The organism is Pseudomonas cichorii (assembly GCF_019719005.1).
In the GTDB taxonomy this organism is placed as follows: domain Bacteria; phylum Pseudomonadota; class Gammaproteobacteria; order Pseudomonadales; family Pseudomonadaceae; genus Aquipseudomonas; species Aquipseudomonas cichorii_E.
The window spans coordinates 88,476-145,195 of sequence record NZ_JAIGPJ010000010.1; the positions used below are offsets into that span (position 1 = coordinate 88,476).

51 protein-coding genes and 1 pseudogene (1 of these 52 only partly in view) are annotated in these 56,720 nt (G+C 58.4%); 20 read left to right on the forward strand and 32 right to left on the reverse strand.

The window, feature by feature from the left end:
- Positions 1-99 precede the first annotated feature (99 nt).
- From K5D32_RS10310 to exbB, 7 genes are all read right to left on the reverse strand, one after another.
- Positions 100-1,407, reverse strand: coding sequence for a CitMHS family transporter (locus tag K5D32_RS10310; RefSeq protein ID WP_221575365.1), 1,308 nt, complete (start codon positions 1,405-1,407; stop codon positions 100-102).
- A gap of 314 nt (positions 1,408-1,721) precedes the next feature.
- Positions 1,722-3,119 carry an aminoacyl-tRNA deacylase and HDOD domain-containing protein gene (locus K5D32_RS10315; protein WP_221592976.1) on the reverse strand — a complete coding sequence of 466 codons (1,398 nt, stop codon included), beginning with the start codon at positions 3,117-3,119 and terminating at the stop codon, positions 1,722-1,724.
- An 86-nt stretch (positions 3,120-3,205) separates the two neighbouring features.
- Entirely contained in the window at positions 3,206-5,281 is a 2,076-nt protein-coding gene (gene recG / locus K5D32_RS10320) for an ATP-dependent DNA helicase RecG (protein WP_221575367.1), read from the reverse strand.
- 9 nt (positions 5,282-5,290) lie between these two features.
- Entirely contained in the window at positions 5,291-6,214 is a 924-nt protein-coding gene (locus tag K5D32_RS10325) for a hydrogen peroxide-inducible genes activator (RefSeq protein ID WP_221575368.1), read from the reverse strand.
- 92 nt (positions 6,215-6,306) lie between these two features.
- Positions 6,307-7,056, reverse strand: coding sequence for an energy transducer TonB (locus K5D32_RS10330; RefSeq protein WP_025257873.1), 750 nt, complete (start codon positions 7,054-7,056; stop codon positions 6,307-6,309).
- Positions 7,053-7,478 carry a TonB system transport protein ExbD gene (gene exbD / locus K5D32_RS10335; RefSeq protein WP_003377967.1) on the reverse strand — a complete coding sequence of 142 codons (426 nt, stop codon included), beginning with the start codon at positions 7,476-7,478 and terminating at the stop codon, positions 7,053-7,055. The genes K5D32_RS10330 and exbD overlap by 4 nt, the downstream gene beginning before the upstream one ends.
- Positions 7,479-7,481: 3 nt before the next feature.
- A complete protein-coding gene (gene exbB, locus K5D32_RS10340) occupies positions 7,482-8,438 on the reverse strand; it encodes a tonB-system energizer ExbB (protein WP_025257874.1) in 957 nt (318 codons plus the stop codon).
- A 207-nt stretch (positions 8,439-8,645) separates the two neighbouring features.
- Between exbB and K5D32_RS10345 the strand changes: the two genes are divergently transcribed.
- A complete protein-coding gene (locus tag K5D32_RS10345) occupies positions 8,646-9,494 on the forward strand; it encodes an SDR family oxidoreductase (protein WP_221592977.1) in 849 nt (282 codons plus the stop codon).
- 51 nt (positions 9,495-9,545) lie between these two features.
- Here the strand turns inward: K5D32_RS10345 and K5D32_RS10350 are convergent, their stop codons facing one another.
- The 7 genes from K5D32_RS10350 to K5D32_RS10380 form a co-directional block, all read right to left on the reverse strand.
- Complete coding sequence (locus K5D32_RS10350; protein ID WP_025257876.1) at positions 9,546-10,283, reverse strand: hypothetical protein; 738 nt, start codon at positions 10,281-10,283, stop codon at positions 9,546-9,548.
- Between the two features lie 54 nt (positions 10,284-10,337).
- Positions 10,338-10,778: a RidA family protein gene (locus K5D32_RS10355; RefSeq protein WP_221575372.1), complete on the reverse strand. Its 441-nt coding sequence runs from the start codon at positions 10,776-10,778 to the stop codon at positions 10,338-10,340.
- 58 nt (positions 10,779-10,836) lie between these two features.
- The gene (locus tag K5D32_RS10360) at positions 10,837-11,217 is read right to left on the reverse strand and encodes a RidA family protein (RefSeq protein ID WP_025257877.1); all 381 of its coding nucleotides are present in this window, start codon (positions 11,215-11,217) and stop codon (positions 10,837-10,839) included.
- 24 nt (positions 11,218-11,241) lie between these two features.
- Positions 11,242-13,347, reverse strand: coding sequence for a bifunctional GTP diphosphokinase/guanosine-3',5'-bis pyrophosphate 3'-pyrophosphohydrolase (gene spoT / locus K5D32_RS10365; protein ID WP_025257878.1), 2,106 nt, complete (start codon positions 13,345-13,347; stop codon positions 11,242-11,244).
- Positions 13,348-13,407: 60 nt separating this feature from the next.
- Positions 13,408-13,671 carry a DNA-directed RNA polymerase subunit omega gene (rpoZ, locus tag K5D32_RS10370; RefSeq protein ID WP_025257879.1) on the reverse strand — a complete coding sequence of 88 codons (264 nt, stop codon included), beginning with the start codon at positions 13,669-13,671 and terminating at the stop codon, positions 13,408-13,410.
- A gap of 147 nt (positions 13,672-13,818) precedes the next feature.
- Positions 13,819-14,454, reverse strand: a complete 636-nt coding sequence (gene gmk / locus K5D32_RS10375; protein WP_117163836.1) for a guanylate kinase — start codon at positions 14,452-14,454, stop codon at positions 13,819-13,821.
- Positions 14,455-14,467: 13 nt separating this feature from the next.
- Positions 14,468-15,331 (reverse strand): YicC/YloC family endoribonuclease, encoded by an 864-nt coding sequence (locus K5D32_RS10380; RefSeq protein ID WP_025257881.1) that lies wholly within the window; start codon positions 15,329-15,331, stop codon positions 14,468-14,470.
- 293 nt (positions 15,332-15,624) lie between these two features.
- On the opposite strand from K5D32_RS10380, the gene rph reads away from it, so the two are divergent.
- On the forward strand, positions 15,625-16,347 hold the full coding sequence (rph, locus tag K5D32_RS10385) for a ribonuclease PH (protein ID WP_025257882.1): 723 nt from the start codon (positions 15,625-15,627) through the stop codon (positions 16,345-16,347).
- A gap of 25 nt (positions 16,348-16,372) precedes the next feature.
- Positions 16,373-16,735 carry a DUF4870 domain-containing protein gene (locus tag K5D32_RS10390; protein ID WP_025257883.1) on the forward strand — a complete coding sequence of 121 codons (363 nt, stop codon included), beginning with the start codon at positions 16,373-16,375 and terminating at the stop codon, positions 16,733-16,735.
- A 93-nt stretch (positions 16,736-16,828) separates the two neighbouring features.
- On the opposite strand, the gene K5D32_RS10395 is transcribed toward K5D32_RS10390, so the two are convergent.
- Positions 16,829-18,679, reverse strand: coding sequence for a methyl-accepting chemotaxis protein (locus K5D32_RS10395; protein WP_221600175.1), 1,851 nt, complete (start codon positions 18,677-18,679; stop codon positions 16,829-16,831).
- Between the two features lie 413 nt (positions 18,680-19,092).
- Between K5D32_RS10395 and K5D32_RS10400 the strand changes: the two genes are divergently transcribed.
- Both K5D32_RS10400 and K5D32_RS10405 read left to right on the forward strand, forming a co-directional pair.
- Positions 19,093-20,982, forward strand: a complete 1,890-nt coding sequence (locus K5D32_RS10400) for a methyl-accepting chemotaxis protein (RefSeq protein ID WP_409372865.1) — start codon at positions 19,093-19,095, stop codon at positions 20,980-20,982.
- Positions 20,983-21,233: 251 nt separating this feature from the next.
- On the forward strand, positions 21,234-23,156 hold the full coding sequence (locus K5D32_RS10405) for a methyl-accepting chemotaxis protein (RefSeq protein WP_221575374.1): 1,923 nt from the start codon (positions 21,234-21,236) through the stop codon (positions 23,154-23,156).
- 36 nt (positions 23,157-23,192) lie between these two features.
- Here the strand turns inward: K5D32_RS10405 and K5D32_RS10410 are convergent, their stop codons facing one another.
- Entirely contained in the window at positions 23,193-23,819 is a 627-nt protein-coding gene (locus tag K5D32_RS10410; RefSeq protein WP_221575375.1) for a hypothetical protein, read from the reverse strand.
- 232 nt (positions 23,820-24,051) lie between these two features.
- Between K5D32_RS10410 and K5D32_RS10415 the strand changes: the two genes are divergently transcribed.
- Genes K5D32_RS10415 through K5D32_RS10425 form a run of 3 tightly spaced genes read left to right on the forward strand, consistent with a single transcriptional unit; the run spans position 24,052 to position 27,416 of the window.
- Entirely contained in the window at positions 24,052-25,050 is a 999-nt protein-coding gene (locus tag K5D32_RS10415) for a glycosyltransferase family 2 protein (protein ID WP_221600176.1), read from the forward strand.
- Position 25,051: 1 nt separating this feature from the next.
- Positions 25,052-25,393 carry an EamA family transporter gene (locus K5D32_RS10420; protein ID WP_221592979.1) on the forward strand — a complete coding sequence of 114 codons (342 nt, stop codon included), beginning with the start codon at positions 25,052-25,054 and terminating at the stop codon, positions 25,391-25,393.
- Positions 25,394-25,412: 19 nt separating this feature from the next.
- Positions 25,413-27,416, forward strand: coding sequence for a hypothetical protein (locus tag K5D32_RS10425; RefSeq protein WP_221592980.1), 2,004 nt, complete (start codon positions 25,413-25,415; stop codon positions 27,414-27,416).
- Positions 27,417-27,513: 97 nt separating this feature from the next.
- On the opposite strand, the gene K5D32_RS10430 is transcribed toward K5D32_RS10425, so the two are convergent.
- From K5D32_RS10430 to K5D32_RS10450, 5 genes are all read right to left on the reverse strand, one after another.
- Positions 27,514-31,887: a glycosyltransferase gene (locus K5D32_RS10430; protein WP_221600178.1), complete on the reverse strand. Its 4,374-nt coding sequence runs from the start codon at positions 31,885-31,887 to the stop codon at positions 27,514-27,516.
- Entirely contained in the window at positions 31,884-33,233 is a 1,350-nt protein-coding gene (locus K5D32_RS10435) for an ABC transporter ATP-binding protein (protein WP_221600181.1), read from the reverse strand. The genes K5D32_RS10430 and K5D32_RS10435 overlap by 4 nt, the downstream gene beginning before the upstream one ends.
- Positions 33,223-34,053 carry an ABC transporter permease gene (locus K5D32_RS10440; protein WP_221592982.1) on the reverse strand — a complete coding sequence of 277 codons (831 nt, stop codon included), beginning with the start codon at positions 34,051-34,053 and terminating at the stop codon, positions 33,223-33,225. The genes K5D32_RS10435 and K5D32_RS10440 overlap by 11 nt, the downstream gene beginning before the upstream one ends.
- A gap of 82 nt (positions 34,054-34,135) precedes the next feature.
- Entirely contained in the window at positions 34,136-35,245 is a 1,110-nt protein-coding gene (locus tag K5D32_RS10445; RefSeq protein WP_221575381.1) for a glycosyltransferase family 2 protein, read from the reverse strand.
- Between the two features lie 196 nt (positions 35,246-35,441).
- On the reverse strand, positions 35,442-36,143 hold the full coding sequence (locus K5D32_RS10450) for a metallophosphoesterase (RefSeq protein ID WP_221575382.1): 702 nt from the start codon (positions 36,141-36,143) through the stop codon (positions 35,442-35,444).
- A 174-nt stretch (positions 36,144-36,317) separates the two neighbouring features.
- On the opposite strand from K5D32_RS10450, the gene K5D32_RS10455 reads away from it, so the two are divergent.
- The 5 genes from K5D32_RS10455 (at position 36,318) to K5D32_RS10475 (ending at position 40,995) form a co-directional block, all read left to right on the forward strand.
- Entirely contained in the window at positions 36,318-37,145 is an 828-nt protein-coding gene (locus K5D32_RS10455) for an NAD(P)-dependent oxidoreductase (RefSeq protein WP_221600182.1), read from the forward strand.
- 25 nt (positions 37,146-37,170) lie between these two features.
- Positions 37,171-38,055: a glucurono-1,5-lactonase gene (locus K5D32_RS10460; RefSeq protein ID WP_221600184.1), complete on the forward strand. Its 885-nt coding sequence runs from the start codon at positions 37,171-37,173 to the stop codon at positions 38,053-38,055.
- A 59-nt stretch (positions 38,056-38,114) separates the two neighbouring features.
- On the forward strand, positions 38,115-39,125 hold the full coding sequence (locus tag K5D32_RS10465; protein WP_221575385.1) for a TRAP transporter substrate-binding protein: 1,011 nt from the start codon (positions 38,115-38,117) through the stop codon (positions 39,123-39,125).
- Positions 39,126-39,186: 61 nt separating this feature from the next.
- Entirely contained in the window at positions 39,187-39,714 is a 528-nt protein-coding gene (locus K5D32_RS10470) for a TRAP transporter small permease (protein WP_221592989.1), read from the forward strand.
- The gene (locus K5D32_RS10475; RefSeq protein ID WP_221575387.1) at positions 39,715-40,995 is read left to right on the forward strand and encodes a TRAP transporter large permease; all 1,281 of its coding nucleotides are present in this window, start codon (positions 39,715-39,717) and stop codon (positions 40,993-40,995) included.
- Positions 40,996-41,037: 42 nt separating this feature from the next.
- Here the strand turns inward: K5D32_RS10475 and K5D32_RS10480 are convergent, their stop codons facing one another.
- Positions 41,038-41,601 carry a hypothetical protein gene (locus K5D32_RS10480; protein ID WP_260407339.1) on the reverse strand — a complete coding sequence of 188 codons (564 nt, stop codon included), beginning with the start codon at positions 41,599-41,601 and terminating at the stop codon, positions 41,038-41,040.
- A 406-nt stretch (positions 41,602-42,007) separates the two neighbouring features.
- Between K5D32_RS10480 and K5D32_RS10485 the strand changes: the two genes are divergently transcribed.
- Both K5D32_RS10485 and K5D32_RS10490 read left to right on the forward strand, forming a co-directional pair.
- Positions 42,008-42,520 carry a sigma-70 family RNA polymerase sigma factor gene (locus K5D32_RS10485; RefSeq protein WP_025257901.1) on the forward strand — a complete coding sequence of 171 codons (513 nt, stop codon included), beginning with the start codon at positions 42,008-42,010 and terminating at the stop codon, positions 42,518-42,520.
- On the forward strand, positions 42,520-43,170 hold the full coding sequence (locus K5D32_RS10490; RefSeq protein WP_221575388.1) for a ChrR family anti-sigma-E factor: 651 nt from the start codon (positions 42,520-42,522) through the stop codon (positions 43,168-43,170). Before K5D32_RS10485 ends, K5D32_RS10490 begins: the two co-directional genes overlap by 1 nt.
- A 56-nt stretch (positions 43,171-43,226) precedes the next feature.
- On the opposite strand, the gene aroA is transcribed toward K5D32_RS10490, so the two are convergent.
- The 3 genes from aroA to K5D32_RS10505 form a co-directional block, all read right to left on the reverse strand.
- On the reverse strand, positions 43,227-44,483 hold the full coding sequence (gene aroA / locus K5D32_RS10495) for a 3-phosphoshikimate 1-carboxyvinyltransferase (RefSeq protein WP_221575389.1): 1,257 nt from the start codon (positions 44,481-44,483) through the stop codon (positions 43,227-43,229).
- Between the two features lie 90 nt (positions 44,484-44,573).
- Positions 44,574-45,050: a PAS domain-containing protein gene (locus K5D32_RS10500; protein WP_025257904.1), complete on the reverse strand. Its 477-nt coding sequence runs from the start codon at positions 45,048-45,050 to the stop codon at positions 44,574-44,576.
- A gap of 4 nt (positions 45,051-45,054) precedes the next feature.
- On the reverse strand, positions 45,055-46,053 hold the full coding sequence (locus tag K5D32_RS10505; RefSeq protein ID WP_221592990.1) for a response regulator: 999 nt from the start codon (positions 46,051-46,053) through the stop codon (positions 45,055-45,057).
- 460 nt (positions 46,054-46,513) lie between these two features.
- Here K5D32_RS10505 and K5D32_RS10510 point away from each other — a divergent pair, with 460 nt between their 5' ends.
- Positions 46,514-46,963, forward strand: a complete 450-nt coding sequence (locus tag K5D32_RS10510; protein ID WP_221575391.1) for an antitoxin Xre/MbcA/ParS toxin-binding domain-containing protein — start codon at positions 46,514-46,516, stop codon at positions 46,961-46,963.
- Positions 46,960-47,421, forward strand: coding sequence for an RES family NAD+ phosphorylase (locus tag K5D32_RS10515; RefSeq protein WP_221575392.1), 462 nt, complete (start codon positions 46,960-46,962; stop codon positions 47,419-47,421). The genes K5D32_RS10510 and K5D32_RS10515 overlap by 4 nt, the downstream gene beginning before the upstream one ends.
- 39 nt (positions 47,422-47,460) lie before the next feature.
- Here K5D32_RS10515 and K5D32_RS10520 read toward each other — a convergent pair whose 3' ends face one another.
- The 3 genes and pseudogenes from K5D32_RS10520 to K5D32_RS26255 form a co-directional block, all read right to left on the reverse strand.
- Positions 47,461-48,636 (reverse strand): murein transglycosylase A, encoded by a 1,176-nt coding sequence (locus K5D32_RS10520; RefSeq protein ID WP_221600186.1) that lies wholly within the window; start codon positions 48,634-48,636, stop codon positions 47,461-47,463.
- Positions 48,637-48,752: 116 nt separating this feature from the next.
- The gene (locus K5D32_RS26250; RefSeq protein ID WP_374107892.1) at positions 48,753-49,307 is read right to left on the reverse strand and encodes a methyl-accepting chemotaxis protein; all 555 of its coding nucleotides are present in this window, start codon (positions 49,305-49,307) and stop codon (positions 48,753-48,755) included.
- Positions 49,290-50,066, reverse strand: a pseudogene (locus tag K5D32_RS26255) (PAS domain-containing protein); the annotation flags it as partial. The pseudogene K5D32_RS26255 and the gene K5D32_RS26250, both read right to left, overlap by 18 nt.
- 249 nt (positions 50,067-50,315) lie before the next feature.
- On the opposite strand from K5D32_RS26255, the gene K5D32_RS10530 reads away from it, so the two are divergent.
- Positions 50,316-51,275, forward strand: a complete 960-nt coding sequence (locus tag K5D32_RS10530) for a GDP-mannose 4,6-dehydratase (protein ID WP_221600189.1) — start codon at positions 50,316-50,318, stop codon at positions 51,273-51,275.
- 46 nt (positions 51,276-51,321) lie between these two features.
- Here the strand turns inward: K5D32_RS10530 and gmd are convergent, their stop codons facing one another.
- Both gmd and K5D32_RS10540 read right to left on the reverse strand, forming a co-directional pair.
- Entirely contained in the window at positions 51,322-52,368 is a 1,047-nt protein-coding gene (gene gmd, locus K5D32_RS10535; RefSeq protein ID WP_198723419.1) for a GDP-mannose 4,6-dehydratase, read from the reverse strand.
- 257 nt (positions 52,369-52,625) lie between these two features.
- Positions 52,626-53,405: an exodeoxyribonuclease III gene (locus K5D32_RS10540; protein WP_025257912.1), complete on the reverse strand. Its 780-nt coding sequence runs from the start codon at positions 53,403-53,405 to the stop codon at positions 52,626-52,628.
- Positions 53,406-53,487: 82 nt separating this feature from the next.
- On the opposite strand from K5D32_RS10540, the gene pyrE reads away from it, so the two are divergent.
- Both pyrE and K5D32_RS10550 read left to right on the forward strand, forming a co-directional pair.
- Positions 53,488-54,129: an orotate phosphoribosyltransferase gene (gene pyrE / locus K5D32_RS10545; RefSeq protein WP_095067392.1), complete on the forward strand. Its 642-nt coding sequence runs from the start codon at positions 53,488-53,490 to the stop codon at positions 54,127-54,129.
- 33 nt (positions 54,130-54,162) lie between these two features.
- Positions 54,163-54,759 (forward strand): DUF4124 domain-containing protein, encoded by a 597-nt coding sequence (locus K5D32_RS10550; RefSeq protein WP_221575510.1) that lies wholly within the window; start codon positions 54,163-54,165, stop codon positions 54,757-54,759.
- A 167-nt stretch (positions 54,760-54,926) separates the two neighbouring features.
- Here the strand turns inward: K5D32_RS10550 and argB are convergent, their stop codons facing one another.
- Both argB and K5D32_RS26120 read right to left on the reverse strand, forming a co-directional pair.
- Entirely contained in the window at positions 54,927-55,832 is a 906-nt protein-coding gene (gene argB, locus K5D32_RS10555) for an acetylglutamate kinase (protein ID WP_025257915.1), read from the reverse strand.
- A gap of 28 nt (positions 55,833-55,860) precedes the next feature.
- Positions 55,861-56,720, reverse strand: the end of a protein-coding gene (locus K5D32_RS26120; RefSeq protein WP_311775779.1) for a phosphomannomutase/phosphoglucomutase. Its footprint extends 1,711 nt past the window's final position; only the last 860 of its 2,571 coding nucleotides appear in the window; the start codon falls outside the window, past its right edge — the gene reads right to left on this strand; it ends in the stop codon at positions 55,861-55,863.

The following is a 56,720-nucleotide window of genomic DNA, read 5'->3' on the forward strand; positions in this document are numbered from 1 at the left end:
CAGCTTGGCGGGGGAAGGAGGCAGATGGAGGGAGGGGGGGGAGGTTATGAAAGCGCAGCGCCGCCGGCGGTGACGCTGGCGGCGAGGCGATACGGCGGGTTAAACGCTGCTGTACAGAGGGAAAATACCCAGCAGCAGTGCTGCGATCAGGATGCAGATACAGACCAGAATCGCCCATTTCAGGGTGAAGCGCTGGTGATCACCGAAGTCGATACCGGCCAGTGCTACCAGCAGATAGGTCGACGGAACCAGCGGGCTGAGCAGGTGCACCGGCTGGCCGACAATCGAGGCGCGAGCCATTTCTACCGGCGTGATGCCGTAGTGAGCTGCTGCTTCGGAGAGTACCGGCAGTACACCGAAGTAGAACGCATCGTTGGACATGAAGAAGGTAAACGGCATGCTCGCCAGTGCAGTGATGACGGCCAGGTAAGGCCCCATCGCTGGCGGGATCACAGCCAGCAGGCTTTTGGACATGGCGTCGACCATGCCGGTGCCGGTCAGGATGCCGGTGAAGATACCAGCGGCGAAGATCAGGCCGACAACCGACAGAACGCTACCGGCGTGTGCCGCAACACGGTCTTTCTGGTCCTGGAGTTTCGGGTAGTTGATGATCATCGCGATACTGAACGCGATCATGAACAGTACTGGCAGAGGCAGCAGGCTCATCATCAGGGCAACCATCAGCGCCAGAGTCAGGGCACCGTTGAACCAGATCATCTTCGGACGACGGGCATCCGGGAACTGCGAAACGCTGATTTCGCTGTGATCGATTTCATCGCCTTGCAGGTGCAGTTCACCCAGACGGGCGCGCTCACGTTTGCCGTAGAAGTAGGCAATGACCAGGATCGCGATCACACCGGCGAACATGGCAGGGATCATCGGTACGAAAATATCCGAGGCATCCACATGCAGGGCGCTGGCTGCGCGAGCGGTCGGGCCGCCCCATGGCGTCATGTTCATCACACCGCCAGCCAGAATGATCAGGCCTGCCATGATGCGCGGGCTCATGCCGACACGGCTGTAGAGCGGCAGCATGGCGGCAACGCAGATCATGTAAGTCGTTGCACCGTCACCGTCCAGGGAAACCACCAGCGCCAGTACGGCAGTGCCGACCGAAATGCGCATCGGGTCGCCTTTCACCATTTTCAGGATCTTGCGCACGGCCGGGTCGAACAGGCCCGAGTCGATCATCAGGGCGAAGTAGAGAATTGCGAACATCAGCATGACGCCGGTTGGCGCCAGCTTGGTGATGCCAGCCAGCATCATCGGGCCGATCTGCGGGCCGAAGCCGCCGAACAGGGCAAAAATGATCGGTACGATAATCAGGGCAATGAGCGCGGTCATGCGCTTGCTCATGATCAGGTACATGAACGCAATAACCATGGCGAAGCCAAGGAAAGTCAACATAGGAATACTCCAGACGTAATACGGCTACAGAACGGTGAAACGAACGAGTCAGCTCAGCAGAGGCAATACGTGGAGGGGAGACGCAAGGAGGGTGTGAATCGGGGTAGGAACAAGCATCGCAATCACCATTTATTGTTGTTAATTGGGCCGAAAACTGTGTTGAGCACGTTTCCTGGCTAGCCGGTCTTTTGCCGGTGGTGAGCTGATCCTAATTGCAGAAGCTTTCACTTACCTTTCAATGGTGAAAGGGATTCGCGAATAAATTCGTTCTCACAGACGGGATGTGGGAGCGAATTCATTCGCGAAAAAGCCGATTACTGGGAGAACTGAGACGCCAGCTCACGCAACATGACTTCGGCTTCCAGAACCTTTCTGACAGATTCGTTGGCTTTTTCACGACTCAGGCCCAGGCGCTCGAACAACTCGTCCGGGATTTCCTGCTGAGGGCCTGAACCGACGCCGTTGGCGCTCAGCAGGCGGACCGCCAGAAAGATCAGGTTGGCGTATTCGCAATGCTTGCCCGCGTAGTGCGGGTCATGCTGGAAGCGCAGCGCAGTGGACAGTTCGTCCGGCATGTCCCAGTAACGCATCAGCCAGGCACCGATCTGTTCGCGGCTGATGCCCAGCAAGTGATGCTCGACATAGCTGTGATGCAGATGCGGGTTGACCTCCAGTTGACGGCAGATCAGCGAGAAATGCGGCGGGAACACGTGTGCCAGCAGCAGGTAGCCGAAGTTGTGCAGCAGGCCGGCCAGATAGGTCAGGCCGCCTTCCGGGCGTTTGGCGCGCGGAATGGCACGGGTCAGGCCCTCAATGACCGCAGCGGTGTAGATCGACTGTTGCCAGTAAGGCGTTGTCTGCTGTGGATGATCCTTGGGCAGGCTCAGGGTCTTGCCCAGTGCCAGACCCAGCGCCAGGTTGATGACCAGATCGAAACCCAGTACGCGGACGATGGCGTCTTCGACCGAGCGAATCTTGCCTGTCGAGGCGTAGTAGGGCGAAGCGGCCCAGCTCACGACCTGAGCGGCCAGCGCAGGATCGGTTTCAACCACGCCGGTAATGTCATCGATGGTTGCGTCAGGGTCGACACGCAGCTTGATGATCTTCTGCGCAGTACCGGCCAACGGTGGGATTTCCAGCGTTGCTTCCAGGCGTTGCTGGATGCGTCGTGCCGTGAAGGCATGCATGGCCTGGGTGATTTCTTCGCGGTCGTCATCGGGACGATCGAGGTTTGGATGAATGCCGCTCAGCAGTTCGCCAAAATGCGCTGCACTGGCCTTGCTCAGCATGCCCCTGAAGTCTTCGCTGTTGATTTCCAGCAGAACGCCTGGCTCGCCGGAGCCAATCAGTAACGCAGGTTCCTGCAGCAGACGATCGTCATACAGGCACGGAGAACTGGTCAGGGCTGGCAAGCCCGGCAGGGCATGCAGGTTGTGCTTGGCGAGCATGCGCAGAAGGCGATCATGGGGAACGGCTGCCAACTGGCGACCGGTCAACTCGGTGATCCGGTTGAGGTCCAGCAACTGGCTCTGCGGGAACAGGATCAGCAGCGCGCCAACAGCGTCTTCGACCAGCACGGCCTGGACTTTACGCGATGCCGGCAGGCTCGCGTCATCCACGACTTCGTTATAGGAGATGGCCAGTTTTTCAAGCAGTTGCCGGATTACCGACGGGGCTTGGTGAGAGTCATCGACGTGGGCAACTTCTGTCATGGTCTTTGTCCGTTTTCCTACAATGTCGGCAGTATAACCAGCTTATTTGTTTTGGGCCGCATGCGCTTCCCAAAGCGTTGCCTGCATCACACCTGACCGTATTGTTGACCGTGTCTCAACCAGCGCTCAAGCAAGGGGCTGACATGCTGTGGCCAGCGCTCCAAAAGCGCGTGGGCTGCATCTCGCACGGCAGGTAGCAAATCGGCATCACGCATTAGATCAGCCACCTTGAACTGCAGGAGGCCCGTTTGTCGGGTTCCCAGCATTTCACCCGGACCACGCAGTTCCAGATCCTTTTCGGCGATGACGAACCCGTCATTGGTTTCACGCATGATGCCCAGGCGTTGACGGCCGACTTGTGAAAGCGGCGGATGGTAGAGCAGCACGCAATGGCTGACGGCACTGCCGCGTCCGACACGCCCGCGCAACTGGTGCAACTGGGCAAGCCCGAGGCGCTCGGGGTTTTCGATGATCATCAGGCTGGCGTTGGGCACATCGACGCCGACTTCGATGACCGTGGTCGCCACCAGCAATTGCAGGGCGCCCTGTTTGAATTCGGCCATGATGGCGGCCTTTTCCGCAGGCTTCATGCGCCCGTGAATCAGCCCGACCCGCAACTCGCCCAGGGCACTGCTCAGTTCTTCGAACGAAGTCTCGGCGGCCTTGCAGGTCAGTTCCTCGGATTCTTCGATCAGGGTGCAGACCCAATAGGCCTGGCGACCTTCTGCACAGGCAGCGCGCACTCGCTCGATGACTTCGATGCGACGGCTGTCGGCTACCAGCACGGTATTGACCGGTGTTCGCCCAGGCGGCAGTTCATCGAGGATCGAGGTATCCAGGTCGGCGTAGGCGCTCATGGCCAGGGTTCGCGGAATGGGGGTCGCGGTCATGATCAACTGATGTGGACACATCATGCCGCCCACGCCTTTCTTGCGCAGGGCCAGACGTTGCTGGACGCCGAAGCGGTGCTGTTCGTCGATGATGACCAGCGCCAGATTCTTGAACTGCACTTCATCCTGGAACAGTGCATGAGTACCCACCACCATGGGTGTGCCGCTGGCGATCTGTTCCAGTGACGTGGCCCGTGCCTTGCCCTTGAGCTTGCCCGCCAGCCAGGCTACGCCCACGCCCAGCGGTTCAAGCCAGCGCTGGAAGTTGATGTAGTGCTGCTCGGCGAGGATTTCGGTGGGTGCCATCAAGGCAACCTGATAACCGGCTTCCAGTGCCTGGAGTGCTGCCAGTGCAGCGACGACGGTCTTGCCCGCGCCCACATCGCCCTGAATCAGGCGCAGCATGGGCTCCGGCTGGCTGAGGTCGTAGGCGACTTCCTTGCCCACACGCTGCTGCGCGCCAGTGGGCGGGAAGCCGAGGTTAGCCAGAAACTGTTTCGGCAGCTTTTTCGCCAGCGGTAAAGCCGGGGCGTGTTGCGCACGCAGGCTTTCACGCAAGCGTTGCTGGGAAAGCTGATGGGTCAGCAACTCTTCAAACGCCAGGCGGTGTTGCGCCCAATGGTGGCCCAGAGCGAGCTCTTCGATGTCGGCATCGGCGGGCGGATGGTGCAGATAGCGAATCGCATCGTCCAGCGGAGCCAGCTGGTAGTCACGGGCCAGCTCTTCGGGCAGCCAGTCCGGCAGGCTTCTGGGGCCGAGCATCGCCAGGCTTTGCTGGCAGAGCTGACGCAGGCGTTGCTGGGTCAGGCCTTCGGTGGTCGGATAGATCGGTGTGAGGGTCTGCTCGACAGGCGCGGGTTCGTCGCCGGTCAGCGCCCGGTATTCGGGGTGGTAGATTTCCAGGCCCGAAGCGCCGGGTCTGGCTTCGCCAAAGCAGCGCAGGTGAGTCCCGCGCTTCATGCTTTCCTTCTGGGCGTTGCTGAAGTGGTAAAAGCGCAGGCTGACAACGCCTGTGCCGTCACCCAGTCGCACCAGCAGGCTGCGGCGCTTGCCCATGACCACATCGGCGCCGCTGACCACACCTTCGATCACCGCATCCTGGCCAGGACGCAACGCGCCGATAGGGACGATGCGGGTCCGGTCCTGATAACGCAGCGGCAGGTGAAACAGCACATCCTGCAGGTTTTCCAGGCCCACCTTTGCCAGCTTTTCAGCCATGGCCTCGCCGACGCCCTTGAGCGCCGTGACCGAGACTTTGGAAAGCTCGCTCATTTTCTTTGCCTAGCTTGCTTCTGTTTTTGGACGAGCCACTGAACACAGGCGTACGGAGTCAGCAAGAATCTCGATTGCCTTGGGCCTTGGGAAACTGGCGCGCCACGCGATGGCGACCGTACGGAAAGGTACGGGAGCCGTCAGCGGGCGAACTTCGATGACGCCAGGAGCGTAATGGTGACTGTCCACTGCCGACAGCGGCAGGATCGAGATACCCAGTCCTGAGGCGACCATATGGCGAATGGTTTCCAGCGAACTGGATTCCACGGTCGTATGCCGGGCGCCTTCGCCGCCTTTGGTCAGCGTCGGGCAGGCTTCCAGGACCTGATCCCGGAAGCAGTGACCTTCGCCCAGCAGCAACAGGCTTTTGTCGTTCAATGCCGAGGCATCGATGGACTCTTTCTCGGTCCATGGATGGTTGGCCGGCATCAGAACCGAGAAGGGCTCGTCGTAGAGTGGCAGGGTCAGCACATCGGCTTCGTTGAAAGGCAAGGCGATGATGACCGCGTCCAGCTCACCGTTGCGCAGCTTGTCGCGCAGCACGTGAGTGAAGTTCTCTTCGATGTACAACGGCATCTGCGGGGCGACCCGGTGCAGTTGTGGAATCAGATGCGGAAACAGATACGGGCCGACGGTGTAGATGGCGCCGACTTTCAGCGGCGCCGTCAGCTGGTTCTTGCCCGCCTGGGCCAGCTCGCGGATGCCTTGTGCCTGCTCCAGCACCTTCTGGGCCTGGGCAACGATGCCTTCACCGACAGGCGTCAGACGTACAGCACTTTTGCTGCGCTCGAAAATCAGCACACCCAGTTCATCTTCGAGCTTTTTAACGCCCACCGAGAGTGTGGGCTGGCTGACGTGGCAGCGTTCGGCGGCGTGGCCGAAATGCTGCTCTTGAGCAAGCGTGACGATATAGCGCAATTCTGTAAGGGTCATAACGTGCGTCCATGAAGTTGCGGACCCAGCATAGCGGGTGCAATCGATAGACGCACGTTATCAGAAGCACTCATGAGTAACAAAAGTGTTATTCAGCGTTTATCCAGGGAATAAACGAAAGGTGCCAGGATCTCGATCGTGCCGTTGTTCAGGGTTTCCGCTGGCGGTTTTGGCAAAGGTTGAGCACGACGGATCATCTCCATGGTGGCTCGGTCCAGTGCCGGACTGCCTGAAGTGCTGGCAATCGAGTAGGACAGGACATTACCTTCCGCATCGACCACGAAGCGCAGACGGGCTACCCCTTGCATGCCGCGACGGCGGGCATCTTCGGGATACTTCTTGTACTTGCTCAGGTGCCGTAGCAGGTCGCTCTGCCAGCTTGGCAGTGCCGTGCTGGGTGGAGACGGCGGGCTGGGCGGTGCCTGTGGTGCAGCCGATTTCTCGGGCGGTGCCGTTGTCGGCGGGGTGTCCACCGGTTTTTCGGCAGCAGGTTTCTCCTGTGGAGGCTCAGGCTTCTTCTGCGGCTTTGGCGGCTGCGGTTTTGGCTTGGGCTTTTCCACTTTCTTGGGAACTGCGATTTCCGGCTTTGGCGCCTCGACCAGATCCGGCAACGGGACTTCTTCTTCCGGTGCGGGTGGTTGCGGCGGCTGAACGACCTGCGGCGGTGGTGGCGGTGCGAGTTCGGGCAAAGGTGCCAGTTCGACCATCATGGCGGCCGGCGGCAGCTCGATGGCCTGCGATGCCGGCCAGCGGAGTGCGACGATCACCGCGATGGCATGCACAGCCAGCACCAACAACAGACTACCGCTATAGCGCGTCAGTGTTTGGCGCGTACTGATCATTTTTTACCAACCGTCTCAAGGCCAACCAAACCGACTTTCAGGTAGCCGGCACCGCGCAGGGTGTTCATGACTTCCATCAGATCGCCGTAATCCACGCCCTTGTCGGCCTGGAAGAAGATGGTGGTGTCTTTCTTGCCCTTGGTCCTGGCATCCAGTACCTGGCCAATCTGCTCGCGAGCGACTTTCTCTTCGCCCAGGTACAGGCTCTTGTCAGTCTTGACGCTGAGGAAGATCGGCTTTTCGGGCCGAGGTTGCGGTGTTGCGGTGGACGCTGGCAGATCGACCTTGATGTCCACGGTCGCCAGAGGTGCCGCGACCATGAAGATGATCAGCAGCACCAGCATGACGTCGATGAACGGCGTCACGTTGATTTCATGGTTCTCGGCGAGATCGTCGCCGCCTTCGTTAAGATGCAGGCCCACGTCTTAGCCCACCTTTACCATGTGCGGTTGCTGTTGGTTGCGGTCGGCTTCCGGCAGGTGGTCCAGGTCGCGGCTGACCAGCAGCAGAACCTGAGCGGATGCGTCGGAAACCTGAGCCTTGTAGCCAGCGATGGAGCGGGCGAAGACGTTGTAGATCACGACCGCAGGAATCGCGGCAACCAGACCCAGTGCGGTTGCCAGCAGGGCTTCGGCGATGCCGGGTGCAACCACGGCCAGGTTGGTGGTCTGGGTCTTGGCGATGCCGATAAAGCTGTTCATGATGCCCCACACGGTGCCGAACAGACCGACGAAGGGTGCGGTCGAACCGATGGTGGCGAGCATGCCGGTGCCGTTGCTCATGTTGCGGCCACAGGCAGCGACCAGACGTTCCAGGCGGAAACTGACACGCTCCTTGATACCTTCGCGCTCGCGGCTGTTGGCCGAAAGGCGCATTTCTTCCAGTGCGTCATGGACCAGCAAGTGAGCCAGCGTGCCCTCCTTGTTGGCGCTCTGGCTGGCGTCGCTCAGGGAGCGGGCCTTTTTCAGGCCGGCGATTTCAACCCGTAGACGACGCTTGGCACCCAGCAGCTCGAAGCCTTTGGCGATCCAGATGGTCCAGGTGATGATCGAAGCGATGACCAGGCCGATCATCACTGCTTTTACGACGATATCGGCGTTCTGGTACATGCCCCATGGCGACAGGTCGTGAGCCATGCCCAGGCCGGCTTCTTCGGCGACAGGTTCCAGAGTGTCGGCAGGCGCAACGGCTTCAGGCTGGGCAGCAGGTGCGGTGGCTGGAGCTGCGGCAGCCGCTTGTGGTGCCGGAGTGGCCGGGGCCGATTGGTCAGCGAGAGCGACAGGTGCGAGCATCAGGCTCAACACAAGGGCAGCCACACCACGCCATGCACGTGGCAGGCGAGGTAGCTTGGTTGGCGAAGCGGGTGATTGAATACGTGTCATGCTGGCCTGACCTGAAATGGAAATAATGATTGTCCCGGGACGTCGTTCTAGCGGCTCGACGAAAGTGCGGGGACAAATGGACGGGTATTATTGCAAATCGTTCTTGTTAGCAGAAGTAATAATGTATCTTTTTTTCAATAAATAACATCAGGCGCCCTTATTCCTGATTATTTTTCGGATTTATCCGCCGTTATGTGGAGGTACAAGGTGTCAGCTCCTTCTCTTCTGATCGCTGGTTGTGGCGATATAGGTTGTCGTCTTGCCACCCGATTGCTGCCTCTCAAGTGGCGGATCCATGGCTTGCGACGTGATACGTCACAGTTGCCCGAAGGCGTGATTCCGGTGAAAGGCGACTTGTTCGACTGGCTGGAGCCACAGGACTGGCCGACAGAGTCCATCGATTATCTGGTGTATTGCGCCACGCCCACGCAAAGGGACGAATACGGTTATCGACGTGCCTACGTCGAAGGTCTGTCCCATGTCTTGAACTGGATGAAGCAGCACGGTCAGCAACCCAAGCGGGTGTTCTTTGTCTCCAGTAGCGGTGTTTACGGGCAGCAACAGGGTGAGTGGGTCGATGAAACCTCGGCAACCGAGCCGTCAGGCTATACCGGCACGGTGATGCTGGAGGCCGAACAGGTTGCCCTCGGCAGCGGTTGGCCCGCTACGGTGGTGCGCCTGACGGGGATTTACGGACCTGGTCGCAACGACCTCTCCAATCGCGTGCGTCAGGGCCATAGCGTACGTGTCGATCCGCCGGTCTATGCCAACCGTATTCATGCCGACGATGCGGCGGGGTTGCTGGCTTTTCTGCTTGAAGCCGATGCAAAGGGTGTGGCGCTGGAGGATTGCTACCTGGGTGTCGATGACGACCCGGCGGCGCTTGGCGATGTGGTGGCCTGGATCCGCGAATACCTGGGCGTGACCGAATGGTCCGAAGATGTGAGTGTGCAGCGGGTAGGCAGCAAGCGATGCAGCAATGCCAGGGCGCGGGCGCTGGGTTGGGTGCCGGAGTATGCGGATTATCGTGCGGGGTATGCGGCGTTGCTTGGGTAGTGCGAAGCAGGCCCGGTCCTTGAGATGGCCGGGCCTTTCTTCACGGGTGCATCACTGCTGCTCAAGCAGCCAGCGACGCTCGCCTGGACGCAGTTGAGGCATCTCGCCTGCGCCAGCCGCGTTGAGGGCCTGGAAGATTTCCAGTTGCTTGCCTTTGCGGGCAAATATCCACGGGCTGCCCTGCTCGTTCTTTTCCAGCCACATGCTGTCGTATTCGCCGCTCATGGCTGCACAATCGCCCGCCAGGCACAGGGCGTAACGATCGTTTTCCGGGAGGCCCTGCACGCTGCCGTCCGGCATGAACTGCACGACGCTGCCCTGACCGTCGCCGCTGACGATGGTCCACTTGCCGCCCATGTAGGCGCCGTAAAGGGCTCTTTCAAAGCTGCTGCCTGATGGAGCGCCTTCCGGAGCCGGGTTTTTCGGCTTCTCGAAATGCTGTTCCGGGCCGGATTCACTGGCGGCCTGAACAAGGTGGTCGCCCTTGATGCTCAGGTTTTCGGAGAAGCTGCCGTAGAAATTGACGTTCAGCTTGCCGTCGGCTGCGCTGGAGATCTTGCCTTCGCCCAGCTCGAAACCGTTGGAATAGATGGCCTGATTGGCCTGGGTGTTGACCTGCCATTCCAGGTTCGGACCGTTGGCAAGCAGGGCTTCGCGCAGGTTGCCGCCTTTTACGGCAGCGTCGATGGCGCTCTGGTTGATCCAGGTACCGTCGGGGTTGCGGTCGGCATGGCTGGCGCAGCCAGTCAGGAGGGCGGCCAGCAGTGAGATGGCGAGCGCGGAGCGCATAGCGAAGTCCTTCCTTTACAGGGGGCGGAGCGGCTGACGCTCCGCCGGGATTGTTTATTTGATGACGAGAATCGCGTCTATTTCTATCTGGGCGCCACGTGGCAGTGAGGCAACGCCAATGGTGACGCGTGCCGGATAAGGCTGTTCGAAGTATTTGCCCATGATCTCATTGACCTTGGCGAAGTTGTTCAGGTCGGTCAGGAAGATGCTCAGCTTGACGGTGTCCTTGAAAGAGCCACCGGCTGCTTCAGCGACAGACTTGAGGTTCTCGAAGACCTGAACGGTCTGGGCTTCGATGCCTTCAACCAGCTCCAGGCTCTTGGGGTCCATAGGGAGTTGCCCGGACATGTAGACGGTATTGCCAGTCTTGACTGCCTGGGAGTAAGGGCCGATGGCTGGAGGTGCCTTGTCGCTGGTGATGATGGTTCGATCGGCCTGACTGGCGCAGCCAGTCAGGAGGGCGGCTAGCAGGGAGATGGCGAGTACGGAGCGCATAGTAGAGTCCTTTCTTTCTTTGCGTGGAGCGGAGCGGCTGGCGCTCCGCCGGGATGATTTATTCGATGACGAGAATCGCGTCCATTTCTACCTGGGCGCCACGTGGCAGTGCGGCAACGCCAATGGCGGCGCGGGCCGGATAAGGCTGCTCGAAGTATTTGCCCATGATCTCGTTGACCTTGGCGAAGTTGCCCAGGTCGGTCAGGAAGATGTTCAGCTTGACGATGTCCTTGAAGGAGCCACCGGCTGCTTCAGCGACAGACTTGAGGTTCTCGAAGACCTGAACGATCTGGGCTTCGATGCCTTCGACCAGTTCCATGCTTTTGGGGTCCAGAGGGATTTGCCCGGACATGTAGACGGTATTGCCAGCCTTGATTGCCTGGGAGTAAGGGCCGATGGCTGCAGGGGCCTTGTCGCTGGTGATGACAGTCTTGGTCATGAAGAACTCCTGATGATGGGGTGGCTAGGCGCGCATGCGGGTGATGCGTGTCACTCCTGCCAGGGCGCGCAGTTTCTTGATCACGCGGGCCAGATGCACGCGGTCGTGAACGCTGACGACCAGCTGGACAACGCTGATGCGGCCATCGCGTTCGTCCATGCTGATCTTTTCGATGTTGCCGTCGGCGGCGTTGACGCTGCTGGCCAGCAGGGCAATCAGGCCGCGCTGGTGTTCCAGCTCCACGCGCAGCTCGACATTGAACTCGCCAGTGACATCCTTGGCCCAGGACAGCTGGATGCATTTTTCCGCGTTGTGGCGGATTTCGCTGATATTGCGGCAGTTGTCCAGGTGCACGACCATGCCCTTGCCTGCGGACAGGTGGCCGACAATCGGGTCGCCGGGGATCGGTGTGCAGCACTTGGCGTAACTGAGAACCAGGCCTTCGGTGCCGCGAATCGCCAGCGGGCCTTCAGGGCTTGGCAACTGTTCACCTTCGCCCAGCAGGCGGCGGGCGACCACATAAGCCATGCGATTGCCCAGGCCGATGTCTTCGAGCAGGTCTTCCAGCACTTCGACGCGGTATTCGTTCAGCGCCAGCTGGATGCGCTCGGGAGCGATCTTGTCCAGAGTGCTCTCGAAGCCGTTGAGTACCTTGTTCAGCAGGCGTTCGCCCAGGCTGATGGACTCGGAGCGGCGTTGCAGTTTCAGCGCATGGCGAATATGGGTGCGGGCCTTGCCGGTGACCACGAAGTTCAGCCAGGCCGGATTCGGGCGTGCGCCCGGTGCGCTGACGATTTCGACGGTCGAGCCGCTTTGCAGCGGTTCGGAAAGCGGCGCCAGCCGACGGTTGATCCGGCAGGCGATGCAGCTATTGCCGACATCGGTGTGGACCGCATAGGCGAAGTCCACTGCCGTGGAGCCTTTGGGCAGCTCCATGATCCGGCCTTTTGGCGTGAAGACGTAGACTTCGTCCGGGAACAGGTCGATCTTCACGCTTTCGATGAATTCCAGAGAGTTGCCAGCGCGTTGCTGCATCTCCAGCACACCCTTGACCCACTGACGGGCGCGGGCGTGGGTGCCCTTTGGCTGCTCGTCGTCGGTGGATTTGTACAGCCAGTGCGCGGCAATCCCGTTGTTGGCCATCTCTTCCATTTCGCGGGTACGGATCTGGATTTCGATGGGCACGCCATGCATGCCGAACAGCGTGGTGTGCAACGACTGATAGCCGTTGGCCTTGGGGATCGCGATGTAATCCTTGAAGCGACCGGGCAGCGGCTTGTACAGATTATGTACAGCGCCCAGCACGCGATAGCAGGTGTCGACCTTGTCGACGATGATGCGGAAGGCGTAGACATCCATGATCTCGTTGAAGGCGCGACGCTTGCCGCGCATCTTCTTGTAGATGCCATAGAGGTGTTTCTGCCGTCCGCTGACTTCGCCTTCGATTCCGTCCACGGCCAGGCAATGGCTCAGGGACTCTTCGATCTTGTTGACCAGTTCCTTGCGATTGCCACGGGCGCGCTTGACCGCCTGATGGATGCGCGAAGAACGCATGGGGTACATGGCCTTGAAACCCAGGTCCTCGAATTCGATGCGAACGCTATGCATGCCCAGCCGGTTGGCGATGGGCGCGTAGATTTCGAGGGTTTCCTTGGCAATGCGGCGACGCTTCTCGCCGGACAGGACTTCCAGCGTGCGCATGTTGTGCAGGCGATCGGCGAGCTTGACCAGGATCACGCGAATGTCGCGTGCCATGGCCATGGCCATTTTCTGGAAGTTTTCAGCCTGGGCTTCGGCCTTGGTCTCGAAGTTCATCTGGGTCAGCTTGCTGACCCCGTCGACGAGTTCGGCAACGGTTTCGCCAAACTGGAGGCTGAGTGCTTCCTTGGCGATACCGGTGTCTTCGATCACGTCATGCAGCATCGCAGCCATCAGGCTCTGATGGTCCATGTGCATGTCGGCGAGAATGCTTGCGACCGCAAGCGGGTGCGTTACATAGGCTTCGCCACTGCGACGGCGCTGGCCGTCGTGGGCTTGTTCGGCGTAGTAATACGCTCGGCGGACCAGATTGACCTGGTCCTTGCCAAGATAGGCCGAAAGGCGGTCGGCGAGTGCGTCTATGCTCGGCAAGGCGTTACTCCTTGCACGTGGCTTTTACACTGCGTCGAACCACATCGCCCCGGCATAGGCTTAGACGGCCTCGCTGGACTCGTCCTCGAACGCTGCGAACAATGGTTCATCTTCAACGATTTCGGCTTCTGCGATGACAGCGTAATCCATCAGGCCAGCTGCGATTTCACGCAGGGCAACGACGGTAGGCTTGTCGTTTTCCCAAGCCAGCTTGGGTTCCTTGCCGCCAGTAGCGAGCTGACGCGAACGCTTGGTAGCGAGCATGACCAGCTCGAAGCGGTTATCGACGTGTTCCAGGCAGTCTTCAACAGTCACGCGGGCCATGGGTATTCCTCGTAGCAAATGCGTATGCGCGGTGCCCGGATGGGCGAGCGGACTCGGTAGTTTACAAGCGGTTAGCCACAAGCTTCAAGCGGCACACCTAAGAGTGAATGTTGCGGGCAGGCGTCAGTGCATGCCCGCAAGGTCGGTTCAGGCCAGTAACTCATTGAATAACTGACTGTATTTCTCTTCCTGATGCTGCAGGCTGAGCCGGTTTGCACGGAAAATCGCTTTCAGGTCTTCCAGTGCATGGGCGAAGTCATCGTTGATCACGATGGACTCATATTCCTTGTAATGGCTCATTTCACTGACGGCTTCGCGCATGCGGGCGTCGATGATCTCGTCGCTGTCCTGGCCTCGGTTGGTCAGGCGCTGGCGCAAGGCCTGCTGGGTTGGCGGCAGGATGAAGATAGAACGCGCATGGGGCATCTGCTTGCGAACCTGCTGGGCGCCCTGCCAGTCGATTTCCAGAATCAGGTCGTGGCCTTCGTCCAGAGTCTGCTGCAGATGGCTTTGCGACGTACCGTAGAGGTTGCCGAAAACTTCTGCCTGCTCAAGGAAGTCACCGTGTTCGATCATGCGCTGGAATTCGGCGCGATCGACGAAGTGGTAGTTCACGCCATCGACTTCACCGGGGCGCATGGCGCGGGTGGTGTGGGACACCGAAACGCGGATCTGTTGCCCGGAGTTTTTTTCCGAGTCGTCGATCAGTGCCTTGACCAGGCTGGTCTTGCCTGCGCCGGACGGGGCGGAAACGATGTACAGGGTACCGGTACTGTGGGTCATGTCAGGTTCAGCCTTACTCAATGTTCTGCACTTGTTCACGCATCTGCTCGATCAAAACCTTGAGGTTGACGGCGGCTTGGGTACTGCGTGGGTCGAAGGCCTTGGAGCCTAGTGTATTGGCTTCGCGGTTGAGCTCCTGCATCAGGAAGTCCAGGCGACGGCCTGCCTGTCCGCCGGTCTTGAGCACGCGACGCACTTCCGTGACGTGTGTGCTCAGGCGATCGAGCTCTTCCGCGACATCGCTTTTCTGCGCCAGCAGAACCATTTCCTGTTCCAGGCGCTGAGGGTCCAGCTCGGCCTTCATGTCGGCAAAGCGGTCCGTGATTTTCTGCCGCTGTGTGGCCAGCATCTGTGGCACCAGCGTGCGCAGGGTGGCGACTTCCTGAGTGATGGACGTCAGGCGCTCATCGAGCAGTCTGGCCAGGTCCGCGCCTTCGCGACCGCGACCGTTCTTCAGTTCCGTCAGGGCTTCGTTGAACAGCTCAAGGGCTGCGCTGTTGAGGGCCTGCGGGTCCGTGGCATCGGCCACGAGCACGCCGGGCCAGGCCAGGACTTCCAGAGGATTCAGGGCGGCGGGCTGCTTGATCAGGCCCGCGACGGCTTCAGCGGCGGCAATCAATTGCTTTGCACGCTCGCGATCCACCTGCAGCGGTTTGCCGGCGGTTTCCTCGACGAAGCGCAGGGTACACTCGACTTTGCCACGGGACAGGCCCTGGCGCAGCGCTTCGCGGATCGCGCCCTCCAGGTCCCGGAAGGATTCCGGCAGACGCAGGTGAGGCTCGAGGTAGCGATGATTGACCGAGCGTAGTTCCCAACTCAATGTGCCCTGAGTGCCTGCCTGTTCGACGCGGGCAAAGGCCGTCATGCTGTGCACCATGGAAGTACCTCTTGTATTCGGTCCATGAACGCGGCCGCGCTGCAGTCATGGAAGTCGTGTAAGCCGACAGGTTGCAAAGGCGCAGGATTGTAGCGCAGTGCGGCGCAGGCTCCCAATCCGCGAGTGTGACAAGCATTGCAAGGCATTATCCTTTTCGTCGCTTCGCGCTGGAGAACCCGGTTCCAGAGCCTTTGAACCATTCGGTATCGGTATTGCGACTTTTAGATGTGCCCAGCCTTGGTTGTGACCTCTATAATGCTCGGCAGTTTTCCGTCCCAGTACAGGTATTCCAGATGAAACGTCCAAGTGGTCGCTCTGCCGATCAGCTCCGTCAGGTCCGCATCACCCGCAATTACACGAAGCACGCCGAAGGTTCTGTGCTGGTGGAGTTCGGTGACACCAAGGTGATCTGCACGGTCAGCGTCGAAAATGGCGTACCACGCTTTCTGAAAGGTCAGGGCCAGGGTTGGCTGACTGCCGAGTACGGCATGCTGCCGCGTGCAACCGGTGAGCGTAACCAGCGTGAAGCCAGCCGTGGCAAACAAGGCGGCCGCACTCTGGAAATCCAGCGTCTGATCGGTCGTTCGCTGCGTGCTGCTCTGGATATGTCCAAGCTGGGCGACGTGACCCTCTACGTCGACTGTGACGTGATCCAGGCCGATGGCGGTACGCGCACTGCCTCCATCACCGGCTCCATGGTTGCCTTGGCCGATGCCCTGAAAGTGATCAAGAAGCGCGGCGGCCTCAAGGGCGGTGATCCGCTCAAGCAGATGATTGCTGCCGTTTCCGTTGGCATGTATCAAGGTGAGCCAGTGCTCGACCTGGATTACCTGGAAGATTCCGCTGCCGAGACTGACCTCAACGTGGTCATGACCAGTGCCGGTGGTTTCATTGAGGTTCAGGGTACTGCCGAAGGCGCGCCATTCCAGCCAGAAGAGTTGAACGCAATGCTGGCGCTCGCCCAGAAAGGCATGACAGAGTTGTTTGAATTGCAGCGTGCCGCACTGGCCGACTGAATCTTGCAGTAACAAGGAGCCGCAAATGAGTGACAGCCAGTTTTCCAAACCTGCTCGTGAAGTGCGTCAGTGGGCGATGTTCTGTCATCTGTCGGCTTTCTTCGGGTTGATCTTCCCGTTCGGCAATCTGCTCGGGCCGTTGATTATCTGGCAGCTCAAGAAGGACGCCGATTCGTTCCTGGATTCTCAGGGCAAGGAAGCGCTGAACTTCCAGATCACGGTTTCGATTGCCTCCATTGTCAGCATGCTGCTGTTCGTGGTGGTCATCGGGATTCCGCTGCTGGCACTGGTCTGTATCGGTGCGATGGTGTTGACGGTCATTGCGGGGATCAAGGCCAATGACGGTCGGGACTATCGCTATCCGTTCACCTGGCGTGCGCTGAAGTAACGATCCTGCACGAAATCCGTCAGCCGCTTCCTGCGGAGGAAGCGGGTGGCGGTGCGGGCTTTATCAGATCTTGGAGCTTTCTTCCACTTGGTTCTAACGTCCTGCCTGTTGCGACAGCGCCGCACAGTCCTTGAGGGTTTCATTGAGGTTGGCAACGCCCTGTTGATTGAGGCTGTTGATCTGGTTGATATCCACGTTCAAGGTTTCCACCACGGCGGTCTGCTCTTCAGTGGCCGCAGCGACTGACTGGTTCATGCCGTCGATTTCGCCAATGCGCCGGGTAACGTCGCGCAGACGGTTGCCTGCCTGATTCGCCACTTCCACGCTGTCCTGGCTGGAGGTCTGGCTCTCGTTCATGTTCACGACCGCCTGCTGCGAACCGCTTTGCAGCTCGCCGATCATTTTGTGGATTTCATCGGCAGACACCTGGGTGCGATGGGCCAGGTTGCGCACCTCATCGGCTACCACGGCAAAGCCGCGGCCCGCATCGCCGGCACGTGCTGCCTCGATGGCCGCGTTGAGCGCCAGCAGGTTGGTCTGCTGCGAGATGCCTTTGATGACGTCCAGAATGTGCCCGATGTTGTCGGTGCTGGCATTGAGGGTTTCGATCCTGGAGCAGGAGTCGCTGATCTTGCTCGACAGCTCGCTCATGGAGCTTATGGTTTTTTCTACCACGATGCGGCCGTCTTCGGCCTGCTCACGGGCTTCGCTGGCCTGGATAGAGGCGTCGGAGGCGTTACGGGCAATTTCCTGGGTGGCAGCACCCAGTTCGTTGATCGCGGCGGCAACGCTGTTGGTGCGGGCGCTTTGTTCGTCGAAGCCTGTGATCGAGGCGTTGGAGGATTCCACCACACGTCGCGACAGGTCGTGTACCTGAACCGTTGCCGACGACACTTCGGCAATCGAGGCATGGACGCGCTCGACAAACTGGTTGAAGGCGCCGCCAAGCTGGGCGAATTCATCCTGGCCCTGAATGTTCAGGCGACGGGTCAGGTCGCCTTCACCTTGGGCGATATCTTCCATTGCACGACCCATGTCGGTCAGTGGACGCATCAACGCGCTGATCAGCAGACTCAGCAGCAAGGCAATCACGGCCACGGCAATCAGCACGGCGACCAGCGCAGAACTGCGGAACTGGCTCAGGGGGGCGTAGGCCTTGTTTCTGTCGATGCTCAAGCCGATATACCAGTCGGCCGACGGCAGGCCGGTGATCGGGGTGAAGGACAGGATGCGCTCTTGCCCATTGAGGGTCACTTCACGCAGGCGCTTGTCCAGGGTCAGGGTCTGGCCTGGATAAATGTCCTTGAGGTTCTTGAGGACCTGATCCTTGTCCGGGCTGACGATAACCTGACCGTCGCCGCTCACCAGGAAGGCGTAGCCGATACCGCCGAACTCAACGGAGTTGATGATCTTGACCAGCGTATCGAGGCTCAGGTCGCCACCGGCCACGCCGGAAACCTGACCGCCTGACTTGATCGGGCTGGCGATAGTCACCACCAGGCCGCCTACCGAGGCGAGGTACGGCGCGCTCAGGATGCTCTTGCCGGCGTCGATGGTTGATTTGTACCAGGGCCGTTGACGTGGGTCGTAGCCGGCTGGCATTTCGACATTTGGACGCTGGGTAAACGCGCCCTTGCTGTCACCGACGTACGTGAACTGGAAAGTGGAGACCAGCGAGGACTGGGACACCAGACCACTCAGGTCTGTCCCCACACCCTGGAAGGCAACGTCCTGAGCGAGGTTTTCCAGAACAAGAATGCGTCCGCTCAGCCAGTTCTGAACACTGCTGGCGGTCAATTCCCCGGCCTGTCCTACCGACGTCTCGAGATTCTGACGAATAGTCGTGCGTTGCAGGTAATCGTTATAAAGCGTGAATAATGCGAATGCCAATACCACGACACCCGATGCTGCTAACAGAATTTTATGACGGAACTTCAAGCTCATTACTATAAATCTCGGCAGAAACAATAGGTTGGATGTTCGGGTAGTTTGTTTTTATAGAGGCGTTCTATTCGCTATGTCTAAAGTACTATATACCCACATGCTAGTGGTGGCTTTTTTGGATCCATTATACGCAGATTTTTGACGTCTTTTTTATGACAGCGTATGACGAGTGCCATACTCTGGATGCCTTTATAACCGTGGTCTTGAGCGAATGAAAGCTCCGTGAAAGCCTGGCGAATATTTTTCAACTTTTATCGACTTTTTATTTCAGTCGGGCTGTGATCTGCCGATAGCGTCATTACGTATTTCCCTTGCTGCGGCCTAAAAAAACAACCTACCAGCGGCCATAATTTAAAACATGACGATCCCGGAGAAAGTCGATGAATAGCTGGTTTGCCAACATCAGCGTAAATATGAAACTGGCCCTCGGGTTCGGTCTGGTACTTGTTTTTACTGCCATTCTTGCCTTGACGGGCTGGACCAGCCTCAGCGGGCTGATCGCGCGCAGCAACTGGATGAGCGACATCACTTCGCTCAACTCCCAGCTGACCAAGCTGCGTGTGACGCGCCTGCAATACATGGTGGCCAACGGTGACGAAAAGGTCGCCGAAACCGTTCAGGTTTCCCTGGACGGTTTCAAGAACTATCAGGAAAAACTGCTCAAGAGCTTCAAGAGCCCTGAAAACGTCAGGCTGCTCGAAAAGCTGGGTACCGTGATCAGCGATTATCAGAAATCCCTGAACAACATGCGCAATGGCTACAGGACCAGCATCGCCATGCGTACGGAAATGGGCGTGCATGCTGTCAAGGGCGCGGCCCTGATCGAGCAGATCCTGGCGGATGTCAAAAAGCTGGATCCTGCTGATGAAACCCGTTTCAGCCAGTATGAAAGCGTCATCAATACCAGGGAAGACATGATGCAGGTGCGGTACGAAGTCCGTGGCTATGCCGCCGACATCACACCTGAAAACGAACAGAAAGCCGTCGCCCAGCTGGACGACGCCATCAAGGGCCTGATTGCGCTCAAAGCCACTTTCAACGACACACACGGCGATGTCCTGAAGCAACTGGAAACGGCACTGGGCAACTATCGCACCGCGCTTCAGGGCTTCAAGACGGCCAATGCCGATATCGCTCAGGCCCGTAAGGAAATGACCGTACAAGGCCAGGACATCGTCAAGATCAGCGAAGACATGTATCAGATTCAGCTGGATCGTCGTGACATGGAGAGTGAACAGGCTCGCAACATGCAGATTGGCTGCACGGTGCTGGCGCTGTTGCTGGGCATTCTGGCTGCGGTGCTTATTACCCGTCAGATCACCCGTCCCCTGCAGGAAACCATGGCCGTTGTAGACCGCATCGCTTCGGGCGACCTGTCGCAGACCATCGTGGTGACCCGCCAAGACGAGCTGGGCGTGCTGCAACAAGGCATCCAGCGCATGGGCACGACCCTGCGCACACTGATTACCGGGATTCGCGACGGTGTGGCCCAGATTGCCAGTGCTGCCGAAGAACTGTCGGCTGTGACCGAACAGACCAGCGCCGGGGTCAACAGCCAGAAAGTGGAGACCGATCAGGTGGCTACTGCCATGCATGAAATGTCGGCCACTGTTCAGGAAGTTGCCCGTAACGCCGAACAGGCTTCGCAAGCGGCTTCCAATGCCGACCGCGAAGCTCGCGACGGCGACAAGGTGGTGGGCGAGGCCATTGCGCAGATTGAGCGTCTGGCCACTGAAGTGGGCCGTTCGGCTGACGCCATGAGCGAGCTGGAACAGGAAAGCGACAAGATTGGCAAGGTCATGGACGTGATCAAGGCCGTGGCCGAGCAGACCAACCTCCTGGCCCTCAACGCGGCCATCGAGGCGGCACGTGCGGGTGAAGCCGGTCGTGGTTTTGCGGTGGTGGCCGACGAGGTGCGTGGCCTTGCGCAACGTACCCAGCAGTCCACCGAAGAAATCGAGACGCTGGTGGCCGGTCTGCAGAACGGCACCCGTCAGGTGTCGAACATCATGCTCAGCAGTCGCGAGCTGACAGCCAACAGCGTTACCCTCAGCCGCAAGGCGGGAGCATCGCTGGGCAGCATTACTCAGACCGTGTCCAACATTCAGGCGATGAACCAGCAGATTGCTGCCGCCGCCGAAGAGCAAAGTGCCGTGGCCGAGGAAATCAGCCGCAGCATTATCAACGTGCGTGACGTTTCCGAGCAGACCGCTTCGGCCAGTGAAGAAACCGCTGCTTCCAGCGTCGAGCTGGCCCGTCTGGGTGGCCAGTTGCAGATGATGGTCAGCCACTTCCGCGTCTGATACATCCCGCTTCACTCTTGAGCCCGGCCTTTGCCGGGCTCAGTTCTTTCTGGCGCCAGCCTCTCTATCTCAAGCCTTTGCGCCCGCCTGTGCGAATGAAAATTTGCGCACTTATAAATGGCCTGTAGCCATCCTTTCTGTTATTCATGTAATCATCTGTATCAATTTACTGGTTCGATCCGCCCACTTACTGAACAACAGGTCGCGGTTCAACGCGCCCGTGCGAGCGTTCAGGAAATCGAAGGAATGTCATGAATACATGGTTTGCGAACATCAGTGTGAAATTGAAACTGGCACTGGGCTTTGGTGCGGTGCTCGTCTTGACGTGCCTCATGGCGCTGACGGGCTGGAGTGGCCTGGGTAGCCTGATCGAGCGTAGCGATCGTGTTGCCGACATCATGGGGCTCAACGCCGACATGAGTGAGCTGCGCCTGAGGCGTTTGCAATACGTGACCGAGAACGGCGATGAAAAGATGGGTGATGTCGCTCAGGGCCTTCTCAACCATCTCAAGGAAAAGCACAACACACTGCTGGGGCTTTTTACCTATCCGGGTAATCAGGAAAAGCTTCAGGAGATGGGCAAACTTGCCGCCGACTACCAGCAGTCGTATGACCGGATGCGCGAGGCTTACCGCTCCGATGCGGCGTTACGTAAAACCATGGGTGTCCACGCCGTCAAAGGCGCAGAAATCATCGGCAGGATCATCGACGACGTGCTCGCCATGTCGCCGGATGACGAGCGACGTTTCGGGCGTTATCAAGCGATTATGAAAGCCAAGGAAAACCTGGCCCTGATTCGCTATGAAGTGCGTGGCTACACCGGCAACCCCAACGAAACCACGGAAAAGAACGCCTACCGCCAGCTCGAGACGGCCCTGCAAGGCATGGAACCTCTCAGGGCGGCTTTCAATGGCAGCTATGGTGACGAATTCAAGCAACTGGAAAGCTCAATGGTCAGCTATCGCCAGGCTGTGGATAACTTCAAGGCGGCGAATACGGCGATCAGCACGGCTCGCAAGGAAAACACCGCACAAGGTGTGGAGATGGCCAAGGTCAGCGAGGCGCTGTATCAGCTCCAGGCTGTTCGTGGTGCTGAAGACAGTGAGCATGCCCGCAACATGCAGATCGGCGGCACCGTGCTGGCTCTGGTTCTGGGCATTCTGGCGGCGCTGATTATCACCCGCCAGATCACAGGTCCCTTGCAGGACACGCTGGTTGAAGTGGAGCGTATCGCGTCGGGCGATCTGTCACGCAACATTGCCGTGACGCGCCGCGATGAGCTGGGTGTTCTGCAACAGGGCGTACAACGCATGAGCGCAACCCTGCGCGACCTGATTGTCGGGATCCGTGATGGCGTGACCCAGATTGCCAGTGCTGCCGAGCAGTTGTCGGCAGTGACCGAGCAGACCAGTGCCGGGGTCAACAACCAAAAGGTCGAAACCGATCAGGTGGCCACGGCCATGAATGAAATGTCGGCCACGGTCCAGGAGGTTGCGCAAAATGCCGAACAGGCTTCCCAGGCTGCATCCAGTGCCGACCGCGAAGCCCGCGACGGTGACCGGGTCGTGGGTGAAGCGATTGCCCAGATCGAACGCCTGGCTTCGGAAGTGGGACGCTCGGCTGAGGCGATGAGCGAGCTGGAGCAGGAAAGCAACAAGATCGGCAAGGTCATGGACGTGATCAAGGCTGTGGCCGAACAGACCAACCTGCTGGCCCTCAACGCGGCCATTGAGGCGGCGCGGGCCGGTGAGGCTGGGCGTGGCTTTGCGGTAGTGGCTGATGAAGTACGCGGTCTTGCACAACGTACCCAGCAGTCCACCGAGGAAATCGAGAGCCTGGTGGCCGGCCTGCAGAACGGTACTCGTCAGGTGTCGAACATCATGCTCAACAGCCGCGAGCTGACGGCCAACAGCGTCACGCTCAGCCGCAAGGCGGGCACATCATTGGGTAGCATTACCCAGACCGTCTCCACGATCCAGGCCATGAACCAGCAGATTGCGGCGGCCGCCGAACAGCAGAATGCCGTGGCCGAGGAAATCACCCGCAGCATCATCAATGTGCGCGATGTGTCCGAGCAGACGGCTTCCGCCAGTGAGGAAACCGCCGCTTCCAGTGTCGAGCTGGCGCGTCTGGGCGTTCAGTTGCAGACGATGGTCAGCCGCTTCCGGGTCTGACAGGCAGAGCCCGGGACTTGCGGGTCCCGGGGCTTTTCAGTTGAGCCGGTTGATGGTTTCAACGTACTGATTGACGGCTATCTGGTCGGCCTTTCGTCTTCCGGCTTCGAGAAAGGCCTGGAATTTCTCGCTCTCGAATAACTGATCGACTTCCTGACGAATCTTTTTCTGAACGGAATAAGGTATGACGGCAACGCCCGCTTCCACTTCATAGGCATTTTCCAGCACTTCGACCAGCTTGGAGCGAAGTTTCCCCATGCCCCGGCCACTGGCAACCCGTTTGTAAGTGGACAGGAAAAAGGTTTCGCCACGGCCCGGCCCCTTTTTCGGAACATAGGCGACGGCACACAGGCCGGCCCCACTTCGCTTGCGCCAATGCGCCGTGGCACTTTCGCTCAGTTGCAGGACGTCGTCCCGCATCCAGGCATGGCCACTGTGGATCAGGTGAATGATTGCAGCATCCAGGGCACGCCTTGTTCCGCCAAACCGCAAATCGGTGAAGCGTGCCGAGACCAGTATCTTTTTATTTTTCAGGACGCGAACGATCCAGACCCGACCTCGTGTTTCACGAGTGATACCGCGTGGAACGCTATAGGTCACATCATCGACGATCTTGTCGTAACACCTGAGTCCTGAAATGTCGATTTCAGCGGGTGTATTCATGGGTGTGATCAGCTGTGCCAGTGGGAAGTTAAATGCCGAGAAGTAGATAAAAGCATGCGCTAAGTAACACGATCGTTACTGTCAGTAAAGTTAACAGTGTTTCATGAAGCTGTTAATTAACACTGCAACTTTCATGGGGCAGTCATTGATATGGAATTCTTCGGGCTGCTGAACTTTACTGTAGCGCATCAGCCGTGCCCGATAACCCTTCTGCGACGCTCAGGCAAACTTCATGACGACTCACGATCTCATTACTCCTGTGCTCAGGACTGCTGTCGTTATCCCAAGCTTCAAGGTAAAAGACCACATACTGGATGTCATCGCCGGAGTGGGTGAAAGCGTCAGCCGGATTTATGTAGTGGATGATTGTTGCCCCCAGAGCTCCGGCCATGAAGTCGAACAGCACTGTGTAGACCGGCGGGTCAGGATGATATTCAACCCCGTCAATCTGGGCGTCGGAGGCACGGTCATGGTGGGGTACGCCGCGGCCCTGGCAGACGGTATGGATATCATCGTCAAGGTGGACGGCGACGGGCAGATGGATCCGGCGTTGATTCCCGGCTTCATCGCGCCGATACAGAGTGGCGAGGCGGACTATACCAAGGGCAATCGCTTCTTCAATCTGGAAGAAATATCCCGTATGCCCGGCCTGCGTATTTTTGGTAACACCACGCTGTCCCTGATGAATAAACTCTCATCGGGATATTGGGACCTTTTCGACCCGACCAACGGGTATACCGCTATTCACAGTGATGTTGTCCGGCACTTGCCGATGAACAAGATCAGCCCACGTTACTTCTTCGAGACCGACATGCTGTTTCGTCTTGGCACCCTGCGCGCCGTGGTGGTGGATATTCCAATGAGTGCCCGATATGGCGATGAAGTCAGTAACCTCAAAGTCTCAGCGATTCTGGGCGAGTTCATTGGCAAACACCTGCGCAATATGTTCAAGCGCCTGTTCTACAACTACTACTTGCGGGATATGTCACTGGCGTCCTTTGAACTTCCCCTCGGTTTGCTTCTGCTGATATTCGGTACGGTCTTCGGGATCTTTCATTGGGGGCTTTCCCTGCGCACCGGTATTGCGACCTCGCCCGGAACAGTCATGTTATCGGCGCTGCCCATACTGGTCGGTATCCAGTTCATCCTGGCCTTTGTCGGCTACGACATTCAGTCCGTCCCCAGGCGCCCGATTCATTTGCAGAGAAGATTCCTCGGTCGGGAGCTCTAGCATGGCGATCTATCTCGCGGCGCTGGCCTGTGTGCTGGGGATCTCCATCGGCCAGGTGCTCTTCAAGATGACGGCGCAGACGTTTCGTCAGAACGGTGACCTGCTCGACCCGGTCATGCTCGGCTGGTTTTTTCTGTCGCTGCTCCTGTATGGCATTACCACGATTGCCTGGATCTGGGTGCTGCAAAAGGCCGAGCTGGGCAGGATCTATCCATTGATGGCCCTGGCCTTTGTCATCGTGCCCATCGCCAGCCACTTCATATTCGGAGAGCGGTTCCACATTCAATATTTCGTCGGCGTGGCCACCATCATGACCGGGATCGTTATCACGGCCTGGGCATGAATAGCGGGAGCTGAAGGCAATGAACCTTGCGCTGATCAAATTCATCATTGTGGCGGCCATACTCGGGCTTGCACTTTGTTTCATCAGGACGGAGTGGCTCAGGCGCAGCCTCAAGGCCCGGTTGAATATCGACCTGCCAGAGCACACGCTTTTCAGTGGCTGTGTACTGATCGTTTTCATGCTGTTCACGGCACTGGGGCTGACCGGTTCTTCCCTTGATCTGGGTGTGCGGCAGTCGGCTTTCATCGAGTCGGACATGACGCGGGTCTGGGGGTACGAGCAGCCGATACGTAGCGATGAGTGGCTGGTACTCACGCCCATGGCCATCGCCCAGTACCAACATGCACCTCGCTATCCTGTGGTCAACGACAGGCTCGGGCTTGATGGTCAGAATATGCTGGTGACGGGGATGACCGGCCTGCCGGTTGCCCACGTGTCATCTCTGGCCAAGCCGGCGGTCTGGGGGTTCTTTGTCTTCGATCTCAAGAGGGCGCTGGCCTGGCACTGGTGGTTTCCGGTGTTTGGCTGTTTCCTGGCCCTTGCTCATGTCCTGCATACCCTTTCGCCTGGTCGCTGGCGGCAGAGCTTTTTGTTCAGTCTGTTGTTCGTCTCTGCGCCCTATGTCGTTGCCTGGTCGTTCTGGCCAGCCTATGCGGTGTTTTTTCCCTGTATTGCCTTGCTCTGCCTGCTGAAGATTCTCCAGCCGCGAAAGCGCTGGACGCTGGTGCCCCTGAGCATACTGGCGGGATTGGCCATCGCTGGTTTCGTCCTGATGCTGTATCCGCCGTGGCAGGTGACGATCGGCTATGTGTTCATTGCATTGATCATCGGCATCGCTATACGTGACCGGTTGCACAAGCACCTTACGCTTGAATCGATATTGGCGCTGGTACTGGCCTTGTCAGTGGCAGGTTTTCTCTTGGGAAGCTGGTGGCTGAGCGCACGCGAAGCCATCGAGGCCATGATGCATACCGTTTATCCCGGCCATAGAAACCTGGAGGCGGGAGGCAATGTCACCTGGCAGGCTCTGCTCAAGGGGTATACGAATATCGTGACCCTGCAACGCAACGAGGTGCGGTCGGTCAATCAGAGTGAGATGGCCTCTTTTTACTACTTTTTCCTGCCCTTGGCCGCGCTTTTTATCCTGCGTGCCCGGCAACGATCCCTGACCGCTCTGGAAGTCGCCATGGCAGTCATGATCGGTTTCATCCTGTTCTACATGCTGGCGGGTATGGGACGAACGCTGTCGACCTATTCTCTGTGGTCATACGTGCCAGCCCCAAGAGCCGATCCTGCCTTGGGGCTGGCCTGCCTCATACTGACGCACTTGATGATCCGCCCTGCTCGAAAATACTTCTCTGTTCGCGATAACACGACTATCGCAATGTTCGGTCTGGCGCTTGTCTGGGCTGCTCTGGTTTATGTCGCCGTTCGTACATTCGATGAGCCGCTGCTGTCAGGTGCGAATGCGCAGATTGTCATCGGTCTGATATTCATGGTCATTGCGTGCAGTTACTTCCTTCTGATCGGGAAGCAATACGCATTCCTCGGGCTTGGGCTGGGGCTGTCGCTGGCTTCCACAGCAGGGTTTCATCCCCTTTCCATTGCTCCCCTTTACCTGAAAAGCCCGCAGGCTCAGGTCCCGATCCTCATCCTCGCCTCGCAGGTCCCGGCGATGTTTTTATTCGCCTCTGGGCGTCAGGTGGTTAATGGCGTTTTCTACTATCCCCAAAACCGCCTGTGGCAACAACTGGACCCTGGCGGGCGAGATGTGTCGCTCTACAATCGCTACCAACACCTCATATTCACAGGCCAGACGGCTGTCGAGGATGTGCAGATAAGCGTGCCGCATCCAGATATAGTCAAGGTTCAGGTCAACCTGCAACATCTGGACTTCAATCGCACGGGCGCGGGTGTGGTGATCGCTCCCGAAGGCGAGCATGTGTTGCTGAGTCAGAACCCCACGCTGTCGTTCGAGCGCACCGAAAAAGGCTGGTCGTGGTTTCTGGTCACACCCGAGTAGGAGCGGATTCATCCGCGAGACGTTATTGAGGGCGATACATTTCTTGCGTATGTACCTTTCGCGAATGAATTCGCTCCAACGGCTTTAGATGTACTGATCAGTCTTCTAGGCGTGGAGGCCAGGCCAGGCTGAAGTCCAGTTGCTCCAGTGTCAGGTTCGGGTTGTAGGCAGGATCGGTCTCTATCTCCGGCCAGCGTGTGTGCATGTAAGCCACTTCCTGGCTGAAACGCGCCTGCTTTTGCGGGGAGTCTTCAAAGCCACGGGTTGCCGATTCGTGATGGTACAGCTCGGCAAAAGGGGTCCACAGGTTCACGTATCCGGCCTCTTTGACCCGCAGGCAGAAATCGACGTCGTTGAAGGCTACCTTCAGGTTCGCTTCATCAAGGCCGTTGACCTGCTCGAAGATGGATTTGCGAATAACCAGGCAGGCCGCCGTCACCGCCGAGAACTCCTGAATCAGTACGGCACGCCCGAAATAACCATGTTCACCTCGGGGCAGGAATTTATGCGAGTGATTGGCTATACCGCCAATGCCCAGAATGACGCCGCCATGTTGCAGCCGGTCATCGGGAAACCATAACCGCGCGCCCACTGCTCCGACCTCCGGCTGCAAGGCCAGAGCGACCATTTCATTCAGCCATTCGGGGCTGATGACTTCGATATCGTTATTGATCAAACCCACCAGTTCACCGCGTGCCAGCCTGACAGCCTGATTGTTCAGCGCGGAATAGTTGAAAGGGCCGTCATCCCTGAGCACCGTGATGTTCGGCTGTTCGCTGAGGTGCTCGAAATACGCCAGGGATTCGCTGTCATCGGAGCCGTTATCCACCAGGATGATTTCATACGGGCCGTAGTGGGTCAGGTTCTGGATGCTGTCGATGCATTGTTTGACCAGTGAGCCAGCGTTGCGGGTCGGAATGATCAGGCTGACCAGAGGGTTGTGCTTCGGCAACCGGTAATGCACGCGGTACATCCCGATGGGCAGCAACTCGGTCCAGCCAGCGCGCCCGGTACGTTGCAGGTGTTCGTCCAGAGCTTTTACGCCAGCCAGGGCGGCATAGGGTTTTTCATCGGTCGCCATGGCGGTGCTGCCGGCGTGAATGCGCCAGTGATAGAGCACGCGGTTGATATGAATGATCTGTTCTCGGGAAAGCTTTTCGCTGCAGCGCAAAGCCAGGTCGTAATCCTGCGAGCCCTCGAACTTAACCCGGAAGCGACCCACCTGCTCGACCAGATCGTGCCGATAGACGCCAAGGTGGGAAATCATGTTCTGCGAGCGGAACAGGAATTCGTTCCAGTCAGGTTTGAAGTAAGGCGCACTGCGTTGCCCCTTTCGGTCGATCTTGTCTTCGTCCGAATAAAGAATGCCGACGCCCGGGTGCTCGATGATTTTTCGCGCCACCCAGTACAGCGCGTGTTCGGGCAGCAGATCATCGTTGTCCATGAGCGCGATGTATTGGCCTTGGGCAATATCGAGGGCCGAATTGCTGGCCTCTGAAATATGCCCGTTGGTGCTGCGCAAGATGACCTTGATCCTGGGGTTCTGCCGTTCTGCCTGCTTCAGGAATTCCTGCACCGCCGGGTTGCTGGAAGCATCGTCGGCAATGCACAACTCCCAATGGGGATAGAGCTGGTTTCTGATGCTGTCCAGGGCTTCGCGCAGCAGGTCCAGCGGTGGGTCGAAGACCGGCATGATGACTGAAATCAATGGCGGACTTTTCCAGGTGCCGATGTGCCGGGCAATTTCCTGGCGGTCATCGTCATCGAGTGTGTCGTACTGCCTGATCCAGGCTGCATAGTCCCGGCGGTCCGGTGTCGGCTCGACCTCAACCCTTTCAGGCTCTGTGCCCGTGTCATTCAGGAACCAGCGCATCCGCGCCAGCAATCCCTGCAGACCATGCTCCTGCAAGACGCGGGCGGCCCGATTGGCGGTTTTCCTGAAACCACCGCCCCGACGCACCAGTGCCGGCAGATGCCTGGAAAGTTTTGCCAGGCGACGGACCGCAATGACCGAGTGGCGCAGCGGCGCAGCCAGCCTGCGGCTATAGGAACCTTCCAGCTCGCGGATACGCAGGTTCAAGGTATGGATGCGGGTGTCTTTTTCAATCTGCTGATTGAGCAGTGCGCTTTCCAGACCCGCTATGAGTGCCTCGCGGCCATTGGTCAGGTGCGCATGGTCATTGAGCAGGCGCTCGACGGTCTGGACGGTATGTTGTTTGCCATCGCAGACATTCTGCTGGATCAGGTAAGTGGTGCTCTCCAGCTCATTGATGCGCAGGGCCAGGGTCTGCATCTGCTCATGGAGAGGCTCGAAGGCCGTTCGCAGCGAAGACTCCTGCTGAACGGCCCAGTTACGATTCTGGTTGATGCGCCGGGCAATCACTTCATCGGTGTAGAGCACCAGATCCAGTCTCAACACCAGGCCGCGCAGGTCGGTCAGTTGCGACAGGTCTACCGGCAGCTCCAGGTAAGGATCATCGTCCAGGCAGACAAACAGCACGGACAGGCCCGACTTTTCGATTTCCATGAGGCCCGACACCGAAGGCAACGACGCAACATCGCCATCCCAGGACCAGATTTCGGTCCGCGCCTTGAGGATCCGCAAGTTATCCACAGCGAAGGAAATATGCTGGTCCACAGGATCAAGCCTGAGCCTCTTGGGGCGTGACTTCAGGCTTTTCAGGGAAAATTGCAACTGTTGATGGCCGGGAAGAACCTCTATGTCCAGGGCATGATCTTCCCGAAAGTTGCCAGCCTCATCGCTGTAGTACAGCTTGGCCAGAACCTTTGATTGCGCAGGTTCGGCCCGTGGATTGATGATCTGCTCGGGCTCCCAGTTCAGGAAGTGATCGGCTCTGATGCCGGTTACGAAGGCCTGGAACTCTGCCTCTTTGTCGATGAAGGCTTCCAGCTCCGGCAGCGGCATTTCCAGACCCGCGTGGCGCAGACTGTGAATGATGAACTGACGTCGGGTCAGCGGCATGACGCCTGGGCAGAACGGCATGGCGCTGGCGATCAGCAGCAACAGAGCGCGAATCAGCAGATGCCCGAGCAGCACGCCCTCCTGGACATCCCATTCGATATCGATCAGGGCCGGACGGCTTTCAGCGTCGAGCAGAATGTTGTGCGGCACCGCATCGATAAACAGCCCGGGCAAGCGTTCGTCGAGAGTATCCAGAGAGGCTGCATGGCCTCGTTCTTCAAGCAGGGTTTCGAGTGCCTTCAGATAACGCGAGATGAACGCCCCGAAGTCCTTGAGCGTCCAGTCAGGTGCGCTGGCGATATTGAGGAATTGCTGACTGAGCGCCTGTCCGCGTCGATATCCGTCGACACGGGAAAGCACATGCCGATAGGCGCCCTCTTCGTCGATGGCTGTTTCTGCGCGCAAGGGTTCATGTCGCACCTCGATGCCGTCGTCCGTTTCGATAAACAGCGTTTGCTTGCAGTAGCCGGGTTTTCTGCTGACGTTGTAATGGCCTGCAAGCATGTCGGGTGGCACAACGCTAGACGCCGAGGATGAGGCGGCGACCAGAAAGGAATTGGCCAGCTCCATGCCCAGGCCGTTGCTGACGATCACCGGCCAGGCCCGTTCCAGATTGAACAAGGGCGCGCCGGGTAACTGAGGGTCTTTTCTGGCGTTCTGCCAGGCCAGTGCTGCGGCATCGAAGCTGCCCAGCTCAAACCCGCGCTGGGTGACGATGGAGTTGGGCAATTTGTAATCAGGCATCGGAAACAGGAATTGCGAGCGACTGAAGCCCGCCTCTTCAAGAAGCGCCATCAGGCTCTTGCGGCCGAACGTTTCGGGATCATGGTCGCTGTAGCGACCTTCGATGCCATACATCGGGCTATTGAGATGATCTTCCGGTGCGCCGGCGAAATACTTGAGGCCCAACTGGTTTTCAATGGCGAGCAGCAGCACGCCCTCGGGTTCCAGCAGGTCTTTGACCCGTTTGAGCATGTTCAAGGCTGCATCGGATTGCTGGCTGAACATGCTGGCGTATTCGAGAACGCCGATCAGGGTGACGACCTCGAAACGATGGGGCGGATTGAACTGGTCGAAGCGCTCGGCCACTACGGTGACGTTGCCCAGATCCCGTGTGCGGCTCGCAGCTATTGTGGCCCGGCGCACACTGCCTTCCAGGCTCAGCACGCTGGCGCCGCATTCCCCCAGATAACGGCTGATGGCGCCACAGCCTGCGCCGATTTCCAGTACTCGTCCTGACAGAAGGTGGCTAAAGGGCCGCAGGATATTTCCACGCGCCCTGCCCAGGTGGTACAGCGACGGCCAGTCCGTGCAATGCCTGCTCAGCTCGCCGGACAGCACAGACAAGTCCACGGCGTCACGGATGATCTGCGCCAGACGCTCTTCGCTTTCGTCACCGTCGTTGTAGGCAAGCCCCTGATAGTCGGGGCGCGCCCATACCCGGGTGGTTTTGTCCTGGCGATAACCGCGTTGTTCTAGATCGATCATGGGTGGTTTACCTGGTCGAAATCCATCGTGATGGCAAGATCGACCAGACCGAACAGCGTGCTGGTCGGGGCGACAACGAAGTGAATGGAGTCATAGCGCCGGTCATGGGGAACGATGTCTTCCCCTTCGCGGGAGGCGACACCTATCGAGATGAAGTAGTCGCCACTGGCCAGGCGGTTGGTGAATTTCATACAGGCCTTGAGCCGTGATCCGCCGTTGTACAGGTCCTGGCTGGAGGCACAGCCCAGCAGGTAAGAGTTGGTGCCGTAGACGGTGACGCCTTCCTTGGTCTTTATCGTGAAACCCAATACGGGGTTGCTGATCGTGCGGTTGAAGCAGATAGCCAGGTGCAGCACCACTTCGTCACCCGGCTCGATGCTGGCGGGGAATGCGCGCCCATTGGCCGCCAGGTGAAAGTCCTGGAGGCTGGCGGCACCATCGCCCCAGCGATATTCATGGGGGTTGAAACCGGCACGCGAGCTGTAGGCGTCGTGCTCGAAGCTCAGGACCGGGTCGTGATCATTTCGGGGTGTCTGGAGTGAAGCCTGTTGTTTCGGCCGCTCAGGCTCGACACGCCGGTCGCGACCGAACAGCAGGTCCATGTAGCGATTGATGACCGGTCGCGAGGCGCCGATCATTTCCACATGGCCCCTATCCAGCAGGATCGCCCGGTTGCAGTGGGTCACCACCTGTTCGCTGGCATGGGTCACCAGCAGAATGCTGGTGCCGTTCTGTTTCAATTGCCGCAGCCGCTCGAAGCACTTGGCCTGGAACTTCGCATCGCCCACCGACAGGGCTTCATCGACAATCAGCACCTGCGGATCGACCTGGGCCTGTACCGCAAACGCCAGGCGCACCGCCATGCCGCTGGAGTAGGTCTTGACCTGCTGATCGATGAATTCGCCGATATCGGCAAAGTCGGCAATGGCACTGAAGCGCCGGTCGACTTCTTCGCGATCCAGGCCCAGCACCGAGGCATTCAGATAGACGTTTTCCCTGCCCGTGAACTCAGGGTTGAAGCCCGACCCCAGCTCCAGCAACGCCGCCACCCGACCCTGGGTCTGGACCGCGCCGCCCGTGGGTATCAAGGTGCCGCAGATAATCTGCAGCAGGGTCGACTTGCCGGAGCCGTTGCGCCCGACCACCGCGACCGTTTCGCCTTTTGCGACTTCAAAATCGATATTGCGCAGCGCCCAGAACTCCCGGCCATAAGCTCTGGCAGGCCGCCCCAACAGTGACTGCACTCTGGGGACGATCGAGTGCAGCAACCGATCCACAGGCTTGTCGTAGGTGTAAAAGCACTTGGAGACATCGCGCACGCTGATGGCGATTTCATCAGAGGACATCGGCAAACCCTTTGCGAGTTTTTTGAAAGAACCCGAAGCCCAGCGCCGCGAACCCGAAGCCGATCAGCATCGCCAGTGCCAGGCTGTCCCATTGCGGCCAGAGCCCGAACAGCAGGACGTTGCGGCTTTCTTCGATGATGTAGGTCAGCGGGTTGAGCTTCAGCCAGGGTTGATAAACCTCCGGCAAGGCAGCCACGGGATAAAGCACGGGCGACAGGAACAGCAGCACGGTGGTCAGTACGCCAATGAATTGCCCGACATCGCGCAGGTACACGCCCAGCGCAGCCAATAGCCAGCTGAAGCCGAGGGTTGCGATCAACAGCGGGAGCAGGATCAGCGGAAAGGTAATGGCAGTCGCATACACGGTATGAGTGAGAAGAAATTGCGCCAACAGCAGAACGGTCAGGCTGATCAGCGTATGAAAGATCGCGGAGCCCAATGTCACCACGGGCAGGATTTCCAGCGGGAACAGGACCTTCTTCACGTAGTTGCTGTTGGAAATAATCAGCGAAGTGGACCGGTTCGCGCATTCGGCAAACAAGCCATGAACAATCATTCCCACGAACAGCAGAATGGCAAAGTTTCCCTTGCCGGTTTCCAGTCCTGTCCAGCGGGCCTGGAATATTTCGGAAAACACGAAGGTATAGACCGCCAACATGAGTACGGGATTAAAGAACGACCAGGCAATCCCCATGACCGAACCACGGTAACGCCCGATAACATCGCGTCGGGTCATCGTGAGAATGAGCTGGCGGTGATTCCACAGGCTGCGAACGAGCGCCACAGGACTTGCGGCGGGGACCAGATGGGGGTTGAGCATTTTTGCTCCGATGCCCCTTTTCGCGAATGAATTCGCTCCTACCCCTTCACCGTAGGAACGAATTCATTCGTGAAGAGACAATTCACATCACATTAATGAGGACGGCTACCAGCAATCCCAGATTGCCCAGCCTTGTCTGTCGGTAAAGATCGGTATGTCTGAAACTTGCCAGGCGTACGGCAATCGAGGGAGAACGCAGGTTCTTGAGCTGTTCCAGCAAGTCGCGGCTATCGTCGGTCAGATACAGGATGACCGCTTCCAGTGCGGCGATATGGGTGGTGTTCCAGTCCCTGAAGCGCCCTTTGAACAACTGACGGATACGCACGATCCGGGCTTGCCAGCCTGCGTTCGAGCCCACCAGATTGCTGTCGTGCTGGCGATAACGCACGTAAGGGGTCGGGTCGTAGCGCACCTGCCCGCCGACGCCGGTGACCAGCAGATAAGCCCACCAGTCATGGGACACGATATCCAGTGACAGCAGCGTCAGATGCTTGGTGGCATCCTGGAGCAGGCAGCGTGTCGCGTGGTTGAAGACCATGGTGTTGCCGCCGCCGATGTTCTGCACCAGTGCATTGGCGAAGGACGGCGGTCGCTGAAACAGCGGTGAGCAACCAAGCACTTCGCCCTGTTCGCTGATCAGTCTGGTGCGCCCCAGATAAATCGCCGGCTCGTCATGGGGAACGCTTTGCAGCCAGTCGACGGCCACCTGCAACTTGTTTTCGTCCCAGATATCGTCCTGATCACACCAGGCATAGAAGTCGGCCTGCAATGTGCGATTGTGGGTAAAGGACAGAAAATTGTGAGCGAACCCACAGCCAGGCCCACGCCACACTTTTATTTTCTCTGCTCCCCACAAGTCCTGGTAATGATTCGCTATATCCAGGGTTTCATCACTGGAACCATCGTCCGATATCGCAATGAACCAGGACGTCCAGCGCTGGTTTTTTATGGAGTCCAACTGTTGGGATAAAAAACGCTGGCCATTGAACGTACACAGCAGAATGGCGACTTGTGGAGAATCATGTTGTGGCGGCGTGCCGGATAACGGTGATCCTGAACTTTCTTCAAAGATGGCTACCGCCTCTGAAATCGCTTCAGCGGCATTCAGTGTTGTGGGAGGCGTCAAACCTTCAGTGACAAGCGAACTACCATGAATATGACTTGAGCGTCCTTTTGCAGGATCGTCGATCATTTTCAGGGCCTGGGAATCGGGTGGCCGTTTACTGCTGTAAGCCAGTGTGGCAGGCCCTTGGATACAGGGCCTTTTGAGGCGATGGGTGGTTGATTTTTTTATTATTCAATCACTAAAAACAGTCGTGCTGTTTCATGCCTGAAACATGAACGCTTGTTTGCACTACGCCCCCATGAGAAATATTGCGCGAGAAGGCTTATTTTCTTTCATGCATGTACAGCGTATCGAGCTCCAGGATGGTGAAATACCCGCTGCCGTCAGCCTGCCAGCCGCCGGTATCGATATGAAATACATTGCCCAGAACTTCCGGTTGCCGCACCAGCGTGTGGCCCACGATCAGTGCCCGCAGATCCGGTATGCCGCTGGTGTCTCCCGAGCGCAAGCGTATATGTGACCACAGGCATGACTTGCGCAGTTGCAAGAGTCCTGGCAACTCCTCGCGCACTACCGCGCTCATCAGATCCCAGGTGGGTAGCGGACAGCAGGCATGCACGATGCCGATCAGGCCGTCGGCGGTATCCACTTCCAGTGCCAGCGGCATCCGGAAGAAGCGTTCTGCGAAGTGCAGTTGTTTTTCATCGGACAGCTCCAGAAACCAGCTCGCGCCGTTGGCGACATACTTTTGATAGTCCAGCGGCTGGCCTTCAACATGCTCGATGGCCAGGGCTTCATGGCTGCCCTGTACGGAGAAGAACCAGGGCTGGTCCAGCCATTCGACAGACAAGTGACTTTGCGGACCGCGATCGATCAGGTTGCCTGTGCAGAACAGGCGGTCGATGACTTTATCGAAGCCGATTTCATCCAGAACCCCCTGCAATCGGGCGAAATGTCCATGGATATCGCCAACCGCGAAATCGCGTCCGACAACGTTGATATCGAAATGCTGGAAGCTGTTCATCACTGGCCTGTAGGTAGGTGATGTGGCGGGTGTCAGTGGGCCTGACATGAATTGATCGAATTGCTCCTTCCATCGGTCTGGCTATCCTTTGCCGATGCGTTGACAAAGCGGGCCATGCTGTAAATACTCCATGTTGTACGACAACATATAACAATAACAAGCAAGGAATCTCTCATGACCACAGCTCGTCATACTCAAAATCCCTTCAACCGCCTCCTGCTCACAGGTGCGGCAGGAGGCCTGGGCAAGGTGTTGCGCAAGACATTGAAGCCTTATGCGAAGACGCTCAGACTCTCCGATATCGCGGAACTCGAGCCTCCTGTTGATAGTAGTGAAGAAGTCCAGAGATGTGATCTCTCCGACAAACAGGCCGTACACCAGCTGGTGTACGGCGTCGATGCGATCCTGCATTTCGGCGGTGTTTCAGTCGAACGTCCCTTCGAGGAAATCCTCGGCGCCAATATCGCCGGCGTGTTCCATATCTACGAAGCCGCCCGCCGCCACGGCGTCAAACGGGTGATCTTCGCCAGTTCCAACCATGTCATTGGTTTCTATAAGCAAGACCAGACCATCGATGCCCATGCTCCTCGGCGCCCGGATGGCTACTACGGTCTGTCCAAATCCTATGGCGAAGACATGGCCAGTTTCTATTTCGATCGCTACGGCATTGAAACTGTGAGTATCCGCATCGGCTCTTCGTTCAGTGAACCTCAAAACCGTCGGATGATGAGCACCTGGCTCAGCTACGACGACCTGACTCAACTCCTGGAACGTGCCCTGTATACGCCGGATGTCGGCCATACCGTGGTGTACGGGATGTCAGACAACAAGACCGTGTGGTGGGACAACCGGCTGGCCAGCCATCTGGAGTATTCCCCCAAGGACAGCTCCGAAGTTTTCCGCGCCAAGGTCGAAGCCCAGCCGATGCCGGCGGCCGACGATCCGGCCCGGATCTATCAGGGTGGCGCCTTTGTCGCAGCAGGGCCTTTCGGCGACGAGTAACGACTGACTAGAGATCTCAAATGCCATGGATGCTGAACTGATCTTCGATGCTCGCAACGCCACCGGCGAAAGCCCGGTCTGGAGTGTTCGCGAGCAAGCGCTTTACTGGGTCGACATTCCTGCCGGACGTTTGTACCGCTGGAATGCCGCCGATAATCGCACCCAAAGCTGGAAAGCCCCACAGATGCTGGCCTGCATCGCTGCCCACAGCAGTGGCGGCTGGATCGCCGGAATGGAGAGCGGCCTGTTTCACCTGCAACCCGGAGAAGGCGAAAACCTGACCAGCACCCTGCTGGCTGGCGTCGAACACGGCCAGCCCGGCATGCGCTTCAACGATGGCCGTTGCGACCGTCAGGGGCGTTTCTGGGCGGGCACCATGCTGCTGGACATGGCCGCTGGCGTGCCTGCCGGAGCCTTGTATCGCTACAGCGCGGGACAGCAGCAACTGAATGCGCAATTACAGGGCTATATCGTTCCCAATGGTCTAGGGTTCAGCCCTGACGGCAAAACGATGTATCTGTCCGACTCCCACCCCAGCGTGCAGAAAATCTGGGCGTTCGATTACGACACGGACAGCGGCACCCCTCATGACCGCCGTCTGTTCGTGAACATGAACGACTATCCGGGCCGTCCCGATGGCGCGGCAGTGGACAGTGATGGCTGTTACTGGATCTGCGGCAACGATGCAGGGCTGATCCATCGGTTCACGCCACAGGGCAGGCTCGACCGCTCCGTGACCGTCCCGGTGAAAAAACCAACCATGTGCGCTTTTGGTGGTTCAGGGCTGGATACCCTGTACATCACGTCCATTCGCCCGGGTGGCGATATCGGCGACCAACCTCTGGCTGGCGGCGTGTTTGCCTTCAGACCGGGCGTGACCGGGCTTGAGGAGCCGATATTCCAGGGCTGACCTGTCGATACTGAAAATCCCCGTAGCACCGACCAAAAACAACAAAATCGGAGAACTCCATGGATTTCAAACGCAAGCTCCTCCTCACCGTATTGCCGTTGGCCTTTTGCTTCTCGAACGCCGCCCTGGCGGAAATAAAGATCAAATTCGCCGAAGTACACCCTACCGGCTACCCGCCGGTGGTCGCCGAACAGAACATGGGCAAGAAACTGCAGGAACAAAGCAACGGCGATATCAGCTTCAAGATGTTCGCGGGCGGTGTGCTGGGCTCGGAGAAAGAAGTAATCGAGCAGGTCCAGGCCAATGCCATCCAGATGACCCGGGTCAGCCTGGGTATCGTGGGCCCGGTCGTACCGGACGTGAACGTGTTCAACCTGCCGTTCGTGTTCCGCGATCATGAACACATGCGCGCCATCATCGACGGTGAGATCGGTCAGGAAATCCTCGACAAGATCACCAACTCGAACTTCAACCTGGTGGCGCTGGCCTGGATGGATGGCGGTACGCGCAACCTGTACACCAAGAAGCCGGTACGGCAGATATCCGACCTCAAGGGCATGAAGATCCGGGTGCAGGGCAATCCGGTGTTCATCGACACCATCAATGACATGGGCGGCAACGGCATCGCCATGGCCACGGGCGAAATCTTCAGTGCCCTGCAGACCGGCGTGATCGACGGCGCGGAAAACAACCCGCCGACCCTGTTGGAACACAATCACTACCAGAACGCCAAGTTCTACACCCTGACCGAGCACCTGATCCTGCCTGAGCCGGTGGTGATCTCCAAGGCAACCTGGGAAAAGCTCAGCCCCGACCAGCAGGCGCTGGTGAAGAAGCTGGCTCGCGAAGCCCAGATGGAAGAGCGGGTGCTGTGGGACAAGAAGTCGTCCGAAGCCGAAGCGAAACTCAAGGCCAGCGGCGTGGAGTTCATCACCCTCACGCCTGAGCAGAAGAAGGCTTTCTACGATGCCACGCAACCTGTGCGTGACAAATACGGCGCGCCGTACAAGGAACTGATCAGCCGTATCGAAGCCGTCAAGACCGATGCCACCAAGGTCGGTGCCAACTAAGCCCATTCGATAATGCCGCGCAGCGGGCACATGCCCGCTTGCCGCTGCTGTGGTGAGCCCAATGAAAAATACGCTACTGCGCATTAACGACGTGCTTTACCGGATCTGCATCGCGATTGCCGGCCTGTCGGTGCTGACGATGAGCCTGATCATCCCTTGGGGTATTTTCGCCCGCTACGTACTGGGCAGTGGCTCCAGCTGGCCGGAACCCACCGCGATCCTGCTGATGGTGGTATTCACCTTCTTCGGCGCGGCCGCCAGTTATCGTGCCGGTGCGCACATGGCGGTGGCGATGGCAACTGAGCGCATGTCGCCGCTGTTGCGCAAGTACGCTGCGGTGCTGGTGCAAATCCTCATGGCGGTGGTGTGTGTGTTCATGACCACCAAGGGCTTCAAGCTCTGTGCGACGACCTGGAATCAATACCTGGGTGAAATGCCGTCCCTGCGTGTGGGGATTTCCTACTTGCCGATTCCCATTGGCGGCATCCTGACCCTGATCTTCGTGCTGGAAAAACTGTTTCTGGGTGATCAAAGCCACCGCCGTGCCGTGCGCTTCGATCTGGTAGAAGAAAGCGAAGAGGCCGCATGAATGGACGCTTTTATATTGCTGGGAAGCTTCATCGCGCTGATTCTCCTGGGCATGCCGGTTGCTTATGCCCTGGGTCTTTCGGCGCTGATCGGGGCCTGGTGGATCGAGATTCCCTTTGATGCACTGATGATTCAGGTGGCAGGCGGTGTGAACAAGTTTTCGCTGCTGGCGATTCCCTTCTTCGTGCTGGCTGGCGCAATCATGGCCGAAGGCGGAATGTCCCGGCGACTGGTGGCGTTTGCCGGTGTGCTGGTGGGGTTCGTGCGGGGTGGCCTGTCGTTGGTGAATATCGTCGCCTCGACCTTCTTTGGTGCCATCTCGGGTTCGTCCGTGGCCGACACCGCCTCCGTCGGTTCGGTGCTGATTCCGGAAATGGAGCGCAAAGGCTACCCGCGGGACTTCTCCACGGCTGTGACAGTCAGTGGTTCGGTACAAGCCCTGTTGACGCCGCCCAGCCATAACTCGGTGCTGTATTCGCTGGCGGCAGGCGGCACGGTGTCCATCGCTTCGCTGTTCATGGCCGGGATCATGCCGGGCTTGCTGCTCAGCGCGGTATTGATGGTGTTGTGCATGATCTTCGCGCGCAAACGCAATTACCCCAAGGGCGAAGTCATTCCACTGCGTCAGGCCCTGAAAATTGCCGCCGATGCACTCTGGGGCCTGATGGCCATGGTCATCATCCTCGGCGGTATTCTCACCGGGATATTCACCGCGACCGAGTCGGCGGCTGTCGCCGTGGTCTGGTCGTTCTTCGTCACCATGTTCATCTACCGCGACTACAAGTGGCGCGACCTGCCCAAGCTGATGCACCGGGCCGTGCGGACCATTTCCATCGTCATGATCCTGATCGGCTTTGCCGCCAGCTTCGGTTACATCCTGACGCTGATGGAAATCCCCATGAAAATCACAACGGCTTTCCTGACCCTGTCGGATAACCGTTACGTGATCCTGATGTGCATCAACGTCATGCTGCTGTTGCTGGGCACGGTGATGGACATGGCACCGCTGATCCTGATCCTGACCCCTATCCTGCTGCCCGTGATTATCGGCATTGGTGTCGATCCGGTTCACTTCGGCATGATCATGCTGGTCAATCTGGGGATCGGACTGATTACACCGCCGGTGGGCGCGGTGCTGTTTGTCGGTGCGGCGGTGGGTAAGGTCACCATCGAAGCCACCGTCAAGGCACTGCTGCCGTTCTACCTGGCGCTGTTCATGGTGTTGATGATGGTCACCTACATTCCTGCCATTTCGCTGTGGCTGCCGAGCGTGGTTCTTTAAGGCGTGGAAGGTTGTGTGTAAGCGCACACAACCTTCTTGTGCTTATAGAGGCAAAATAACAAGCTTTGAAGCACCGCTCACCTTGGTGACGCCCGAAGGCTGGTTGCAATCGTTATTCAAGATGGACTTAAGGTTCACAAGCGTGAAAAGGGTTCGTGCTTTGGCCCCCTTGTAACGCCCGTCGATGATCGTGCCATCGCCGATGATCGTGGTATTCAAATTACCGAGATTGTCTATCTGCGCCTTGAATGCGTAGGTACTGGTGGCTCCATCGCTCCAGTTGATGACCCATGTGATAGTGGGTGTTTCCAGGAAAAACGACTGGCAGGAAAAGGTCGCCTGAAAGCTCTGCGCGGATATTGCGCTGACGCCTAGCGGGAGCACGCAGACTGCCCAATTGCTGTTCGTCGAAACAGTGATGGTTTGCTCCGTGTTTCTCAGGCCTGGCGACCACTCTGCCGTGTGGTTGCCCGTGCATTCGGCCAGATTGACAGCCTCTGCGCGGCCAGGCGCAACAAGCAGACTCGTGCCGACGATGAACATCAGCAAAAGTGCCAGCCTGATCAGCGCGTTTTTCATTGGGTGGTGGGAAAAGTCGATGTCCATGAGAGCCCCCGCAGGGATGAATTGAAGTAACGTCGTCCTCCTAGGTTAATGAAGAGGTCGTTATCGGCCACTGTCAGAAATCATAGTGGCTTAGACAGGTTTGAAATAAACTCCCCCGTCTTTGATCAGACTCAGTCTTTGCTTACTTTTCGCCACTGCGGGCTGCACCAGTCCGTGGCAGACGGCTATCATGGCAATCAGGTAAAAATACTTTTTCCCGGCAGTTCATCTTTGTGATCCGTTCTGGCCCAGGTTGCGTAACACACAGGCAACCCGACCCATTCCAGACAACGGCGACCAGAAGGTGATCATGAGCAGCATTGCCCGCATCAGGACCTTCCGCCACGTGTCACCCTCGTACAGCGACTCGCCAATCACCCGACTTTGGATCGATGAAGTCACCGCTGTGGCCCGTAGTCAGGACCGCGACAGCTTCATGCGCATCTACGATCACTTCGCGCCCCGTCTGTTGCGCTATCTGACGGGGTTGAAAGTGCCTGACGGGCAGGCCGAAGAGCTGATGCAGGAAGTGCTGCTCAAACTGTGGCACAAGGCTGAATCCTTTGATCCGGCCAAGGCCAGTCTCGGAACCTGGCTGTTCCGGATCGCGCGCAACCTCTATATCGACAGCGTGCGCAAGGACAGTGGCTGGGTCGTGGTGCAGAATTCGCTGGAACAACTCGAGCTTCTGGAGGCGCCTGCCGACAGCTCCCTCGATTACAGCCAGCGCCAGGAAAAACAACTGAACATGGCCATCCAGAACCTGCCAGCCGATCAGGCCAGGGTTTTACGGATGTCCTACTTTGAAGCGCTCAGCCATCGAGAGATCGCTCAACGCCTCGGCATGCCTCTTGGGACTGTGAAGTCATGCCTGCGTCTGGCCTTTCAAAAGCTGCGCTCCAAGGTCGAGGAGTCATGATGAGCCCTGTCCATCATCCTGATGAAGCCACCCTGGTCAGCTACGCCTCGGGTGCGCTTGCACAGACAATTTCTCTGGTTGCCGCCGCTCATCTTGAACAGTGCGTGGAGTGTCGTGCACGCCTGCGCCATGCAGAACGCATCGGCGGTTTGCTGATCCAGCAATACAGCGCAGCCGTGGAGCCCGCCAAGGGACGCGATGCCATGCTTGCCCGCCTGGGTGAGCCGCCCCGCGCCGATGTACAGGTCGAGCCTGTCGTTCAGGACCCGGACTTGTTACCGGTTGCCCTGCATGCCCATTTTGGCCGCTACCTGAGCGAGCAGCCCTGGAAAACCCTGCTTCCCGGTGTGCAGCGGGTTCGTGCCAAGGGCTTTGAGCAAGGCAGCCTCATGCTGCTGAGAATCGCTCCCGGTGTCAGCATGCCGTTGCACAGCCATGAGGGCAGCGAAATGACCCTCGTGCTCCAGGGTTCCTATCACGATGAACTGGGCGAATACCGGCCCGGAGACCTCGCCGATCTGGATAGCGACACCCAGCACCAGCCCACGGCCAATACCGATGAATATTGCATCTGCGTAATGGGTACAGACTCTCCGCTACGCTTCCAGGGCCTGGTTGCCCGGATGTTGCAGCCGATTTTCGGGATCTGAATATTCTCGAATGAATTCGCTCCCATGGCGTAGGAGCGCATTCATTCGCGAAGAGCTTAGCGTTTGATCTTCACGCCCAGCGATTCCAGCGCCGCCCAGTAACCGGGGTAGGTCTTGCCGACGCAATCGGGGTCGAGAATCCGGATACCCGCAATCTTCAGGCCTGCCAGGGCGAAGCACATGGCGATGCGGTGGTCGGAGTGGGTGTCGATCAAGGCATCGACGGTCTGGCCGCTCAGTGCCGGGTTGGCATGCACCAGCAGATCGTCACCCTCTTCTACCGCCAGCCCCGGCGCGATGGCGCACAGGCCATGTGACAGCGCGGAAATGCGGTCGCATTCCTTGACCCGCAGGTTGGCCAGGCCGACGAAGCGCACTGGATGGTTGTTGAACGCCGCCAGCACGGCCAGCGTCGGAATGGCGTCCTGCATCTGCGAACCGTCGATCACGGCCGGCATGTTCGGAAAGCTGTCGATGATCTGGCTGGCCAGTGCATCGGGCTGGGTGAACTCTTCAGTGGCGACACCCAGGTCGATCTTGCCTTCGGTCAGCACTTGAGCGGCCCACAGGTAAGTGGCCGCCGAAGCGTCAGGCTCGATATGGAAATCCGTAGCCTTGTAGCCGGTGGCCGAGACTTTCCAGGCCGCATCGCCAATCGCCTCGACTTCAGCGCCAAAGGCTTTCATCGCCGCCAGGGTCAGGTCCACATAGCCGCGTGCGCCGATTTCGCTGCCGGTCAGGGCCACTTCAATCGGGCCTTGTCCGCAGGCGCCAGCCATCAACAAGGCCGAGACATACTGGCTGGAAAGGTTGCCGTCGATTTCGATACGCCCGGCGGCCAGGCCGCCGAGGCCTTTGATCGTCACCGGTGGGCAACCGGTCGGTGCGCTCACTTGCACACCCATGCGCTGCAAGGCATCGACCAGCGGGCCGATCGGGCGTTTGCGCATGTATTCATCGCCATCGACGATGAATTCACCTTCGAAGTTGGCCAGTGCAGCGGTCAGGAAGCGGGTCGCGGTGCCGGCATTACCCAGGAAAAGCGCTTGTTGCGGAGCCTGCCAGTGACCGGAACTGGTGACGACGAAGGTGCTGTCATCCGGCTCATCGACCTGGACGCCCATCAGGCGCAGGGCTTCGGACATGACGCGGGTATCGTCACTCTTCAAGGCACCGGTCAGGCGACTCGTCCCTTTTGCCAGGCCAGCCAGCAGCAACGCACGGTTGGTGATCGATTTGGAGCCCGGCGGGCTGACGCGCCCGACCAGAGGGTGCTCGACAGGCAAAACAGTGAGTGTGGATTGAGGTCGCATGATGTCCCTGAACGTCACCGGAAAAATCGCGATCCTAGCACGAGCAGGAGCCGGGCCGCAGCCTGATGGCGGCCCTTGTCCTTGTGACGCTTACCCGTTTGCCGGCTGGCTGTCGGAGAGCTGCTTGAGCGCTGCCTGCAATTGATGCCGGTTGGTGGCCACGTCCGTCACGTCGTAGATCACCAGACAGATCTGGTTGATCTCGTTGTTGGTCGCCCGCAGCGGAAACATCGTGGTGTTCTGGTACATGAACTCTTCCTGCCCGGTGATGGGCTGGTAGTTCTTGAAGCGCACCAGATAAGGTCGCTGCTCCCAGATCGTGAACGCCGGCGTGCCGAGGGTCACGACATTCTCGACCTTCTTGCTGAACCACTGCTGGTTGACCTCGGGGAACAGCTCGAAGAAGGTCTTGCTGGTTGCCTCGTATGGCGTCACGCCGGAGCGGTTCTCCATGAAGGTATTCCAGACCATCACCCGGTAATCCCGGTCCAGGACCACGATGCCGACGTCGATGTTCTGTGTGACGGCCAACAGCCAGTGCAGCTCGTTGATATCGATATGGCTCATGGGCTCAGCTCATCATGTAGGCAAGTTTGCGCGTCAGCAGTTCGACCGAGTCTTCGGTGAACAACATCAACAGATCGAAGTGAATATTGTGGCCTTCGATGTTGTAACTGATCTCCACCGCGAGGGTTTTCTTCCAGCGCTTGCTGTTGACGCGAATCAGGTCATCGATTCCGCCCTGAGCCCCCAGAATCTGTGGGTGTCCCTGGGAGAAAGCGATATCGATCTGCTCGGCAATCCCGCTCAGGCAGGCGCCAATAAGGACCGTGGACAGGTCCAGCAGCATCTCCATGTCCGAATAGTCGGGCGAGCTGCGCTGCATCAGCTGAGACATGTCGGAGAGTTCCGAATCATGGAAAATCAGCAGTGCTTCGCCGGAAATCCCGCCGCCGATATAGCCTTGGCACACCGCTGTCAGGCGTTGATCGCGGTGAGCGTCGGCCAGCGCCATATGCAGCTCACCGACTTCGAGCATGTTGACGTTGGGGACCGGCAACTGCACGAACACCCCAAGCACCTTGGCCAGCAAGGCAGCGGCCCGGCCCATGGCGACGTTGATGGTTTCCCGGAAGGCATCCTGGAAACTGATGACGCCATCCTTGAGCGGTGGGATGACCGTCGGCACCTTGGTCGGCTCGCCCATCAGGCCCAGCCGCACAAGGGTCTGCTTGAGTTCGTCGGGGTCGGCGGGCTTTTTCAGGAAGGCCAGCGCACCGAGCTCCATGACACGCCGGACGGCTTCATCCTGAACGTCGCCGGAAACCACGATCACCTTGGCTTCAAGGTTTTCTGCACGAATGGCAGCCAGCGCCTGATAGCCATCCATCACGGGCATGGTCAGGTCCAGCAGTACAACCTCGCCCAATCCACTGCGAACGGCGCCCAGCCCTTCGAGTCCATTGGTTGCCATCGTGACCGATACACCCCAGTCTTCAGGCAAGGCTCGCAACAGTTGCTTGCGAGCCATGTTGGAGTCATCGCAAATCAGCAGCGGAATCATGGACATTCATTGTTTCTCACTACAAAAGTTTCAGGCTGACGGCAGCAGAGTATCAATACGTCCGATTGCCTTCACGAAAAAAACGGGCCGGAGCGTAACCTGTAAAAAACCCTTTGATACTTCGACACAGAACCTGTTAGTCCCTTCTTGTCCTGCTGTAACGACTTTCATGCAATAACTGTGCGCGTGGAAGCCTGATGGATCGATGCCTGTTCAATGCAGCAGGCCTTGCAGCACCTGAGATTGCGCTAGAGCACTGGTTCAATATAGCAGGGCAGCCAAACTGATATATACCTCAATGACATAATGATTTATCGACGCTTTTTCCTGAATATTGAGCCAATAAAAAGAGCATGAACTTTTCTGTTGAATGTGTCGTTTTTCAACCGTCTGTCAGCGTTATGTATGACAGAACGATGATCAAGTGATATAGCTAGTCACTATCAGTAGATGGAAGGATTCTGTCATGCCTCTGGCTATTCGCGACTATTACCCAACCCCTGTCCAGGAGGAAGACTTCTGGCAAAGACTGGGCGTGCCTCCCCGTGGCGCGCAGTTGTACAACGCCCTGCGTGAAGGGCTGCCCTACGAAGTGTTCGAGCGACTGGCCAACTACACCGACCTGAATCGCTCGACCCTGGCTGAACACCTGGGGATTGCGCCCGCAACGCTGCAACGGCGCCTCAAGGTGCGTCAGTTCAATGCCGAGGAAAGCGACCGGCTGTTTCGCCTCGCTGCCATCTACAAGGCTGCAATGGACCTGTTCGAAGACGACACCGAAGCCACCCGCCGCTGGCTGACCAAGCCGGTCTACGGGCTGGGTCAGCGCAGGCCGCTGGAAATGCTCACCACCTCGGCAGAAGCCCAGGCCGTGCTGGACCTGATAGGTCGTCTTGAGCACGGGGTCATTGCGTGATCCATGTCTATCGTCTGGTAAAACGCAAATGGCTGGCTCAGGCTTTCGATGGCGAAGGTGCAAAGCTCTACGGTGGACGCTGGAACAGCAAGGGCCAGGCTTGCGTGTATTGCGCCGGCAGCGAATCGCTGGCGTTGCTGGAAGTGCTGGTCCATCTGGATAACGCCAGCATGATCCAGCACTACGTCATGCTTGAACTGCTGATTCCCAAGGACCGCATTCTCAAGGCTCGTCCCGATACCCTGCCTGCAGACTGGCGCGAAGAGCCCGCACCGCCCTCTACCTCTTCCTTCGGCGATGCATGGCTGGAGTCGGGTCAGAGTCTGGCGCTGGCGGTGCCCAGCGTGATCGTGCCGCGGGAGTTCAACTACCTGCTCAATGTGCGCCATTCGTCCTTCAAGACCCTTGTGGCCAAGGCCAGGGAGCTGGATTTCGAGGTGGATAGCCGGCTGGCTTAGCCCGAAACCTTCACTCCACGGCCTGTACTGCGCAGAAGCCTACTTCTGCGCAGGCTCGCCATCCTGAGGCAAGGGCTTGTCCTTGGGCCACAGGAGCCAGATATTGCCCTTCTGCTTCATGTCCCCGGCCAGATGCCCGGCTTCGTCTCCCGTACCCCAGAACAGATCGGCGCGTACTTCCCCGGCAATTGCACCACCGGTGTCCTGAGCCGCGACCGGCCGAACCAGACTGCTGCCGTCAGGGCGCGTGGTCGACAGCCAGAGCAGACTGCCCAGTGGAATCACCTTGCGGTCGATGGCCACGCTGTAACCAGCGGTCAGCGGCACGTTCAGCGAGCCTCGTGGCCCTTCCTTGCTGTCCGGATTACGGGTGAAGAACACATAACTGGGGTTGCTGGCCAGCAGCTCGGGAACCCGCAGCGGGTTGGCCTTGGCCCAGGCAGCAATGGTGCCCATGGTCACGTCTTCTTTCTTCAACTCGCCCTGCTCCACCAGCCAGCGGCCAATGGCGCGATATGGACGGCCGTTCTGATCGGCGTATGCCAGGCGCGCTTGCGTACCGTCTGGGAGGCTGACCCGTCCGGAGCCCTGAATCTGCAGGAATTGCAGATCCATCGGGTCGGTCAGCCAGGCGATCACGGGCGCATTCAGCCCTTGCTCGTTGATGGTTGCGGCGTCGTCATAAGGCTTGAGCACTCGCCCTTCAAGCCGACCGCGCAGGCGCTTGCCCTTGAGCTCTGGATAAATGCTGTCCAGATTGACCACGATCAGATCGTCGGGGATTCCATAGACCGGGACCGAAGCCTGTGCTGTCTGGGTCAGGCTGCCGGGGTATATGGGTTCGTAGTAGCCGGTAATCAAACCGTCGGCGCTGCCGCCATCATTGCGCAGGCTGTAGACCTGCAGATTGGCTTGCAGGAAGGCGCGGATATCTGTCGCGCTGGCATCTGCGGCCAGACTGGCTGCTGCGCTGCAGGTACCGCCCCAGACCGGATCGGCCTTGAGTCGGGTACACGCGCTGCGCCATGAGCCGAAGCCTGCCTGCAAGTCGCCGTCAGTAACGGCTGGCAGAGCTTCCCATGTGGCCTTGTTGTAAGAGGTATGAGGTGGCGTGGTCTTGGCGGGCTTCTCGGAAACATCACAGGCCGTGAGTAGAAGGGCCAGCGGTGCAGCAAGCACCAGACCTTTGCGCCATTGTCTGGAAAACAGAGTCATCAGTGGACTTTCCTTTGACAGGCTGCCCGATGCGTCGGCATACGGGCAGCGTCATGAACTAAAGGACGCCATTGTGGCTTAAGTCCGTTTCTGTATCGAGTTACTCTGTTATTACCTTATTTCAATTGATTGGCAAACTGCCCGACCGCTCCCACCACCTGCTTGGCGCCTTCCTGAATCTCGACAATCACCGAGCCCGCTTCGTTGGCCAGCGCCAGGCCCTGCTCTGCCTGCCCTCGACTGTTGGCCATTCCGCGCACGGCTTCATCGGCCAGGGTCTGGTTCTGCTGCACGACGCTGACGATTTCTTCGGTAGCCGCGCTGGTGCGCCCGGCCAGTTGCCGCACTTCGTCGGCCACCACCGCAAACCCGCGGCCCTGCTCACCTGCCCTGGCAGCCTCGATGGCGGCGTTGAGCGCCAGCAGGTTGGTCTGCTGGGCGATACCGCCGATGGTCTGCACGATGGAGCTGATCAGCAGCGATTGCTTGCCCAGTGCTTCAATGCCCGATGAGGCCGATTGCAGCTCATCGGAGATCCTGTGCATGGTCTGGACGGTGTTCTGAACCACCGTTGCCCCTCGCTGGGCGCTGACGTCGGTCTGTTGAGAGATCTCGAAGGCGATACTGGCGGCCTTGCTGACCTCTTCTTCGCGTAACACCTGATCCGTCACGACGGTGGCGAACTTCACGACCTTGTAGAGCTTGCCCTGGGCATCGTGAACCGGGTTGTAGGTTGCTTCCAGCCATACCACCCGGCCATTGCTGTCTATGCGTTTGAAGCGACCGGCCACGAACTCGCCGCGGTTCAGGGTTGCCCAGAAATCCTTGTACTGACTCGATGAACTCTCGTGCTGATCGCAGAACATGCTGTGATGTTTGCCCTTGATCTGCCCCAGGTTGTAACCCATGCCTCGCATGAACTGGTCATTGGCGACCAGTACGTGCCCACCCAGATCGAACTCGATCACAGCGGTGGAGCGCAGCAAGGCCTGGATGAAGGCCGAGTTTTCGGCAGCGGTTTCGACCGTCTGGGTGATGTCCGAGCCGTAGCACTTGATTTCCAGAAGTTTTCCGCTGTCATCCAGAATCGGCTGCCACATGGCGCGAATCCACGCCAGGCTGCCATCGGCCTTGATAAACCGGTAGCTATCAAAGGCCGACTCGCCTTTTTGCACCGCAGTCACAAGATTGCGGTAGCAATCGAGCTGTTTGACGTAAGGCGGAACGAGTTGGTCCATGTTGCGCCCCACCAATTGCTCGGCGGAATAGCCCAACATTTTGAGAAAGTTAGTGTTGGCGTTGGTAATACGATAGTTGGCATCCACTGTTATGGACACCATTCGGGCGTCCATGCCCCGTTGCATCTGTCTGTACATCGATAACTCGGCTTGTTGCGCCTGTAATTCCTTTTTCAAGCTGGTATTGAACATGGGGCTACACCAACAGTAATGGATATTCAGTGCTATCGACTGAAAGCGTAGAAGGGTTAATGCTCTTCGTCAGGTGTTTGTGGGAAAAATTTCGGGCTGAACTCGGGCAGCAAAAAGAGCTCTGATAGTGACCCGCGAGTCCCATTTCAGGACAAAGCCGGATACTCGGGCTAGCCTGCTTGCAACGGCTTCAGAAAGCCTGTCTTTCAAGCTCCAATGCTTGCCAAAAGCCACTGAGGAAGCTCCAAGATGCAGCGCATCCTGATCACCGGCGCCAACGGTTTCGTTGGGAAAGTTCTATGTGAGAGCCTGCAGAGTGCCGGTCATCATGTGATTGCCCTGATAGGCAACACTTCGCCTGCGCCCTCCCATGCCGACCAGTACCTGCAATGCGATATTCGTGATGCCGAGGCTCTGGAGCAGGCAATTGCCGAAGCTGCGCCCACCCATGTCGTGCATCTGGCGGCCATTACCCATGTTCCGACCAGCTTCAAGGAGCCTCTGCTGACCTGGCAAACCAACGTCATGGGCAGCGTCAACCTGCTCCAGGCTTTGCAGAACAAGGCGCCCAAGGCGTTCGTGCTGTTCGTGAGTTCTTCGGAGGTCTATGGCGGCAGCTTCAAGCAGGCGATTCCCCTGAAGGAAAACAGCCCGTGCCAGCCGCTCAACCCTTACGCCGCCAGCAAGCTGGCTGCCGAAGCCGCCGTCAATGAGTACTTCCGGCAAGGTCAGCCGGGCATCATCGTGCGCCCTTTCAATCATATCGGCGCACAACAGTCGCCTGACTTTGCGACGGCGTCCTTTGCCCGCCAGATCGCGCTTGTCGAAGCGGGCGAACAGTCGCCGTTATTGAAGGTGGGGAATCTGCAGGCCGAGCGCGATTTTCTCGATGTGCGTGATGTCTGCAACGCCTATATCGCGTTGCTGCAACTGGCCGACAGGGATGGCGACTATCCGCGCTGCTTCAATATCTGCAGCGGTCAGCCGCGCAAGATGCAGACGATGCTCGACATGCTCCTGGCCCTGAGCCCGAAAGACATCGAGGTGGGTGAAGATCCAGCGCGCATGCGCCCTTCGGATATCCCCAGCGCAGTCGGTGATAACTTGGCCATCCGCAATGCCATTGGCTGGCAACCCGGTATCGACCTTCAGGAAACCCTCGCCGCGCTGCTGGATTACTGGCGTGCCGAAGTAAAAGCGGCTCGCTGAGGAGTCAGCCCCCGAATGCCAAGGCACTCGGGGGCGTCAGGATCGATCAGAACGAAGTGCCGTTCCTGTTGCGCTTCAGATCGGTTTCCACCATCAACTGGCAGAGTTGCTCCAGGTTGGTACTGGCTTGCCAGCCCAGCACTCGCTTGGCTTTTTCAGGGTTGCCAATCAGCAGCTCGACCTCGGCCGGGCGATAGAACTTCGGGTTGACCCGGATCACGGTCTTGCCGGTGCGGGTGTCGATGCCGTGCTCGTTATCGGCGCTGCCTTTCCAGTCCAGATGGATATCGACGGCCTTGAAAGCCATGGATACGAAGTCGCGAACGGTTTCAGTGCGATTGGTGGCCAGCACGAAAGTGTCCGGCTCGTCGGCCTGCAACATGCGCCACATGCCTTCGACATACTCCTTGGCGAAGCCCCAGTCACGCTTGGCGTCCATGTTCCCCAGCTCCAGCACGTCCTGCATGCCCAGGGAAATACGCGCCACGGCATCGGTGATCTTGCGGGTCACGAACTCTTTGCCGCGCAGCGGCGACTCGTGGTTGAACAGAATGCCGCTCGCACCAAAGATGCCATAGGACTCGCGATAGTTGATGGTCATCCAGTGCGCATACAGCTTGGCCACACCATAAGGGCTGCGCGGGTAGAACGATGTTTCTTCGACTTGCGGAACTTGCTGCACCTTGCCGAACATCTCCGAGGTCGAGGCCTGGTAGAAGCGGATCTTCGGGTTGACGATGCGGATGGCTTCCAGCAGGTTGACTGCGCCAAGCCCGGTAATTTCGGCTGTGGTCAGCGGCTGGTCGAAAGAAACCCCCACAAAGCTCTGTGCTGCGAGGTTGTAGACTTGTGTCGGTTCGGCTTTTTGCAGGAGGCGAATGCTTGCGCTCAGATCCGTAAGGTCATGCTCGACCAGATGCAGATTGGGGTGGTTAGTGACTCCAAGCTCCTCAAGCCGCCAGAAGGTGACTGAGCTGGTACGACGATAGGTACCGTAGACCTTGTAGCCTTTTTCCAACAGCAATTGAGTCAGATAGGCGCCATCCTGGCCCGTGATGCCTGTGATGATGACGGATTCTTTCGGTGCATTCATGTCTGGTTTCCGGTCTGGGAGGCTGGTCCTGCTGTGTTGCATAGCCATGTGTTCATGCTCTCGGCGATACCTGCCATTCCTGCACAACAGGTTTTAGCCAAACTGAAGTCACTACTATAGATCGGAATTGGAACTGCACGCGGGCGCCGTGGAGTATCCAGTTATTACGCACAAGAAAAATGCCCGTACCTTGCGATACGGGCATTTTCTCTATCGACCTGCAACGGCCCGGTTTTCATGGGGACCGGGTGGCCGGATCAGATCGTCAGGGTCCAGTCGTAGTCCACGATCAGCGGCGCATGCTGCGAGAAGCGTGGCTGACGCGGCAAGCGGGCACTGCGCACGAAACGACGCAGGCCCGGTGTCAGGATCTGATAGTCGAAGCGCCAGCCCAGATTCAGCATCTCGGCCTGTTCGCTGTCGGGCCACCAGCTGTACTGATCGCCTTCGCGGTTGACTTCGCGCAGGGCATCGACATAACCCATGGTGCCGACAATCTCGTCCATCCAGGCGCGTTCCGGCGCCAGGAAACCAGGAGACTGCTGGCTGTCACGCCAGTTCTTGATGTCGAGCTTCTGCTGCGCCACATAGAACGAGCCACAGTAGATGTATTCGCGACGCTTGCGTCGTTGCTTGTCCATGTACTTGGCGAAGTCGTCCATGAGCTTGAATTTCTGATTCAAGTCTTCGTCCCCGTTCATTCCCGACGGGAAAAGCAGGGTTGCAATACTGACTTTATCGAAATCTGCTTGCAGGTAACGCCCGTAGCGGTCGGCTGTTTCAAAGCCCAGGCCGCTGATTACCGCCTTCGGTTGCAACCGCGAATACAGCGCCACGCCACCCTGGGCAGGAACTTCGGCTTCGCAGGCATAGAGGAAGTAGCCATCCAGCTGAAAAGCCGGATCATCCAGTTCAAAGGTGGAGGCGCGGGTGTCCTGTAGACAGATGACGTCGGCATTCTGCGCTTGCAGCCAACTGAGCAAACCACGCTCGACTGCCGCCTGAATGCCATTTACGTTCACACTGATGATCCGCATAAATGGCCCCAAAAATCACGTGCGTGTATGATACCCGAGCTCTACCTATTTAGCTAAATCCGTGGTATTCGGGGCTTTTTTCATGCAGGCGTATCAACGCGATTTCATTCGTTTTGCCATCGATCGCGGCGTTTTGCGCTTCGGTGAGTTCACTCTCAAGTCCGGGCGCACCAGTCCGTATTTCTTCAATGCCGGTCTGTTCAACAGCGGTTCGGCCCTGTCGCAGCTGGGGCGTTTCTACGCTGCGGCGGTGGTCGACAGTGGTATTTCCTTCGACGTCCTGTTCGGGCCAGCCTACAAGGGGATTCCCCTGGCAGCCGCGACAGCCGTGGCTCTGGCTGAACATCACGGCATCGATCTGCCATGGTGCTTCAACCGCAAAGAGGCCAAGGCGCATGGCGAAGGTGGCAGCCTGGTGGGCGCTCCGTTGACCGGCAATGTGCTGATCATCGACGACGTCATCACCGCGGGCACCGCGATTCGCGAGGTCATGCAGATCATCAAGGGCCAGGACGCGACAGCGGCCGGTGTCCTGATCGCGCTCAACCGCCAGGAACGCGGCAATGGCGAGCTTTCGGCCATCCAGGAAGTCGAGCGTGACTTCGGGATTCCGGTTGTAAGCATCGTATCGCTCAATCAGGTTCTACAATTCCTTGCAGACGATCCGCAACTCAAGCAGCACCTGCCTGCAGTTGAAGCCTACAGGGCGCAATACGGAATCTGACAAGGGGAGTGTATGGCTGTCGCTCGCATCGACATGCGTCTGCTGAATGTTCTGGCGCTGTGGCTGTCACTGGGTGTTTTTGCGCCCGTGACGGCTCATGCTGCCGATCCTGACGCACTGTTCTATCGCTACATCGACAGCCGTGGCGTGACCGTCCTGGATCGCCAGGGCGTACCGCCGGAATATGTCGCCAAGGGTTACGAAGTGCTCAATGCCCGAGGGCGGGTGGTACAGACCGTACCTCCCGCACCGACTGCCGAAGAAGTCCGCAAGGCGGCAGCCGACAAGCTCCAGGCCAATGCCGATGCGCAGTTGCTGAGTCTCTACAGCAGCGTCGAAGAGGTGGATCGCGTCAAGGCTCGCAGGCTGGCCGAGCTGGATGCCTTGATCGGCGTGGCCCAGGGCAACATCCAGGGGCTCAACGCCCAACAACGCAACATGCAAAGCCAGGCCGCTGACCTTGAGCGCGCAGGCCGTCCCATCCCTCAGGTACTCATCGATCAGTTGAACGACGTGCAGGACCAGCAACAACGCATCCAGGCCGACATCACCCGCTACCAGACATCCCGCGTACAGGCCGAGGCAAGCTTTGCCGAGGACCGGGTACGGGTGGAGAAGTTGCTCAGGTAGGGCTTGAAACGTTTTTTTCGCGAATGAATTCGCTCTTACAGAAAATCTTTGTAATTCATGATGTTGCGTTTTTTGGTAGGAGCGAATTCATTCGCGAAGAGGTTATCCACGGCATAAAAAAGCCCCGCCAACACAAGCTGGCAGGGCTTTGGTGTCGCTTGTCGCAATCAGTGACGCTTGCGATTGGTGATCAGCGTGCCGACGCCGCTGTCGGTGAAGATTTCCAGCAGCACGGCGTTGGGTACGCGGCCGTCGATGATGTGTGAGCTGTGAACGCCGCCCTGGACCGCTTCCAGCGCGCAACGGATCTTGGGCAGCATGCCGCCGTAGATGGTGCCGTCGGCGATCAGGCTGTCTACCTGTTCGGTGGTCAGACCGGTGAGGACTTCACCCTGCTTGTCCATCAGGCCGGCGATGTTGGTCAGCAGCATCAGTTTTTCGGCCTTGAGGGCTTCTGCAACCTTGCCAGCAACCAGATCGGCGTTGATGTTGTAGGACTCGCCATCCGGGCCGACACCAATCGGTGCGATGACCGGGATGAAGTCGCCTTTGACCAGCATGTTCAGCAGTTCGGTGTTGACGCCCACGACTTCGCCGACATGGCCGATGTCGATGATTTCTGGCTTGGTCATTTCCGGTGTCTGGCGGCTGACGGTGAGCTTGCGCGCACGAATCAGCTCGGCGTCTTTACCGGTCAGGCCGATCGCGCTGCCGCCATGACGGTTGATCAGGTTGACGATGTCCTTGTTGACCTGGCCGCCCAGAACCATTTCCACCACGTCCATGGTCTGGGCATCGGTGACGCGCATGCCATCGATGAAGTGACTCTCGATGGACAGGCGCTTGAGCAGATCACCGATCTGAGGACCGCCGCCGTGAACGACCACCGGGTTGATGCCTACCGCTTTCATCAGCACGATGTCACGCGCGAAGCCGGTTTTCAGCTCCTCGCTTTCCATGGCGTTGCCGCCGTACTTGATTACCAGCGTCTTGCCGACGAATCGGCGAATGTAAGGCAGCGCTTCGGATAGAACCTTGGCTACATTAGAGGCGGCATCACGGTCGAGGGTCATTCAGGGCTCCTGTCAAAAGGGAAAACAATCAGAACGGAAGTTCGAGATCCGGTGCAACTTTCTTGATCTCGGTGTGGAAAACATCCTTGATGCGCTGCAGCTCGGCTTCGGTTTCAGCTTCAAAACGCAACACCAGTACAGGTGTGGTGTTGGAAGCACGTACCAGTCCCCAGCCGTTCGGATAGTCCACGCGCACACCGTCGATGCTGGTCAGTTTGGCGTCGCCCCACTGGGCATCTTTCTCAAGGGCCTCAATGATGCTGAACTTGGTGACATCGGTCACCTTAATGTTGATCTCCGGCGTCGAAATGTCGTTCGGGAATGTCTCGAACAGGTCTTCGGCGCTCTGGGATTCCTGGCTGAGGATTTCCAGCAGGCGCGCAGCACTGTAGATGCCGTCGTCGAAACCGAACCAGCGCTCCTTGAAGAAGATATGGCCGCTCATCTCGCCAGCCAGCAGCGCGCCGCTCTTTTTCATTTCTTTCTTGATCAGGGAGTGACCGGTTTTCCACATGACCGGACGACCGCCGTGCTCGCTGATCAGCGGCGTCAGGCGGCGGGTGCATTTCACGTCGAAAATGATATCGGCACCCGGATTGCGCTTCAGCACGTCCAGAGCGAAAAGCATCAGCAGGCGGTCCGGGTAGACCACGTTGCCCTTGTTGGTCACCACGCCCACGCGGTCGCCGTCACCGTCGAAAGCCAGGCCCAGGTCTGCACCGGTTTCCTTGACCTTGGCGATGAGGTCTTCGAGGTTTTCCAGCTTGCCCGGATCCGGGTGGTGGTTGGGGAAGTTGCCGTCGACTTCCGCGAACAGGGAAATCACTTCACAGCCCAGGGCTTCGATCAGTTGCGGGGCGATCACACCGGCAGCGCCGTTGCCGCAGT

What these genes read in the sequence shown, in the direction of transcription:
- pyrE (WP_095067392.1), top strand. Translation starts at nt 53,488, where the DNA reads ATGCAGGCGTATCAACGCGATTTCATTCGTTTTGCCATCGATCGCGGC.
- exbB (WP_025257874.1), bottom strand. Translation starts at nt 8,438, where the DNA reads ATGACACGTATTCAATCACCCGCTTCGCCAACCAAGCTACCTCGCCTG.
- K5D32_RS10540 (WP_025257912.1), bottom strand. Translation starts at nt 53,405, where the DNA reads ATGCGGATCATCAGTGTGAACGTAAATGGCATTCAGGCGGCAGTCGAG.
- K5D32_RS10460 (WP_221600184.1), top strand. Translation starts at nt 37,171, where the DNA reads ATGGATGCTGAACTGATCTTCGATGCTCGCAACGCCACCGGCGAAAGC.
- K5D32_RS10420 (WP_221592979.1), top strand. Translation starts at nt 25,052, where the DNA reads ATGGCGATCTATCTCGCGGCGCTGGCCTGTGTGCTGGGGATCTCCATC.
- K5D32_RS10445 (WP_221575381.1), bottom strand. Translation starts at nt 35,245, where the DNA reads ATGATCGACGATCCTGCAAAAGGACGCTCAAGTCATATTCATGGTAGT.
- K5D32_RS10435 (WP_221600181.1), bottom strand. Translation starts at nt 33,233, where the DNA reads ATGTCCTCTGATGAAATCGCCATCAGCGTGCGCGATGTCTCCAAGTGC.
- K5D32_RS10350 (WP_025257876.1), bottom strand. Translation starts at nt 10,283, where the DNA reads ATGCGCTCCGCGCTCGCCATCTCACTGCTGGCCGCCCTCCTGACTGGC.
- K5D32_RS10475 (WP_221575387.1), top strand. Translation starts at nt 39,715, where the DNA reads ATGGACGCTTTTATATTGCTGGGAAGCTTCATCGCGCTGATTCTCCTG.
- K5D32_RS10530 (WP_221600189.1), top strand. Translation starts at nt 50,316, where the DNA reads ATGCAGCGCATCCTGATCACCGGCGCCAACGGTTTCGTTGGGAAAGTT.
- K5D32_RS10505 (WP_221592990.1), bottom strand. Translation starts at nt 46,053, where the DNA reads ATGTCCATGATTCCGCTGCTGATTTGCGATGACTCCAACATGGCTCGC.
- K5D32_RS10315 (WP_221592976.1), bottom strand. Translation starts at nt 3,119, where the DNA reads ATGACAGAAGTTGCCCACGTCGATGACTCTCACCAAGCCCCGTCGGTA.
- K5D32_RS10405 (WP_221575374.1), top strand. Translation starts at nt 21,234, where the DNA reads ATGAATACATGGTTTGCGAACATCAGTGTGAAATTGAAACTGGCACTG.
- K5D32_RS10510 (WP_221575391.1), top strand. Translation starts at nt 46,514, where the DNA reads ATGCCTCTGGCTATTCGCGACTATTACCCAACCCCTGTCCAGGAGGAA.
- K5D32_RS10470 (WP_221592989.1), top strand. Translation starts at nt 39,187, where the DNA reads ATGAAAAATACGCTACTGCGCATTAACGACGTGCTTTACCGGATCTGC.
- K5D32_RS10500 (WP_025257904.1), bottom strand. Translation starts at nt 45,050, where the DNA reads ATGAGCCATATCGATATCAACGAGCTGCACTGGCTGTTGGCCGTCACA.
- K5D32_RS10325 (WP_221575368.1), bottom strand. Translation starts at nt 6,214, where the DNA reads ATGACCCTTACAGAATTGCGCTATATCGTCACGCTTGCTCAAGAGCAG.
- K5D32_RS10360 (WP_025257877.1), bottom strand. Translation starts at nt 11,217, where the DNA reads ATGACCAAGACTGTCATCACCAGCGACAAGGCCCCTGCAGCCATCGGC.
- aroA (WP_221575389.1), bottom strand. Translation starts at nt 44,483, where the DNA reads ATGCGACCTCAATCCACACTCACTGTTTTGCCTGTCGAGCACCCTCTG.
- recG (WP_221575367.1), bottom strand. Translation starts at nt 5,281, where the DNA reads ATGAGCGAGCTTTCCAAAGTCTCGGTCACGGCGCTCAAGGGCGTCGGC.
- K5D32_RS10410 (WP_221575375.1), bottom strand. Translation starts at nt 23,819, where the DNA reads ATGAATACACCCGCTGAAATCGACATTTCAGGACTCAGGTGTTACGAC.
- K5D32_RS10455 (WP_221600182.1), top strand. Translation starts at nt 36,318, where the DNA reads ATGACCACAGCTCGTCATACTCAAAATCCCTTCAACCGCCTCCTGCTC.
- K5D32_RS10400 (WP_409372865.1), top strand. Translation starts at nt 19,093, where the DNA reads ATGAAACTGGCCCTCGGGTTCGGTCTGGTACTTGTTTTTACTGCCATT.
- K5D32_RS10330 (WP_025257873.1), bottom strand. Translation starts at nt 7,056, where the DNA reads ATGATCAGTACGCGCCAAACACTGACGCGCTATAGCGGTAGTCTGTTG.
- rpoZ (WP_025257879.1), bottom strand. Translation starts at nt 13,671, where the DNA reads ATGGCCCGCGTGACTGTTGAAGACTGCCTGGAACACGTCGATAACCGC.
- K5D32_RS10520 (WP_221600186.1), bottom strand. Translation starts at nt 48,636, where the DNA reads ATGACTCTGTTTTCCAGACAATGGCGCAAAGGTCTGGTGCTTGCTGCA.
- K5D32_RS10490 (WP_221575388.1), top strand. Translation starts at nt 42,520, where the DNA reads ATGAGCCCTGTCCATCATCCTGATGAAGCCACCCTGGTCAGCTACGCC.
- K5D32_RS10395 (WP_221600175.1), bottom strand. Translation starts at nt 18,679, where the DNA reads ATGAGCTTGAAGTTCCGTCATAAAATTCTGTTAGCAGCATCGGGTGTC.
- K5D32_RS10390 (WP_025257883.1), top strand. Translation starts at nt 16,373, where the DNA reads ATGAGTGACAGCCAGTTTTCCAAACCTGCTCGTGAAGTGCGTCAGTGG.
- K5D32_RS10465 (WP_221575385.1), top strand. Translation starts at nt 38,115, where the DNA reads ATGGATTTCAAACGCAAGCTCCTCCTCACCGTATTGCCGTTGGCCTTT.
- K5D32_RS10480 (WP_260407339.1), bottom strand. Translation starts at nt 41,601, where the DNA reads ATGGACATCGACTTTTCCCACCACCCAATGAAAAACGCGCTGATCAGG.
- K5D32_RS10440 (WP_221592982.1), bottom strand. Translation starts at nt 34,053, where the DNA reads ATGCTCAACCCCCATCTGGTCCCCGCCGCAAGTCCTGTGGCGCTCGTT.
- K5D32_RS10310 (WP_221575365.1), bottom strand. Translation starts at nt 1,407, where the DNA reads ATGTTGACTTTCCTTGGCTTCGCCATGGTTATTGCGTTCATGTACCTG.
- gmk (WP_117163836.1), bottom strand. Translation starts at nt 14,454, where the DNA reads ATGACCCACAGTACCGGTACCCTGTACATCGTTTCCGCCCCGTCCGGC.
- K5D32_RS10430 (WP_221600178.1), bottom strand. Translation starts at nt 31,887, where the DNA reads ATGATCGATCTAGAACAACGCGGTTATCGCCAGGACAAAACCACCCGG.
- K5D32_RS10380 (WP_025257881.1), bottom strand. Translation starts at nt 15,331, where the DNA reads ATGGTGCACAGCATGACGGCCTTTGCCCGCGTCGAACAGGCAGGCACT.
- K5D32_RS10425 (WP_221592980.1), top strand. Translation starts at nt 25,413, where the DNA reads ATGAACCTTGCGCTGATCAAATTCATCATTGTGGCGGCCATACTCGGG.
- argB (WP_025257915.1), bottom strand. Translation starts at nt 55,832, where the DNA reads ATGACCCTCGACCGTGATGCCGCCTCTAATGTAGCCAAGGTTCTATCC.
- gmd (WP_198723419.1), bottom strand. Translation starts at nt 52,368, where the DNA reads ATGAATGCACCGAAAGAATCCGTCATCATCACAGGCATCACGGGCCAG.
- K5D32_RS10415 (WP_221600176.1), top strand. Translation starts at nt 24,052, where the DNA reads ATGACGACTCACGATCTCATTACTCCTGTGCTCAGGACTGCTGTCGTT.
- K5D32_RS10550 (WP_221575510.1), top strand. Translation starts at nt 54,163, where the DNA reads ATGCGTCTGCTGAATGTTCTGGCGCTGTGGCTGTCACTGGGTGTTTTT.
- rph (WP_025257882.1), top strand. Translation starts at nt 15,625, where the DNA reads ATGAAACGTCCAAGTGGTCGCTCTGCCGATCAGCTCCGTCAGGTCCGC.
- K5D32_RS10355 (WP_221575372.1), bottom strand. Translation starts at nt 10,778, where the DNA reads ATGCGCTCCGTACTCGCCATCTCCCTGCTAGCCGCCCTCCTGACTGGC.
- K5D32_RS10450 (WP_221575382.1), bottom strand. Translation starts at nt 36,143, where the DNA reads ATGAACAGCTTCCAGCATTTCGATATCAACGTTGTCGGACGCGATTTC.